General features: G+C 73.4%; 57 protein-coding genes (1 of these 57 running past the window's edge). 32 read left to right on the plus strand and 25 right to left on the minus strand.

Features of this window, described 5'->3' with window-relative positions:
* Positions 1-329: 329 nt before the first annotated feature.
* The 3 genes from HGK34_RS22690 to HGK34_RS11735 all read left to right on the plus strand — a co-directional run bounded on the left by HGK34_RS22690 (position 330) and on the right by HGK34_RS11735 (position 3,417).
* On the plus strand, positions 330-1,844 hold the full coding sequence (locus tag HGK34_RS22690; protein ID WP_244666652.1) for a phosphoribosyltransferase family protein: 1,515 nt from the start codon (positions 330-332) through the stop codon (positions 1,842-1,844).
* A 68-nt stretch (positions 1,845-1,912) separates the two neighbouring features.
* A complete protein-coding gene (locus HGK34_RS11730; RefSeq protein ID WP_201847415.1) occupies positions 1,913-2,482 on the plus strand; it encodes a cysteine hydrolase family protein in 570 nt (189 codons plus the stop codon).
* Complete coding sequence (locus tag HGK34_RS11735; RefSeq protein WP_201847417.1) at positions 2,479-3,417, plus strand: GlxA family transcriptional regulator; 939 nt, start codon at positions 2,479-2,481, stop codon at positions 3,415-3,417. Before HGK34_RS11730 ends, HGK34_RS11735 begins: the two co-directional genes overlap by 4 nt.
* A 66-nt stretch (positions 3,418-3,483) precedes the next feature.
* On the opposite strand, the gene HGK34_RS11740 is transcribed toward HGK34_RS11735, so the two are convergent.
* Positions 3,484-4,494 carry an NADP-dependent oxidoreductase gene (locus HGK34_RS11740; RefSeq protein WP_201847418.1) on the minus strand — a complete coding sequence of 337 codons (1,011 nt, stop codon included), beginning with the start codon at positions 4,492-4,494 and terminating at the stop codon, positions 3,484-3,486.
* Between the two features lie 122 nt (positions 4,495-4,616).
* On the opposite strand from HGK34_RS11740, the gene HGK34_RS11745 reads away from it, so the two are divergent.
* Complete coding sequence (locus HGK34_RS11745; RefSeq protein WP_201847420.1) at positions 4,617-5,207, plus strand: TetR/AcrR family transcriptional regulator; 591 nt, start codon at positions 4,617-4,619, stop codon at positions 5,205-5,207.
* A gap of 86 nt (positions 5,208-5,293) precedes the next feature.
* Here the strand turns inward: HGK34_RS11745 and HGK34_RS11750 are convergent, their stop codons facing one another.
* Positions 5,294-5,884 (minus strand): NADPH-dependent FMN reductase, encoded by a 591-nt coding sequence (locus HGK34_RS11750; protein WP_201847422.1) that lies wholly within the window; start codon positions 5,882-5,884, stop codon positions 5,294-5,296.
* A 143-nt stretch (positions 5,885-6,027) separates the two neighbouring features.
* On the opposite strand from HGK34_RS11750, the gene HGK34_RS11755 reads away from it, so the two are divergent.
* A complete protein-coding gene (locus tag HGK34_RS11755; protein WP_201847424.1) occupies positions 6,028-6,882 on the plus strand; it encodes a helix-turn-helix transcriptional regulator in 855 nt (284 codons plus the stop codon).
* Between the two features lie 25 nt (positions 6,883-6,907).
* Here the strand turns inward: HGK34_RS11755 and HGK34_RS11760 are convergent, their stop codons facing one another.
* A complete protein-coding gene (locus HGK34_RS11760; protein ID WP_201847427.1) occupies positions 6,908-7,813 on the minus strand; it encodes a LysR family transcriptional regulator in 906 nt (301 codons plus the stop codon).
* 92 nt (positions 7,814-7,905) lie between these two features.
* On the opposite strand from HGK34_RS11760, the gene HGK34_RS11765 reads away from it, so the two are divergent.
* Both HGK34_RS11765 and HGK34_RS23765 read left to right on the plus strand, forming a co-directional pair.
* Positions 7,906-8,640, plus strand: a complete 735-nt coding sequence (locus HGK34_RS11765) for a glutamine amidotransferase-related protein (RefSeq protein WP_201847429.1) — start codon at positions 7,906-7,908, stop codon at positions 8,638-8,640.
* Positions 8,637-9,077, plus strand: a complete 441-nt coding sequence (locus tag HGK34_RS23765; protein WP_201847436.1) for an RBBP9/YdeN family alpha/beta hydrolase — start codon at positions 8,637-8,639, stop codon at positions 9,075-9,077. Before HGK34_RS11765 ends, HGK34_RS23765 begins: the two co-directional genes overlap by 4 nt.
* On the opposite strand, the gene HGK34_RS11775 is transcribed toward HGK34_RS23765, so the two are convergent.
* The 4 genes from HGK34_RS11775 to HGK34_RS11790 all read right to left on the minus strand — a co-directional run bounded on the left by HGK34_RS11775 (position 9,007) and on the right by HGK34_RS11790 (position 11,183).
* On the minus strand, positions 9,007-9,516 hold the full coding sequence (locus tag HGK34_RS11775) for an O-acetyl-ADP-ribose deacetylase (protein WP_201847438.1): 510 nt from the start codon (positions 9,514-9,516) through the stop codon (positions 9,007-9,009). The genes HGK34_RS23765 and HGK34_RS11775 overlap by 71 nt on opposite strands.
* Positions 9,488-9,988, minus strand: coding sequence for a pyridoxamine 5'-phosphate oxidase family protein (locus HGK34_RS11780; RefSeq protein ID WP_201847440.1), 501 nt, complete (start codon positions 9,986-9,988; stop codon positions 9,488-9,490). Before HGK34_RS11780 ends, HGK34_RS11775 begins: the two co-directional genes overlap by 29 nt.
* Positions 9,989-10,079: 91 nt before the next feature.
* Positions 10,080-10,559: an Hsp20/alpha crystallin family protein gene (locus HGK34_RS11785; RefSeq protein ID WP_201847442.1), complete on the minus strand. Its 480-nt coding sequence runs from the start codon at positions 10,557-10,559 to the stop codon at positions 10,080-10,082.
* Positions 10,560-10,625: 66 nt separating this feature from the next.
* Positions 10,626-11,183: an HAD family hydrolase gene (locus tag HGK34_RS11790; RefSeq protein ID WP_201847444.1), complete on the minus strand. Its 558-nt coding sequence runs from the start codon at positions 11,181-11,183 to the stop codon at positions 10,626-10,628.
* 136 nt (positions 11,184-11,319) lie between these two features.
* On the opposite strand from HGK34_RS11790, the gene HGK34_RS11795 reads away from it, so the two are divergent.
* Positions 11,320-11,559, plus strand: coding sequence for a DUF7455 domain-containing protein (locus HGK34_RS11795; RefSeq protein WP_201847573.1), 240 nt, complete (start codon positions 11,320-11,322; stop codon positions 11,557-11,559).
* A 64-nt stretch (positions 11,560-11,623) separates the two neighbouring features.
* Here the strand turns inward: HGK34_RS11795 and HGK34_RS11800 are convergent, their stop codons facing one another.
* Both HGK34_RS11800 and HGK34_RS11805 read right to left on the minus strand, forming a co-directional pair.
* Positions 11,624-12,547 (minus strand): universal stress protein, encoded by a 924-nt coding sequence (locus HGK34_RS11800; RefSeq protein WP_201847447.1) that lies wholly within the window; start codon positions 12,545-12,547, stop codon positions 11,624-11,626.
* On the minus strand, positions 12,544-13,254 hold the full coding sequence (locus HGK34_RS11805) for a PIG-L deacetylase family protein (RefSeq protein WP_201847449.1): 711 nt from the start codon (positions 13,252-13,254) through the stop codon (positions 12,544-12,546). Before HGK34_RS11805 ends, HGK34_RS11800 begins: the two co-directional genes overlap by 4 nt.
* 314 nt (positions 13,255-13,568) lie before the next feature.
* Here HGK34_RS11805 and HGK34_RS11810 point away from each other — a divergent pair, with 314 nt between their 5' ends.
* Entirely contained in the window at positions 13,569-13,853 is a 285-nt protein-coding gene (locus HGK34_RS11810) for a DUF1918 domain-containing protein (protein WP_201847451.1), read from the plus strand.
* Positions 13,854-13,855: 2 nt separating this feature from the next.
* On the opposite strand, the gene HGK34_RS11815 is transcribed toward HGK34_RS11810, so the two are convergent.
* On the minus strand, positions 13,856-16,417 hold the full coding sequence (locus tag HGK34_RS11815) for a cation-translocating P-type ATPase (RefSeq protein WP_201847453.1): 2,562 nt from the start codon (positions 16,415-16,417) through the stop codon (positions 13,856-13,858).
* Positions 16,414-16,878, minus strand: coding sequence for a CBS domain-containing protein (locus HGK34_RS11820; RefSeq protein ID WP_201847455.1), 465 nt, complete (start codon positions 16,876-16,878; stop codon positions 16,414-16,416). Before HGK34_RS11820 ends, HGK34_RS11815 begins: the two co-directional genes overlap by 4 nt.
* 260 nt (positions 16,879-17,138) lie before the next feature.
* Between HGK34_RS11820 and HGK34_RS11825 the strand changes: the two genes are divergently transcribed.
* Complete coding sequence (locus tag HGK34_RS11825; protein ID WP_307815922.1) at positions 17,139-18,815, plus strand: sensor histidine kinase; 1,677 nt, start codon at positions 17,139-17,141, stop codon at positions 18,813-18,815.
* A gap of 124 nt (positions 18,816-18,939) precedes the next feature.
* Here HGK34_RS11825 and HGK34_RS11830 read toward each other — a convergent pair whose 3' ends face one another.
* Positions 18,940-19,614, minus strand: a complete 675-nt coding sequence (locus HGK34_RS11830; RefSeq protein WP_307815923.1) for a response regulator — start codon at positions 19,612-19,614, stop codon at positions 18,940-18,942.
* Between the two features lie 127 nt (positions 19,615-19,741).
* On the opposite strand from HGK34_RS11830, the gene HGK34_RS11835 reads away from it, so the two are divergent.
* From HGK34_RS11835 to HGK34_RS11850, 4 genes are read left to right on the plus strand one after another with little or no spacing between them, the layout of a single operon-like run.
* On the plus strand, positions 19,742-20,137 hold the full coding sequence (locus HGK34_RS11835) for a TOBE domain-containing protein (protein WP_201847460.1): 396 nt from the start codon (positions 19,742-19,744) through the stop codon (positions 20,135-20,137).
* On the plus strand, positions 20,134-20,937 hold the full coding sequence (modA, locus tag HGK34_RS11840) for a molybdate ABC transporter substrate-binding protein (protein WP_201847462.1): 804 nt from the start codon (positions 20,134-20,136) through the stop codon (positions 20,935-20,937). Before HGK34_RS11835 ends, modA begins: the two co-directional genes overlap by 4 nt.
* Complete coding sequence (locus tag HGK34_RS11845) at positions 20,934-21,770, plus strand: ABC transporter permease (RefSeq protein WP_201847471.1); 837 nt, start codon at positions 20,934-20,936, stop codon at positions 21,768-21,770. Before modA ends, HGK34_RS11845 begins: the two co-directional genes overlap by 4 nt.
* Complete coding sequence (locus HGK34_RS11850; RefSeq protein ID WP_201847473.1) at positions 21,767-22,744, plus strand: ABC transporter ATP-binding protein; 978 nt, start codon at positions 21,767-21,769, stop codon at positions 22,742-22,744. The genes HGK34_RS11845 and HGK34_RS11850 overlap by 4 nt, the downstream gene beginning before the upstream one ends.
* Positions 22,745-22,839: 95 nt before the next feature.
* On the opposite strand, the gene HGK34_RS11855 is transcribed toward HGK34_RS11850, so the two are convergent.
* Positions 22,840-23,262 (minus strand): organic hydroperoxide resistance protein, encoded by a 423-nt coding sequence (locus HGK34_RS11855; protein ID WP_201847475.1) that lies wholly within the window; start codon positions 23,260-23,262, stop codon positions 22,840-22,842.
* 103 nt (positions 23,263-23,365) lie between these two features.
* Here HGK34_RS11855 and HGK34_RS11860 point away from each other — a divergent pair, with 103 nt between their 5' ends.
* The 3 genes from HGK34_RS11860 (at position 23,366) to HGK34_RS11870 (ending at position 25,754) form a co-directional block, all read left to right on the plus strand.
* A complete protein-coding gene (locus HGK34_RS11860; protein ID WP_201847476.1) occupies positions 23,366-23,959 on the plus strand; it encodes a TetR/AcrR family transcriptional regulator in 594 nt (197 codons plus the stop codon).
* A gap of 100 nt (positions 23,960-24,059) precedes the next feature.
* Positions 24,060-25,076, plus strand: a complete 1,017-nt coding sequence (locus tag HGK34_RS11865; protein WP_201847478.1) for a DUF389 domain-containing protein — start codon at positions 24,060-24,062, stop codon at positions 25,074-25,076.
* A 48-nt stretch (positions 25,077-25,124) separates the two neighbouring features.
* Entirely contained in the window at positions 25,125-25,754 is a 630-nt protein-coding gene (locus tag HGK34_RS11870) for a Pr6Pr family membrane protein (protein ID WP_201847480.1), read from the plus strand.
* 7 nt (positions 25,755-25,761) lie between these two features.
* Here the strand turns inward: HGK34_RS11870 and HGK34_RS11875 are convergent, their stop codons facing one another.
* Positions 25,762-26,658, minus strand: coding sequence for a phosphatase PAP2 family protein (locus tag HGK34_RS11875; RefSeq protein WP_201847482.1), 897 nt, complete (start codon positions 26,656-26,658; stop codon positions 25,762-25,764).
* Positions 26,659-26,840: 182 nt separating this feature from the next.
* Between HGK34_RS11875 and HGK34_RS11880 the strand changes: the two genes are divergently transcribed.
* Both HGK34_RS11880 and HGK34_RS11885 read left to right on the plus strand, forming a co-directional pair.
* Positions 26,841-27,560: a RibD family protein gene (locus HGK34_RS11880; protein WP_201847484.1), complete on the plus strand. Its 720-nt coding sequence runs from the start codon at positions 26,841-26,843 to the stop codon at positions 27,558-27,560.
* Positions 27,557-28,036, plus strand: coding sequence for a cytidine/deoxycytidylate deaminase family protein (locus tag HGK34_RS11885; protein ID WP_201847486.1), 480 nt, complete (start codon positions 27,557-27,559; stop codon positions 28,034-28,036). Before HGK34_RS11880 ends, HGK34_RS11885 begins: the two co-directional genes overlap by 4 nt.
* 4 nt (positions 28,037-28,040) lie before the next feature.
* Here HGK34_RS11885 and HGK34_RS11890 read toward each other — a convergent pair whose 3' ends face one another.
* Entirely contained in the window at positions 28,041-29,630 is a 1,590-nt protein-coding gene (locus HGK34_RS11890) for a glycerol-3-phosphate dehydrogenase/oxidase (RefSeq protein WP_201847488.1), read from the minus strand.
* A complete protein-coding gene (locus HGK34_RS11895; protein ID WP_201847490.1) occupies positions 29,627-30,295 on the minus strand; it encodes a TetR/AcrR family transcriptional regulator in 669 nt (222 codons plus the stop codon). The genes HGK34_RS11890 and HGK34_RS11895 overlap by 4 nt, the downstream gene beginning before the upstream one ends.
* Positions 30,296-30,315: 20 nt before the next feature.
* On the opposite strand from HGK34_RS11895, the gene HGK34_RS11900 reads away from it, so the two are divergent.
* The 7 genes from HGK34_RS11900 to HGK34_RS11930 all read left to right on the plus strand — a co-directional run bounded on the left by HGK34_RS11900 (position 30,316) and on the right by HGK34_RS11930 (position 39,363).
* Positions 30,316-31,947 carry an FAD-binding oxidoreductase gene (locus HGK34_RS11900; protein WP_244666654.1) on the plus strand — a complete coding sequence of 544 codons (1,632 nt, stop codon included), beginning with the start codon at positions 30,316-30,318 and terminating at the stop codon, positions 31,945-31,947.
* Between the two features lie 112 nt (positions 31,948-32,059).
* Positions 32,060-32,767: a phosphatase PAP2 family protein gene (locus HGK34_RS23220; protein ID WP_201847492.1), complete on the plus strand. Its 708-nt coding sequence runs from the start codon at positions 32,060-32,062 to the stop codon at positions 32,765-32,767.
* A 225-nt stretch (positions 32,768-32,992) separates the two neighbouring features.
* Complete coding sequence (locus HGK34_RS11910; RefSeq protein ID WP_201847494.1) at positions 32,993-33,952, plus strand: diacylglycerol/lipid kinase family protein; 960 nt, start codon at positions 32,993-32,995, stop codon at positions 33,950-33,952.
* Entirely contained in the window at positions 33,949-35,337 is a 1,389-nt protein-coding gene (locus HGK34_RS11915) for a cytochrome P450 (protein WP_201847496.1), read from the plus strand. The genes HGK34_RS11910 and HGK34_RS11915 overlap by 4 nt, the downstream gene beginning before the upstream one ends.
* Positions 35,338-35,342: 5 nt before the next feature.
* Positions 35,343-36,959 carry a Re/Si-specific NAD(P)(+) transhydrogenase subunit alpha gene (locus HGK34_RS11920; RefSeq protein ID WP_201847499.1) on the plus strand — a complete coding sequence of 539 codons (1,617 nt, stop codon included), beginning with the start codon at positions 35,343-35,345 and terminating at the stop codon, positions 36,957-36,959.
* On the plus strand, positions 36,956-38,389 hold the full coding sequence (gene pntB, locus HGK34_RS11925) for a Re/Si-specific NAD(P)(+) transhydrogenase subunit beta (RefSeq protein WP_201847502.1): 1,434 nt from the start codon (positions 36,956-36,958) through the stop codon (positions 38,387-38,389). The genes HGK34_RS11920 and pntB overlap by 4 nt, the downstream gene beginning before the upstream one ends.
* A gap of 86 nt (positions 38,390-38,475) precedes the next feature.
* Positions 38,476-39,363, plus strand: coding sequence for an alpha/beta hydrolase family protein (locus HGK34_RS11930; protein WP_201847504.1), 888 nt, complete (start codon positions 38,476-38,478; stop codon positions 39,361-39,363).
* A gap of 103 nt (positions 39,364-39,466) precedes the next feature.
* On the opposite strand, the gene HGK34_RS11935 is transcribed toward HGK34_RS11930, so the two are convergent.
* From HGK34_RS11935 to HGK34_RS11945, 3 genes are read right to left on the minus strand one after another with little or no spacing between them, the layout of a single operon-like run.
* Positions 39,467-40,393, minus strand: a complete 927-nt coding sequence (locus HGK34_RS11935; protein ID WP_201847506.1) for an aminotransferase class IV — start codon at positions 40,391-40,393, stop codon at positions 39,467-39,469.
* A gap of 39 nt (positions 40,394-40,432) precedes the next feature.
* Positions 40,433-41,143, minus strand: coding sequence for a sulfotransferase-like domain-containing protein (locus HGK34_RS11940; RefSeq protein WP_201847508.1), 711 nt, complete (start codon positions 41,141-41,143; stop codon positions 40,433-40,435).
* Positions 41,144-41,163: 20 nt separating this feature from the next.
* Positions 41,164-41,697, minus strand: coding sequence for a CGNR zinc finger domain-containing protein (locus HGK34_RS11945; RefSeq protein ID WP_201847511.1), 534 nt, complete (start codon positions 41,695-41,697; stop codon positions 41,164-41,166).
* Positions 41,698-41,745: 48 nt separating this feature from the next.
* Here HGK34_RS11945 and HGK34_RS11950 point away from each other — a divergent pair, with 48 nt between their 5' ends.
* Complete coding sequence (locus HGK34_RS11950) at positions 41,746-42,837, plus strand: EamA family transporter (protein WP_201847513.1); 1,092 nt, start codon at positions 41,746-41,748, stop codon at positions 42,835-42,837.
* Position 42,838: 1 nt separating this feature from the next.
* Here HGK34_RS11950 and HGK34_RS11955 read toward each other — a convergent pair whose 3' ends face one another.
* The 5 genes from HGK34_RS11955 to HGK34_RS11975 form a co-directional block, all read right to left on the minus strand.
* Entirely contained in the window at positions 42,839-44,224 is a 1,386-nt protein-coding gene (locus HGK34_RS11955) for a pyridine nucleotide-disulfide oxidoreductase (RefSeq protein ID WP_201847515.1), read from the minus strand.
* A gap of 138 nt (positions 44,225-44,362) precedes the next feature.
* Positions 44,363-45,154, minus strand: coding sequence for a CHAD domain-containing protein (locus tag HGK34_RS11960; protein WP_201847517.1), 792 nt, complete (start codon positions 45,152-45,154; stop codon positions 44,363-44,365).
* A 103-nt stretch (positions 45,155-45,257) separates the two neighbouring features.
* Entirely contained in the window at positions 45,258-46,754 is a 1,497-nt protein-coding gene (mqo, locus tag HGK34_RS11965; RefSeq protein ID WP_307815924.1) for a malate dehydrogenase (quinone), read from the minus strand.
* A gap of 78 nt (positions 46,755-46,832) precedes the next feature.
* Positions 46,833-47,339 (minus strand): SRPBCC family protein, encoded by a 507-nt coding sequence (locus HGK34_RS11970; RefSeq protein ID WP_201847519.1) that lies wholly within the window; start codon positions 47,337-47,339, stop codon positions 46,833-46,835.
* The gene (locus HGK34_RS11975) at positions 47,339-48,550 is read right to left on the minus strand and encodes a GNAT family N-acetyltransferase (protein ID WP_201847521.1); all 1,212 of its coding nucleotides are present in this window, start codon (positions 48,548-48,550) and stop codon (positions 47,339-47,341) included. The genes HGK34_RS11970 and HGK34_RS11975 overlap by 1 nt, the downstream gene beginning before the upstream one ends.
* A gap of 131 nt (positions 48,551-48,681) precedes the next feature.
* Between HGK34_RS11975 and HGK34_RS11980 the strand changes: the two genes are divergently transcribed.
* The 5 genes from HGK34_RS11980 to HGK34_RS12000 all read left to right on the plus strand — a co-directional run bounded on the left by HGK34_RS11980 (position 48,682) and on the right by HGK34_RS12000 (position 52,125).
* Entirely contained in the window at positions 48,682-48,900 is a 219-nt protein-coding gene (locus tag HGK34_RS11980) for an SCO4848 family membrane protein (protein ID WP_201847523.1), read from the plus strand.
* Positions 48,901-48,977: 77 nt separating this feature from the next.
* Positions 48,978-49,907: a TetR/AcrR family transcriptional regulator gene (locus HGK34_RS11985; protein ID WP_201847525.1), complete on the plus strand. Its 930-nt coding sequence runs from the start codon at positions 48,978-48,980 to the stop codon at positions 49,905-49,907.
* Positions 49,904-50,569 carry a pyridoxine/pyridoxamine 5'-phosphate oxidase gene (locus tag HGK34_RS11990; RefSeq protein ID WP_201847527.1) on the plus strand — a complete coding sequence of 222 codons (666 nt, stop codon included), beginning with the start codon at positions 49,904-49,906 and terminating at the stop codon, positions 50,567-50,569. The genes HGK34_RS11985 and HGK34_RS11990 overlap by 4 nt, the downstream gene beginning before the upstream one ends.
* Before the next feature lie 160 nt (positions 50,570-50,729).
* Positions 50,730-51,473 carry a maleylpyruvate isomerase family mycothiol-dependent enzyme gene (locus HGK34_RS11995; RefSeq protein ID WP_201847529.1) on the plus strand — a complete coding sequence of 248 codons (744 nt, stop codon included), beginning with the start codon at positions 50,730-50,732 and terminating at the stop codon, positions 51,471-51,473.
* A 259-nt stretch (positions 51,474-51,732) separates the two neighbouring features.
* Entirely contained in the window at positions 51,733-52,125 is a 393-nt protein-coding gene (locus tag HGK34_RS12000; protein WP_201847531.1) for a VOC family protein, read from the plus strand.
* 54 nt (positions 52,126-52,179) lie between these two features.
* On the opposite strand, the gene HGK34_RS12005 is transcribed toward HGK34_RS12000, so the two are convergent.
* A protein-coding gene (locus tag HGK34_RS12005) for an ATP-dependent DNA ligase (protein WP_244666655.1) crosses the window boundary here: on the minus strand, positions 52,180-54,686 show its 3' portion. 64 nt of this gene lie beyond the right edge of the window; the window shows 2,507 of its 2,571 coding nt (coding positions 65-2,571); its start codon lies beyond the right edge, outside the window; the stop codon is at positions 52,180-52,182.

Genomic DNA, 54,686 nt, shown 5'->3' on the forward strand with positions numbered 1-54,686 from the left:
ACCACCCCCGAGGACACCACCACCGCCATCACCACCAACTCTGACCAGCCTGTACTCCCCACTGCCGCCTGACCACCCACAACCTGAAGGATTACGAAACGGTTACACCACTACCTGGGACTTGACCAACCGCGGTGTCGTCTGGCGTGACGGCGGGCCCGTGTGGCCCTGAGGCTCGCACACGCTGCCGACATGCCCGAGCGCGCCCGTCCGGATGACGTCGGGGCGCCGGCCCCGGTCCTGGACCGGGTCCGTCGTCAGGCCGAGACGGCTCCGGCGGGGTAGCGACCCGCCTCCCGGACGATAGTCTGGAGGGGAGGCGGATCAGGATGCTGTTCAGCGATCGCACCGACGCGGGGCGCCGGCTGGCACGGCGCCTGGAACCCCTGCGCGCCGAGGACGTCGTGGTCCTCGGGCTGCCGCGCGGTGGCGTCCCGGTCGCGTTCGAGGTCGCGAACGCGCTGGACGCGCCACTGGACGTGATCGTGGTCCGCAAGGTGGGTGTTCCCTATCAGCCGGAGCTGGCCATGGGCGCCGTCGGTGAAGGCGGCGTCCTGGTGCTCAACGATGCCGTCGTGCGGCGCGTGGACCTGGGGGCCGAGGAACTCGCCGAGGCCGAGCAGGTCGAACGCACGGAGCTGTCCCGCCGCGTGAAGCGGTTCCGTGGCGGGCACGAGCGGATCGGGCTGGCAGGCCGGACCGCACTGGTCGTCGACGACGGCGTGGCCACGGGGGCCACCGCCCGTGCCGCCTGCCAGGTGGCACGGGCGCAGGGTGCCCGCCGAGTGGTCCTGGCGGTGCCGGTGGGCTCCACCGACGCCGTCCGCTCGCTGCGCGGTGACGCCGACGAGGTGGTGTGCCTGGCCGAGCCGGCCAGGTTCATGTCGGTCGGCCAGTGGTACCGCGATTTCCGGCAGACCTCGGACGAGGAGGTCTCCGAGCTCCTCGACCGGGCCAGGCGGCGCGGAACCGCGCAGGTCGCCGTTCGGCCGCAGGAGGCCGACCCACCAGGGGCGGATGCCGATCCGCCACCGGCCGACGCCGATCCGCCACCGGCGGAGGCCGGCCTGCCACCGGCCGATCCACCGCCGTCCGCGGCCGATCCACCGACGGCCCCCGCCGAGCCCGGGCCCGCAGCACCCGACGACCCGCCTCTGGTCGACGACGAGGTGCACGTCCTGGCGGACCAGGCGCGACTGGCAGGGCATCTCACGATCCCGGAGACTCCGGTGGGCATCGTGGTGTTCGCCCACGGCAGCGGCAGCAGCCGGCACAGCCCCCGAAACCGTTACGTCGCGGCGCGACTCCACGAGGCGGGGCTGGGGACGCTGCTGTTCGACCTGCTCACGCCACACGAGGAACTCGACCGTGCCAGGGTGTTCGACGTCGAGCTGCTCGCCCGCAGGCTGGTCGAGGTCACCCTCTCGTTGCGCACCCAGGCGGAGGCCGCCGCCCTGCCGATCGGGTACTTCGGAGCCAGCACCGGGGCGGGCGCGGCACTGTGGGCCGCGGCCGACCCTCGCGTCGACGTCGGGGCGGTGGTCTCCCGTGGTGGCCGACCGGACCTCGCCGAGGAACGGCTCGCGCTCGTCACCACACCGACCCTGCTGATCGTGGGTGGGCATGACCGGATGGTGCTGGACCTCAACCGCCGCGCCCAGGCCGCGATGCCGGGCGGGTGCGAACTCGCCGTCGTCCCCGGAGCGACCCACCTGTTCGAGGAGCCGGGCGCGCTCGACCAGGTCGCCGAGCTCGCGCGGGACTGGTTCCTGCGGCACCTCGGCAGTCACGAGGGCGGCGGGCCCGCGGCCGGTCCAGCAGGGTCGGGTACGCGCCTGTCCTGACCGGATCCGTCCGCCAGGCGCCCGGATCGGGCCTCCCGCCGGCAGGACGTCGGGCACAGACTGGAGCCATGAACCGAGCACTGATCGTCATCGACGTCCAGGAGTCCTTCCGGGTGCGCCCGCTGTGGGCCGACACGCTCAACCCCGGTGTCGCGGAACCCGTCAACCGGCTGGTCTCCTTGGCCCGCGCGGCCGGTGACCTGGTGGTCTGGGTGCTGCACACCGAACCGGGATCTGGCGGCCCCTTCGACCCCGAGTCCGGTCACGTCCGGCTGTTCGAGGAACTGAGCGACCCGCTGCCCGGTGAGCCGGTGCTGCACAAGACGTCCCACAACGCCTTCACCACGACCAACCTGCAGCAGATCCTCACCGCCCACGGCGTGACCGAGCTGCGCGTCTGCGGCATCCGGGCCGAGCAGTGCGTGGAGACCACCACGCGCATCGGCTCCGACCTCGGCTACGACCTGACGTTCGTCAGCGACGCGACGAGCACCGACCCGCTGGGCCCGTTCAGCGCCGCCGACATCCTCGAACGTACCGAGACCGTCCTGCGCGACCGTTTCGCGCGGATCGCCACCGTCGCCGAGCTGGAGGCGGAGGCCGCCTCGCTGTCCGAGGTGGCACCATCGGCGGGGTGACCACTGTCGTCTTCCTGCTCCTGCCCGGGGTCCATCTGCTCGACCTGGCGGGCCCCGCGCAGGCGTTCTTCACGGCGACGGACCTCGGTCACCGCCACGACCTGCACTATGTCTCGGGAGAAGCCGGGCCCGACGCCGGAAGGGTGCCCTCGGCGCAGGGCCTCCCACTGGTCGCGGGCTCCGACTGGCCGGCCCTGTGCCCCCGCGACCTCGTCGTCGTCCCCGGATGGCGGATCGGGAACGACCCGGTGACATGGCCCCGGCTGGGCGAGCCGGTGCGGGAACGCCTTGCCGCGCATCACGCGGCGGGCGGCACCGTCGCCAGCGTGTGCGCGGGATCGGACGCGCTGGGTCAGGCAGGGCTGCTCGACGGACGGCGCTGCACCACGCACCACGCCGTGCAGGACCGCCTGGCCGCCCGGTACCCGAGGGCGCGGGTGGTGCGCGACGTCCTGTTCACCACCGACGACGGCGTCGTCACCTCCGCCGGCATCGCCAGCGGGATCGACCTCTCGCTGTACCTGCTCGCCGCGCGGCACGGTCCGGCGCTCGCTGCACGGGTGGCCCGCGAGATGGTGGTCCACGCCCGCCGAAACGGTGCCGACCCGCAGGCCAGCGCGATGCTGCGACACCGCTCGCACGTCGACGACACCGTGCACCGCGTGCAGGACCATATCGACGCCCACTTCACGCGCGCACTCCCGCTCGCTGAGCTGGCCGCCCACGCCGGAGTCTCCGAGCGGACGCTGACCAGGCAGTTCGCCCGCGCCACCGGGCTGACGCCCCTGCGCTACCAGCAGATCCTGCGGCGAGAGCGGGCCGAACAGCTCATCGGCCACGGCGCGACCGTCGAGTCGGCAGCGCGCACGGTGGGCTTCCAGGATCCGAGGATGCTGCGCCGGCTGCGGAGTGCGGCCGCACTGCCTGAGGGCTGACCTCGTCCTACGGTCAGGCCTGGTCCGTGCGCGCCGCCCGGGGACCCGGGCGGCGAGTCTCGGTGGTCAGACGCGGACCAGCATCTTGCCCGTGTTGGCGCCCCGCATCATGTCGAGGAACGCGTCGACGGTGTTCTCGATGCCGTCGACGATCGTCTCGTCGTACGCGATCTTCCCGCCGGAGAACCAGGGAGTCATCTTCTCCTGGAACTCCGGTGCGACGTGCAGGTAGGACGCCAGCGTGAACCCCTTGAGGGTCAGCCCGCGCGTGATGATGTTGGCCAGGTTGTCCGGGCCCGGCACGCGGTCGGTGGTGTTGTACATCGCGATGGCGCCGCACAGCGCGGCACGTCCGCCGTCGTTGAACGCGGCGAGCGCGGCCTCCAGGTGGTCGCCGCCGACGTTGTCGAAGTACACGTCGATGCCCTCGGGTGCGGCGGCGGCGAGCTGGCCGCGGACGTCCCCGTCCTTGTAGTTGAACGCGGCGTCGTACCCGTACTTCTCGGTGAGCAGCTTCACCTTCTCGGCGGAGCCGGCCGAGCCGATCACGCGCTTCGCCCCGAGCAGCTTGGCGATCTGCCCCACGGCGGTTCCCACGGCGCCGGCGGCGCCCGAGACGAAGACCGTGTCGCCCTCGCGCAGCCCGGCGATGGTGGTCAGCCCCACGTAGGCGGTCAGGCCCGTCATGCCGAGGACGTGCAGGTGCAGCGAGAGCGGCATGCCCGGGATCTCCGGGAGCACACGGAACGTGGCGGCGTCGGCCTGGACGGTGTCCGTCCAGCCGTGCTGGTGCAGCACGACCGCGCCGACGGGCACCTCGGGTGCCGCGGACTCGACGACCCGGCCCACGGCCCCGCCCGTGATGGTGCCGCCGATCGCGTACGGCGCCACGTAGCTGCGGGTGTCGTTCATCCGGCCGCGCATGTACGGGTCGACGGAGACGAACTCGTTGCGCACGCGCACCTGACCCGGTTCCAGGTCGCCGTGGACGACCTCGACGGTGCGGAAGTCGTCCGCGGTGGGCCAGCCGTGAGGGCGGGCGGCGAGCTGGATCTGTGTGCTGGTGAACTCGGTCATGGCTCCTGGATCGCTTTCTGTCGGGGTTCCCGGTCGAGAGGTCTTGTTTCTGGAACGACCCTTCCAATATATACTGGACAGGTCGTTCCGGAAAGCTGTCTTCGTCACAGGAGGTCACGCGTATGGCCAGGACCCCGGCGTTCGAACGTGAGGTGGTCGTGCGTTCGGCGCGGTCGCTGTTCTGGGAGCACGGGTACGAGGACACGAGCGTGCCGGCCCTGGAGAACGCGACCGGCCTGAGCCGGTCGAGCATCTACAACGCCTTCGGCTCGAAGCGCGGGCTGTTCGACGCCGTCGTGCAGAGCTACCTGGACGAGGTGATCCGCCCGCGGCTGCGGCCCCTGTGCGAGGACGTCGTCGCACCCGGCGCGATCACCGAGTACCTCCAGGGGCTCGGCAGGGCGCTCAAGGGGGTGGGGTCGATGTCCGCGGTGAACGGCTGCCTGCTCATCAACGCCGCCGGCGCCCCCATCGCGCACGACGCGCAGATCGCCCGGGTGATCGACGAGTATCGCGAGGAACTGCGCACGGCATTCGCCCGGGGGGTCGACGCGCGCCTGCCCGCCGTGCCGGGGCAGGACCGCGACCGGCTCACCGACGTCGTCACCGGGCTGGTCGTGGCTGCTTTCGCCCTGGTCCGGATCGCACCGGCCGAAGCGGCACGGAGCCTGAGGGCGGCCGAGGAACTGGTCGAGCACGCTCCCGGCGCCTGACGGACCGTGCCCGAGGCCCGGCGGGACGGCCGTTTCGCCGGTGCGGGCGTACTGGAGGGTCCGGGCACCGGCGGAACGGCGGCTCCTCACGACCGGGACAGCGTGGACCGTGCGTCGGTGAGGGCGCGTGCCCACCAGTGGAGCTGGTCCAGCATGGCCTTCGCGGCGCCCGTCGGCTCCTCCGGTTCCCGAAGGTCGCCGTGCTCGTCGAACATCAGGTAGTAGCGCGGGAACGAGACGTAGCCGCGGACCGTGTGCGCGTTGAGCTCGTTGAAGACCTGCCGCAGCGACTCGATGGCGAGCAGGCCGCCGCTCGTGCCGCTGTAACCGACGAAGCCCACGGTCTTGGCGTCCCACTCGGTGACATGCCAGTCGATCACCGCCTTGAGCACTGCCGGGAAGCTGCGGTTGTAGTCGGGGGTGACGACGACGAAGGCGTCGGCCGCGCCGAGGCGCCGCGTGAGGTCCGTCATGCCGTCCGGCCGCGGCGGGTTCGGGTCGAGCGCGGGCGGGGTGGCCGGAAGTTCCAGCGGCAGTTCGGCGTCGGCGAGGTCGATGACATCTACCTCGAAGGCGCCGTGCTGTGCCGCCAGGTCGGCGATCCACCGCGCCACCACCGGGCCGAACCGCCCCTTCCGGACGCTGCCGACGATCACCGCGAGCTTGAGCCGGGACATGTCTCTCCTTGGGTTCCGGTCGGGCGACCGGTCGGCCGCCGCGTCTCCACCCTGGGCTCGGCGCGGACCGCCGGGAAGGCCGGGCCGATGGTGGTACTGACCCGGCCACCCTTCCGGCGGGCCCGCCTTGTACCGTGCCCAGGGTGAGCGACAACGAGCTGGGACTGTTCCTCCGGAGCCGCCGGGAGGCGGTCACCCCGGCGCAGGTGGGCCTGCCGGCGGGGCCGCGCCGCCGGACGCCGGGCCTGCGGCGGGCAGAGCTGGCCACGCTCGCCGGCGTGAGCATCGAGTACATCACCCGTCTCGAGCAGGGGCGTGACCGCCGCCCGTCACCGCCGGTGCTGGCGGCCCTCGCCGACGCGCTGCGGCTCACGCCGAGTGAGCGCGTCCACCTGTACCGGCTCATCAAGACGGGCGACGGCGCGTTCGGCTGCATGGGAGACACCCTGCCGAGCCGCGAGGTACGGCCGTCCGTCCGCGCCGTGCTCGACCACCTCGAACCCGCTCCGGCCGTCGTGCTGAACCGTCTGACCGAGATCCTGGCCTGCACCGACGGGTACCGCCGTCTCATGGGGTCGACCGGCCTTCTCGACGAGGGAGCCCCGGCCAACCTCGCCCGGTTCGTCTTCACCGATCCCCGCGCCCGCATCTGCTACCCGGACTGGGGAGACCGCGCCGACCAGACGGTCGCCGCTCTGAAGCAGGGCCCGTTCCGCGCCGACCCGAACGTCGCCGCGCTGGCGGACGAGCTGACCGTCGCGGCCGGCACGGAGTTCACCCGGCGCGTGGAGACCGTCCCGGGCCTGGCCGCGGCCACCGGCATCACGCGGTTCCACCACCCCGAGGCCGGTGAGCTCCGCCTGGCGTACGAGGTGCTCGAACTCTCCGCCGACGACGCCCAGCGCGTGGTCGTTCACCTCCCGGCCGACGCCCCGAGTGCGGCGGCCCTCGAACGGCTCGAGAGCAGGCGGACGGGCCACCTGCGCGCGGTGCCCTGAGCCGCCGCCACGACGCTCCCCGCGGTCAGAGCGCCGGGCGTCCGGTTCCTCGGCCCGGCGACCCGACGGCCTCCGCCAGCCTCAGGACGGCCGGCCGCGCCGAGGCGTGGGTGCGTACCTCGATCCGGTGGACGAGCCGGGGCGAGGTGAGAGGAACGACCGTGAGCCCGTCGGGCGCGGGTGCGGCGGGGTCGTCGTCGGGCAGGGCTCCGGACATCGGTGCGGCGTGCAGGCCGTGGCCCGCGCGCACGAGCGATGCCACCGTGTCCGTCGAGCTGCCGGAGTAGACCGCGCCGCGACGCAGCCGGAGCCGCGCGGCGGCGGAGAGGTCCGACGTCGCGCACCGGGTCCTCGTCGTGTCGAGCCACCGCGTGTCGGTGAGCGTGGCCAGATCGAGCACCCGACGCCGCGCGAGCGGATGGTCGGCCGGCAGGAGCACCCCGACGGGCGCCTCCGCCACCAGCCTGACGATCAGGTCCGTGTCCGTTCCGGTCAGCGGGTCGCGCGGCGCGGCGATCCCGTCGACGACGGCGACGTCCGCGCCTCCGGACGCCAGGGCGGCGGACGCCGTCGCGGCGTCGTGCACGACGACGGCGGTCAGCGGGCCGGCCGTCGGCACGAGGTGCTCGGTCGCGGGCGTGCTGCTCACGGACACGGGCCGGTCCGCGTCGCGCCCGGTCAGCCGGGTGACCGCGGCCCGCGCGGCCTGTTCGTGGGCCAGGATCTGCCGGGCGTGCCGCAGGAACTCCCGGCCGGCCGGTGTCGGGGCGACCGACGGGCGGCGGGTGAGGAGCGGGGCGCCCGCGGCCTTCTCGAGGCCGGCCACGTGCTGGGAGACGGCTGACTGGGTGAACCCCAGCGCGGCGGCCGCACGGGAGAACGAACCGGTCTCGGCGACGGTGGTCAGGCTGAGCAGGGCGCGTGTGTCCACGCGGTCAGTATCCCTCGGCCATCAGGAAAAGCGATCGTCGCATCAGGAATCATCGTTGGACGTGATACCCCGTGCGCGCACAGCATGGGGACATGAACCCCACACGCATAGCCCTGGTCGGGGACCGTTCGACGGCGGTCCGCGCGCACGAGCAGATCCCGCGGATCGTGTCCGCGTACGACGACGTCGACCTGCACTGGCTCCCGACCGACCAGCTCGTGCCCGGGGAAGCCTCCGCGTTCGACGGCGTCTGGGTCGTCCCCGGCTCCCCGTACGCGGACGAGGCGCGGGTCGTCGAGGCGATCCGGGATGCCCGGACGGACGGGACGCCGCTGCTCGGAACGTGCGGCGGGTATCAGCACATGGTGCTGGAGTTCGCGCGCACCGTCGTCGGCGTCGACGCCCACCATGCCGAGAGCCGCGGCGCCCGGGAGGCCGCTCCGTCGTCGACGGCGCTCATCACGGAGCTCGCCTGCTCGTTGAAGGGTCACAGCGGGCAGATCGACGTCGTCCCCGGCAGCAGGGCGGTGGCCGCCCTCGGCGAGCAGAGCTTCGAGCGGTTCCACTGCTCCTTCGGGCTGACCGCCGCGGATGCGGAACCCCTGGTCGCGGCCGGACTGGTGGTGTCCGCGCGGAGCCCTGAGGGCGAGCCCCGGGTCGTCGAGCTGCCCGGGGAGGCGTTCTGGCTGGGCACCGCGTTCCAGCCGGAGCTCGCGGACACCCAGCCGCATCCGGTGATCGACGCGTTCGTGGTGGCGGCCCGCCACCGGGCGCGCGGGCGTCGTGCCGTTGCCGTCGGCGTGGCCGACCGGGCGGCCGGGAGGTGACGCGCGCGGAGGGAACCCCCACGACACTGGTCGCGCACAGTCTCGGCTGTCTCACCGCTGCCTCGTGGCTCGTCGGGCAGGGGCCGGGCCCGGTGGTCGGAGCCCTGCTGGTAGCCGTCCCCGATCCGTCGGGTCCGGTGTTCCCGGCCGCGGCGACGGCGGGAGGCTTCCGGACGGTCCGTCGCCGGCTCCCGGTTCCGGTCACCGTCGTCGCGTCGAACGACGATCCCTACGCGACCCCGGAATGGACGCGAGAACTTGCCGCGACGTGGGGTGCCGAGCTCATCGAGATCGGGGGCGCCGGCCACCTGAACGACGCGAGCGGGCTCGGGACCTGGCCCGAGGGGCGGCGGATCCTTCGCGGCCTCATGCGGCGGACCGGTGCAGCCGCGACTCGATCGTGCGGTGCAGCCCCGGCGTGTACGCGACCAGTGTGATCTCCTCGACCTGCGACGGCGTCGTGGTAAGGGTCTCGACGGCGATGCGGACGGCGTCGTCGACCGGCCAGCCGTAGCTGCCGGCGCTGACGAGCGGGACGGCGACTGTCAGCGCGCCCAGCTCGTCGGCGGTCTCCAGGATGCGGCGATAGCACGACGTGAGGAGTTGCGGGTCCCGCTCCCCGCGGTTCCAGTTGGGCCCCACGGTGTGAATCACCCATTGCGCCGGAAGGTTCCCGGCGGTGGTCCAGCCGGCGTTGCCGGTCTGCAGCCCCGCCGGGAATCGCCGGCGGCAGTCGGCGAGGACATCGGGGCCGCCCACCCGGTGGATCGCGCCGTCGACCCCGCCTCCGCCACGCATCGCGCGGTTCGCGGCGTTCACGACGGCGTCGGCACGCTGTGCGGTGATGTCACCGTGGAGCGCTCGGATCCTGGCCATCCCTCGATTGTTCCACCTGCGGGGACCGCTCGCCGGCCGCTGGAGGATGCGTCCCGACCCGTCGGAGGCGGCGGCCACGCACCATGTTCGGCTCGACCTTGATGAAGTGCGGCCGGTCGCCGGTGGCCCACGTCGCCAGCGGCAGCCTGCGCAGGTGCTCCAGCTCGCCCTCGTCGCGCACGACGCGGGCACGGCCGATGAGCACGACGGACCATCCTGTCCGAAGGTCCGGGTCGTAGTCGTCGACCTCGAACGCGACGACCGCATGATGCGCGGCTGCCACGAGCTTCGAGCCGCGCCGCGTCCGGACCACGATGTCGGTCCCGTCGAGGACGAAGTTCACGGGCTGGATCGCCGGCAGGGCGTTCTCGGTGAACACGATCCTTCCGATGGGGATCGTCTCCAGCAGCGCGTGACACTCCTCGGCGCTCAGCCGCTCGAGTGTCGTCTCGCCCTCGCTGATCTCGGTCATGCTCCGTCGTCCTCGCATGTTCGACGCCGGACCGGTCGTGGACCGGGCCCGGGGGGTCATCCTTCTTGTCTCGGGGTCGTGAACGGCCACATCATCCCTTGGCAACGGGGATCCGCTTCGCCTCGGCAGGTTCCGGTGTCTCGGGCAGGGGAATCCGGATCTCGAGGATGCCGTCCTTGCAGGAGGCCGCGATGTCGTCTCCGGAGACGCCCTCCGGGAGCGGGAGCGTCCGGCTGAAGCTGCCCGATCGCAGCTCGCGCCTGAGATAGCCCTTCTGCTCGTCCCGTTCCTCGACTTCGTGCTCGGCGAAGATGCGCAGCATGCCGTCGCCGACGGTCACCTCGACGTCCTTCTCGGGGTCTGTCCCGGGGATCTCCGCGCGGACGACCAGTGCGTCCTTGTCGTGGTACTCGTCGACACGGATCATGTCGTCGCGGAACGGCCAGCGCAGCTCCTGCCCGCTGCCCCGGCGGAACGGCAGGGACCGCGCCCACTCGTCGAACATCGTGTCGAAGCGCCCGAACAGGTCGTGCGGCGTGGTGGCCCGAGATTCCCGCTTGATCAAGCTCATGCTCGATCACCTCCTTCGTTCCCCCTCAGGCTGTACCGCGACGGCGGCATTCTTTAGGGCCTTTCGTCACATGTTCGGACTCGGTGGAGTCGTGGGATCGGCCAGGCGTACCTCGGTGAGGTTGTGCACGACGGCGTCCGCTCCGTGTTCGTGGAGGAGGGCGGTCCGGTCGCCCGTGCGGTCGATGCCGATCACCATGCCGAAGTCCCTCAGTCCGTCGAGGGCCTCGCCGAGTCCTTCCTCGACGACGGCGCAGCGGGACGGAGCGACTTCGAGGTGTTGTGCGGCCAGCTCGAACGTCGTCGGTCCCAGTCCTCCCGGTGTGCCCCACCTGTCGGCATCGATGCCGTCGACGCAGGCGTCGAACAACTGCGTCACGCCGGCGGCCGCGAGGATCTTCTCGCAGTGCCTGCCGGCCGCCACGATCGCGGTGCGGACCCGGTGCCGGCGCAGGTCGCGGATCAGCTGGACGGTGGCCGGGTAGGCCGCGGCGTCGAACATCCGCGTCCAGTCCCGGGCGTGCGCCGAGGCCGTCGTGGCCACCACGCTGTCCAGGTCGAAGATCGCCCCGGCGATCCGGTCGAGGCGGACGACGGCCGGGTGCACGGGTGTGAGTTGCGTCATGAACACCAGGGCACCATCGGCGTCGGCAGGCGGATAGGGCACCGTGGCCCGTCCGGGAGGGACCAATGGCCCTGGATGCTCTCGCCGGGCCGGGACAGTGTCGAAGTGGCCGGCCGACGACGGAGGAGGCAACGTGATGGCGCTGTGGTCCCGTGTACGTGGCATCTCCGGCCACGTGCGTGCTCTGCCCGACCAGATCGACACCTGCGACCGGTGCGGCATGCGTGCCCGCCTCCGCGTCCTGCTCGACCGCGGCGGTGAACTGTACTTCTGCGGCCATCACGCCCGGAAGTACCGGGCCGCCCTGCAGCTCGTCGCGCTCAGCATGGATGACATCCCGGCCTCGGGCGTCGCGGCCGCGGCCCGCTTCCGCTGAGGCGTCGGCGGCCGTTTCTGACACGCCGACGTCTGCGCGGATCGGCCTTCTGCGCGGATCGACCTCAGGCGGCGTCGGCCCGGACGACCGCGACGGGGCGGCGGGCGTGGGAGACGACGGCGTGGCTGACGGATCCGAGCACGACGGCCCGCAGCTCGCCGTGCCCGCGGGTGCCCACCACGGTGAGCGCCGCGTCACGGGACTGGTCGATCAGCACGTCCGCGGGCCTGCCCTCCGTGATCCGGACGGTGACGTCGGCCTCGACCCCGGTCTCCGAGGCCGCGGTGGCGACCGCCTGGTCCACGGATGCCTCCGCGCGCACCAGGGACTGGGCGTGCTGCCGCTCGGCCTCGGCCGCGGCATCCGTGCCCGCCGGGTTGAAGAAGGTGAACGGCGGCGCCGGTGCCCGGTAGGCGTGCACCGCGACGACCTTCGCGGATCGCAGGCTCGCCTCACGCAGGGCGAACCGCAGGGCGGCACTGCCGTGCTCCGACCCGTCGACCCCGACGACGATCGAGCCGTCGTCCGGCGGGGCCTGTTCGGGCTCCGGTATCACGATCGTCGGGCATGCCGCGTGCGTGGCCACCTGGTTGCTCACCGAGCCCATGGCGATCGCCGCGGCCGTGCCGAGCCCGCGCGTGCCGACCACGACCAGCGACGCGCCGTCACGCGACGCCTGCAGGAGCGCCTCGGCCGGGGGGTGGGCGGCGAGCCAGGTCTCGACCTCGACACCCGGGGCCTGCCCGGCCACCCTCCGCGTGGCGTCGGCGAGGACGTCCTCGCCGTAGCGCCGCAGGTCTTCCATCGCCGGCATGATCGACGGGGTGCCGTACGGCCCGACGGTCAGGGGCACGTGCAGGCCGTACACGATGAGCAGGCCCGCCGCGCGCGCGTGCGCCTCGGCGGCAGCCCAGTCGAGCGCGACGCCGCTGTCGGAGGAGCCGTCGACGCCGACGACGATCTGGCCGTTGCTGATCCGGTCGGTCATGCCCGGCTCCGTTCACTGCTGTGGTCACGTGCCTGAGTCGTGCCGGAGTTCCCCGCGGCTTCCCGGCTGCGTTCGGGCCGCAGGACCGTCAGGTGCTCGCGGGGTCCCCGGTGTGCACGCCAGCGGTCCCGGATGGGATCGTCCGCGGGGAGGTCACGGTGACAGTCGATGGCGTCGCTCTGCCGGTCGCGATCCACCTCGATCGTGACCACCATATCGCTGCCCGGGTCGTCCTCGCCGGGCGGCGGGGGGACGAGGGTCCAGCCGTAGAGCGGGTCGTCGAGGATCTCGGCCGCCTGGAACGCGGCGTGCATCGTGCGTACGTGGTCCTCATGGGCCTCGGGTCCGCGGGCGTCGACGACCATCAGCGCGTCGGCGGCGTCGGCGACCAGGACGATCTCGTCGGTCAGGTGCTCCAGGGGCACGGCGGCGAGCTCGCCGGCGTCGTGCTCGAGGAACGTGACCTCGTGGGCGCCGAGGACTCGTGCGGCCTCCCCGAGATCGCGTGCCCGGGCCAGCCTGCGCGTGGTTCCCCGGTCGGGCCGGCGGCCGTGGGTCAGGCAGAGCACGTCGACGGACGTCCTGGCGTCCGCGAAGGCGCTGACGGCCGCACCCATCGCGAAGGTGGCGTCGTACGGATGGGCGCACACCACGAGGAGGTGCCGGACGCGAGGGAGTGGTGTGGTGGTTCCTTTCGTTCGTTCCATGCCAACACGGTCACATCACCCGTCTCGCGTTCGTAGTGCCGAAGAGGCCGCGATCTCGGGACTTTCGGCCCGCCGGCCGGTCATGGCGTGCCCGCGGTGCTCCCGCCGGCCGGTCGCACTTCCCGTCGAGGGCCCTTCGTCCTCATGCGTGCGGACCTCCGGCCGTGTCGCCGGGGCCGGAGGTCCGGCGAGCCTGGGAACAGGAGCACGGGAACAGGAGCCTGGGAACAGGAGCCCGGGAACACGAGCACCGCACCGGGCCGTCCGCGGTCCGCGGACCGGCCGGGCACGGAGGTGCGGGGGAGGGCGGATCGATGTGGGCCAGGACGGGGGACCGGCTCGTGGTCCAGGGCCACGAGCTGGGTGAGCCGGTCCGGGACGGCGAGGTGCTCGAGGTCCGCGGCCCGGACGGGAGTCCGCCCTATCTCGTCCAGTGGTCGGACTCGGGCCGCACCACGCTGGTGTTCCCGGGATCCGATGCGGTGGTCCAGCACTTCGGCGGCCCGGACGACGATTTCCGCCATCCCGGACAGGAGCCCCACGAGGTGCGGCACGCGGGAAAGGGGCCGGGCGGCGTCGGGGCGTCCGCCCGCGGATGAGCTCACCGGCTCCTGCTCCGGCGGATCGCCTTGTCCAGGGCGTCGACGCCGAGCACCGCCGGCGCCGCCCCGAGGGCGACGAGCCATCCCGCCGGTGACGGCCCCTGCTGGCCCAGGACGGTCGCGACCGGTGGCACGTACAGGACCGTGAGGGAGATGAGCAGACTGATGCCGACGGCGGGGAGCAGCAGCCGGTTCGTCGTCCAGCCCAGCGTGCCGGGCCGCCGCGTCGAGCTGCGGCAGGCGAAGGCGTTGGCCGCCTGGCCGATCACCACCGCGAGGAACGCGGCACCGGACGCGGTCAGGGCCGTGGACCCCGTGGGGAAGGGCTCGCCCGGCCGCCACCCGGCCGCGGCGAACGAGGAGACGAACGCGGCCAGCGAGACCAGGGTGATGGTGGGTCCCAGGATGCCGAAGGCCCGGCGCGCCACGGAGCGGTTCAGCAGTCGCCCGGTGACGGGCGGCCTCTCGAGGACGCGCCTGCCGGGCGGCTCGGCGCCCAGGGCGACGGCCGACCAGGTGTCGGTGCCGATGTCGAGCGCCAGGATCTGCAGCACGCCGAGCGCCAGCGGGAAGTTCCCGCCGGACAGCATCCAGATGACGAACGGGGTGAGCTCGGCGACGTTGTCCGTGAGGTGGTAGGTCAGGAACCGGCGGATGTTGAGGAAGGTGGCACGGCCGTGCTCGACGCCGCTCGTGATCGTGGCGAACCTGTCGTCCAGCAGCACGAGGTCGGCCGCCTCCCGTGCCACGTCGGTCCCGGACAGGCCCATGGCGATGCCGATGTCGGCCTCGTGCAGGGCCGGGCCGTCGTTGACGCCGTCCCCGGTCATGGCCACCACGTGGCCACGTGACCGCAAGGCCTGGGCGATGCGCAGCTTGTCCTCCGGCGAGACCCGGGCGATCACGGTGCCGTCGCTCACCAGCCGGCCCAGTGCCTCGTCGTCGGCGGGCAGGTCCGCGCCGGAGACGACGGCGCCGTCCGGCGTGCGCAGTCCCACCTCGTTCGCGATGGCCCGCGCGGTGGCCGGGTGGTCACCGGTGACCATGACCACGGCGATGCCGGCCCGGCGACAGGAGTCGAGCGACGGCCCGACGTCGCGTCGTGGCGGGTCCTCCATCCCGACCAGGCCGTAGAGCCGCAGTCCGGTCTCGGCCTCGGCAGCGTCGCGGGGTTCCCGCGCCGCCGTCCGCCCCGCCACGGCGAGCACGCGAAGCCCGCGTGCGGCCAGGGCCGTGACGGTCGCGGCGGCGGTGCCCGGGTCGCTGCAGCGGGGCAGGACGGCGTCGGGCGCTCCCTTGACGATCACCTCGTCGCCCGCGAGCACCGACATGCGGCGCCGCCTCGGGTCGAACGGGAACCGGCGCCTGATGGTGCCGTCCGCCCGGTCGCGGTCGGTGTCGACGCCGGTGCGTCGGGCCAGCACGTCCAGCGCGGCCTCCATCGGGTCGCCGTGCGGCACCCAGCGGCCGTCGATGAACCGCACGTACCCGGTGGAGCAGCGGGCGGCGGCCCGGGCGAGCCGTCGCACCGCGTCCTGACCGTCCGGGCCGCCGTACGTGACCGGCGCGGTGGGGTCGTGGCCGGGCTCCGTGACGGTCGCGGTCCCTGCGGGTGTCCACACCTCGACCACGGTCATCTCGTTCAGCGTGAGCGTCCCGGTCTTGTCCGTGCAGATGACGGTGGTGGATCCCAGGGTCTCCACCGCGTCGAGATGGCGGACCAGCACCTGCCGCCCGGCCATCTGCTCCGCTCCCCAGGCCAGGGCCAGCGTGACGGTGGGCAGCAGGGCCTCCGGGACCAGCGCCACCGTCACGCCGACGGCGAAGACCACGCTGTGCGACACGGGCATGCCGACGCCCGTCGCGATCACGAGGAACAGACCGCCGACGCCGACGGCGATCACGGCGATCGCCCGGACCACCCGGCGCAGCTCGCGGGTCAGCGGGCTGGCCGGTGGCCGGGTGCCGGCCGTCAGCCGGGCGATCGAGGCCAGCCGGGTCGTGGCGCCGGTGGCGGTGACCTCGGCCGCCGCCTCTCCTTCGGTCACGAACGTCCCTGCGTGCAGGGCGCTGCCCACGGCGGTGTCGGCCGGTTCGCTCTCGCCGGTGAGCAGGGACGTGTCGACGCGCAGGCCGACGGCCTCCGTCGCGGTCGCGTCCGCGGGGATCCGGTCCCCGGCCTCCAGGAGCAGCACGTCCCCGACGACCACCTCGGTGGCGTCGATGCGCGTGCGGTGGCCGTCGCGCCGCACGGTGATGCGCAGCGGCAGCAGGGTGCGCAGGCGCTCGGCCGCGCGGTCGGCGCGCCGCTCCTGCACGAACGCGAACACGGCGTTGAGCACCACGACCACGATGATCGCCACGCCCAGCTGCGGCATGCCCGCCAGGAGGCTCAGACCGGCGGCGACCCACAGCATGAGCGCGAAGAAGTGGACGAGCTGGCCGACGAAACGGCCGACCGCCGACGGCTGGGGCGGGGCCGGGAGCGCATTGGGTCCCGAGCGTGCGAGCCGTGCCGCCGCCTGGTCGGACGAGAGGCCCGCCGCCTCGACGACGCTCATCGGGCGGGGTGAGGGCTGCCGTTCGAGACCGGCGCGGGGTCGGTGTCATCCTCGGTCTCTCGCGTCGGGTCGGCCTCGCGGGCCACGACGCCGAGGATGTCGCGATGGGTCACCACGCCGATCAGGGCGCCGTCCGTGTCGAGCACGGGCAGGGCGTCGCGCTGGGAGTCGAGCATGATCCGCGCGGCCCGGCTGACCGAGGTGTCGACGCTCACCCGGGGCCGGAGCCTTCCGGTGAGGATCGACAGGACGGTCATCCGCAGCAGGTCCTTGGAGTGGGCCAGCCACGCCAGGGCGATGTCGGACTGCGACACGACGCCGTGCACCCTGCCGAGATCGTCCACGACGGCCACGAGGCCGGATCCGCTCCGCGTCAGGTACTCCCACACGGCCAGGCAGGTCGTGTCCGGTTCCACGACCTCGACCTGGCGTGACATCAGCTGACGAACCGTCGTACCCATGGCATACTCCCCTCCTTACAGTCACGATAGGGAGACCGCGCGGGCCGGTCGCGGGGCGAAGGTCCCTATCTGTGGGACCGTTCGAACGAACCGATCAGGGTGGGTGAAGCAGAAGGTTCACCCGGCATGTTCCATCGGCATCGTCCTGGATCTGACCCCGTTCGGGTCGGAACGCGGGATGCCGTGGACAGGGGCCGGTGTCGATGGCAAAGTCGGAGGTGTCGTCGGGTCGGGCGGCGTGTCGGGATGGGACGAGAATCGTGCAGCACCTTTTCCCCAGGATGCAGCTCGACGAGCTGCTCGAGGAGCTACAGGCGAGGCTTGAGGCAGTCCTCACCGCGCGTGACGGCGTGCATGCTCTGCTGGAGGCGGTCGTGTCCATCGGGCGCGACCTCGAGATCGAGACCGTGCTGCGGCGTATCGTCGAGGCGGCCATCTCTCTGGTGGACTGCCGGTACGGTGCGCTCGGTGTGATCGGTGCCGACGGCAAGCTGGCGCAGTTCATCCCGGTGGGGCTGTCGGAGGAGGAGATCGCGAGGATCGCCGAGTGGCCGCACGGTCGAGGGCTGCTCGGTCTGCTCATCGACAAGCCCCACGCCTTGCGCCTCGACGAGATCCAGGACGCCGAGGAGTCGTACGGCTTCCCCGAGGGGCACCCGCCGATGCACGGCTTCCTGGGCGTGCCGATCAAGATCCGCGACGAGGTGTTCGGCAACCTCTACCTGACGGAGAAGAACGGCGGGCGACAGTTCGACGAGCAGGACGAGCTGATCATCACCGCGCTGGCCACCGCCGCGGGTGTGGCCATCGAGAACGCCCGGCTCTACGAGGAGAGCCGGCGCCGCGAGGAGTGGCTCGACGCCTCGGGCGAGATCGCGCGCGAGCTGCTGTCCGGCATGCCCACCGCCGATGCGATGCGCTTTCTCGTCTCCCGCACCCGCCACATGGCAGGCGCATCCGTCGCGGCCGTCGCGGTACCGGACGCCGCGGGCGTGACCATGATGGTGTCGGCGTCCGACGGCAACGACGAGCTCACGGGCCTCCGGGTCCCGGTGGACCGCAGCCTGGTGGGCAAGGTGTACACCACCGGCGAACCCATCATCGTCAACATGCTGCAGGGCATCGACGAGTCGGCTCCCCTGGTGGAGCGGCTCCCCGGGGGGCCGGCGGTGCTGATACCCCTCGGCGCCGAGCAGGTGCGGGGCGTCGTCGTGGTGGCCAAGGACCCGGGCAGCACGCCGTTCGCGTCAGAGGTGGTCCGGATGCTCCAGCAGTTCGCCTATCAGGCGGCCCTGGTCCTGGAGCTGGCGGACGCCCGCCACCGGGCCGAGCAGTTCGGACTGGTCGACGACCGTGCGCGGATCGCGCGTGACCTCCACGACGTGGTCATCCAGCGGCTGTTCGCCAACGCGATGACGCTGATCAGCGTGGTACGTCTGGTGGACCAGCCGGATGTCGCGCGCCGGGTCGAGCAGACGGTGGACGATCTCGACGTCACCATCAGGCAGATCCGGTCGACCGTCTTCGCGCTGCAGACCGCCGGGACAGGCGCGGAGGGTGACGGGCTGCGTTCCCGCATCACCGAGATCTCCCAGAACGCCGTGGCCCAGCTGGGCTTCACTCCCGCGGTGCGGTTCGAGGGACTGGTCGACACCGACGTCCCCGCCGGAATGGCCGAGGACGTGGCGGCCGTCGTGCAGGAGTCGCTGGCGAACGTCGTGCGGCACGCGCACGCGAACAAGGTCGACGTCGCCCTGTCGGTGACGCAGAGCGAGCTGAGGCTCGTCGTGGCCGACGACGGGGTGGGGATCGGCGACGGGACCAGGCGCAGCGGCCTGGCCAACCTGTCCGAGCGCGCCCGTCGGCTGGGCGGGAAGTGCGACGTGCGTTCCGCCGACGGTGGCGGGACGGTCATCGAGTGGACCGCCTCGCTCTGAACGATGCCCGGCTGAACGATGCCCGGCTGGACGATGCCCGGCGGAGCGATGTTGCCCGGCGGAGGGTGCCCGGCGTCGCCAGGACGTCCGCGGTGCCGCGCCCCTGATCTCCCCGCGGCGCCCCTCAGCCTTCCTGTTCCGCCTTCGACTCGGCCTTGAGCTGTGCCGACAGCGCGGCCACCTGGGTGCGACGCCGCATGTCGAGCTTCGTGAGGATGGTCGAGACGTAGTTCTTGACCGTCTTCTCCGCCAGGAAGATCCGCTCGCCGATCTGACGGTTGGTGAGTCCCTCTCCGATCAGGTCCAGGATGCGGCGTTCCTGTTCCGAGAGTGCCGCCAGCGGGTCACGGCGGGCGGCCCGGTCGCGGATCTGCTGCAGCATGCGGGCGGTGGTCGCCGGGTCGAGCAGCGACTGCCCGGAGGCGACGGTGCGGACCGCCGAGACCAGGTCGGTACCGTGGATCTGCTTCAGGACGTACCCCGACGCGCCGGCCATGACCGCGTCGAACAGCGCGTCGTCGTCGGCGAAGGACGTGAGCATGAGGCAGGCGACGTCGGGCACCTGGGAGCGCAGGGCACGGCAGACCTGGACGCCGTCGCCGTCGGGCAGCCGCACGTCGAGAACGGCGACGTCCGGCTGCAGCGCGGGCACCCTCGCCAAGGCCTGGGCCGCCGTGCCTGCTTCGCCGATGACTTCGATGTCCGGTTCGGCCGTCAGCATGGCGGCGACCCCGCGACGAACCACCTCGTGATCGTCGAGAAGGAACACCGTCAGGGTCGATTTCGTCTCCGCGTCCACCATTCGACAGTATCGACCTGCGGCGCAAGTGCCAACCCCCGCCGTGGGTGAATCGCGAAATGTTCGTAATCCGCAGATGCGGCAAGAATCATGGACTTCGGTCCGCAACTGCGGCATCATCGGCGGCATGGAGTACCGAATCGCGGAGGCGGCCGAGCTGCTCGGCGTCAGCGACGACACGATGCGACGCTGGGTGGATGCCGGGCGCGTCACGAGCGAGAGCCGGAACGGTCGCACGGTCGTCCCGGGCGCCGGCCTGGCGGAGCTTGCCGCCTCGCTGGTCGACTCAGGCGAGCACGCCCGCACCGGCGGAGGGTCGGTCAGCGCCCGCAACCGGATGACGGGACTGGTCACCCGCGTGGTCCGGGACGCGGTGATGGCCCAGATCGAGATGGTCTGCGGCCCCTACCGGATGGTCTCCCTGATGAGCGCCGAGGCCGCCGACGAGCTCGGGCTCACACCCGGCGTGCGCGCGATCGCCTCGGTGAAGGCGACGAACGTGGTCGTGGAGCGCCCCCGATGAACCGCCCGGGGAAGGAAGGCCCGGCCTCGCGCGCCCGGCGGTCCGCGGCGCCGCGTGTCCGGCGGGTCGCGGCCGGACTGGCCGCCGTGCCGCTCGTCGCCGCCGTGCTCACCGGATGCGGCCCCGCTCGCGGCGAGGACACGCTCCAGGTCCTCGCCGCCGCCTCGCTCACCGACGCGTTCACGGAGCTCGGCGACCGGTTCGAGGCCGCGCACGACGGCACCGACGTCCAGTTCTCCTTCGGGTCGAGCACCGATCTCGCCGAGCAGGCCGCGGACGGCGCGCCCGGGAGCGTCCTGGCCACGGCCGACGAGGACGCGATGACGATCGCCACCGACGCCGGGGCCGCCGCGGCCCCCACGGTCTTCGCGACGAACACGCTGGTCATCGTGACCCCGCGGGACAATCCCGCCGGCATCGGATCACTGCGCGACCTGGCCGGGACCACCTGGGTGCGGTGCGCGGACCAGGCCCCCTGCGGCAGGGTGGCACGCACCGTGCTGCAGGACGCCGGGATCTCCGCCACGCCCGCGAGCCTCGAGGAGGACGTGCGCGCCACCCTCGACAAGGTGGTCTCCGGGGAGGCCGACGCCGCCCTCGTGTACGCCACCGACGCCGCCTCCGCGGGCGACGCCGTCACCACCGTCGACATCCCCGGGGCGGAACGCGAGCAGAACTCCTACCTGATCGCGGCCCTCGCGGGGGCGAACGACCCGGAACTCGCGCGCGCGTGGACGGACTTCGTCACCGGCCCCGAGGGCGAGGCCGTCCTCACCGCCGCGGGATTCTCCCGGCCATGACGGGAGCGACGGCCCACGACGTCCCACGTCCCCGGCGCCGGGCGCGGGACTCCCTCGGCCGGCCGCCGCTCGTGCTGCTCCTCCCCGCCGTGGTCGCGGTGCTGCTGCTCGTGTCCCCGCTGGTCACCATGGTGGTCGCGACCGATCCGTCGAGCCTGGCCGCGGCCGCGGGCTCCCCGGCCGTGGCCGACGCGTTGTGGCTGTCGTTCATCACCTCCACCGCGGCCACCGTGATCTGCCTCGTGCTCGGACTGCCGCTCGCCTGGATGCTGGCCCGCGTCGACTTCCCCGGCCGCCGCCTGGTCCGGTCGCTGGTGATCGTGCCGATGGTGCTGCCACCGGTGGTCGCCGGCATCGCCCTGCGCACGGCCTTCGGCCGCTCCGGGCTGCTCGGCGAGCCCCTGCTCGCCACGACCGGCTTCGCGTTCCCCTACACGACCTGGGGTGTCGTCCTCGCCCATGTCTTCGTGGCGTTGCCGTTCGTGGTCATCAGCATGGAGGGCGGCCTGCGCGCCGCCGGCTCCGGGTACGACGCCGCCGCCGCGACCCTCGGCGCCTCCCGCTGGCTCACCTTCCGCCGCGTCACGGTGCCGCTCGCGCTGCCCGGCATCGCCGCTGCCCTCGTCCTGGGCTGGGCCCGCTCGCTCGGCGAGTTCGGCGCCACCATCACGTTCAACGGCAACTACCCCGGTATCACCCAGACCATGCCGACCCTGATCTACGTCGAGCGGCAGTCCGACACCGACGCCGTGCTCGCACTCAGCCTGATCATGCTCGCGGTGTCGGTGGGCGTCCTCGTCGCGCTCCGGGACCGGTGGCTGGTGACGGCATGAGGGACGTGTCGCCCGGGAGAGCCGGCGGGCTGGCGGCCACCCTCACGGTCCCCGGGCGCCTGGACGTCGAGCTGACCGCGGGTCCGGGGGACGTCGTCGCCGTCGTCGGCCCGAACGGGGCGGGGAAGACCACGCTCGTGCAGGCGCTCGCGGGCCTGCAGCCCGCGGCGGGAGAGCAGTGGCTGGCCGGGGCCGACCTGACCGGGGTGCCGCCGCAGGAGCGCCACGTGGGCGTGGTGTTCCAGGACCAGCGACTGTTCCCCAACCTCAGCGCGCTGGAGAACGTGGCGTTCGGCCCGCGTGCCCGGGGCGTCGCGGCGGGGGCGTCGCGCGCCGTCGCGCGCGACTGGCTGGATCGCCTCGGGGTCGGTGGCCTCGCCGGCCGCCGGCCGGGTGAGCTGTCCGGTGGCCAGGCGCAGCGGGTCGCGATCGCCCGGGCGCTGGCCGCGGACCCCGCGCTCCTGCTCCTCGACGAACCCTTCACCGGCCTCGACGTCGGTGTCGCCGCGGCGCTGCGGGTCGAGCTCGCCGGGCATCTCGCGGGGTACCGGGGTGTCACCGTCCTGGTCACGCACGACGCGATCGACGCCCTGACCCTGGCCACGACGGTCGCGGTGCTCGACGGCGGCCGGCTGATGCAGGTGGGGCCGCCGTCCGAGGTCGCCGCGCGTCCGCGCACCGAGCACGTCGCCCGGCTGGTGGGTCTCAACGTGATCCGTGACGGCGACCGGTTCCGGGCGTTCACGCCGTCGGCCGTGGCGGTCTCCCTGCACGAACCCGACGGCTCGGCGCGCAACCGGTGGTCCGGCACGATCCGTAGCGCCGCTCCGCACGGGGGAGCGGTCCGGCTGCAGGTGCATGCCGGCCACGACCTGATCGCCGACGTCACCCCGGCCGCGACCAGGGAGCTGGGCCTGGCGCCGGGCCGGCGGGTCTGGCTGTCGGTCAAGGAGACGGCGATCACGGCCTACTGAGTTCCCGCAGGGCGGTTGCCTGCACCCGCCGAGGGGTGCGGGCAACCGGACCGTCCAGGAAAAGTGTGCCAAGCGTGCGGCACTCCCCGCTGTCGTCAGGCCGTGACGACCTTGATCTCCGTGGGCACGTTGCCGCGGGTCGCGTTCGAGTAGGGGCACACCTCGTGCGCCGCCGCGACCAGGCGCTCGGCCGTGGGCTGGTCCACGCCGCCGATCTCGACCGTGAGCACGGCCTCCAGAGCGAAGCCGCCCACGGCGTTCGGGCCGATGCCGACCTCCGCGGTGACGGCCGTGTCGCTGATGCCGGCCTTCTCCTGGCGGGCCACGGCCTTGAGGGCGCTGTGGAAACAGGCCGCCCACCCGGCGGCGAAGAGCTGCTCCGGGTTCGTCTTGCCGCCTGCTCCGCCGAGCTCCTTCTGGATGGCGAGGTCGACGTCGAGCAGGCCGTCCGAGGTGACGGCGTGGCCGTCGCGGCCGTCTCCGGTGGCGATGGCCGAGGCGGTGTAGATGGCGGGCATGAGTCCTCCGAATATAGTAGAAAGAACGGTCGTTCTACCTTGCGTGCCTTACTACACCCTGCGCGGTGCCGCCTTGTCAAGGAGACGCGGCTACCGTGGAGGCATGACCACGCACTCGCCCGGTGCGCCGACCACGACGGCGCCGCGCCCCTCCGCCGCACGTGAGCGCCTGTTGCGCACGGCGTCCGACCTCTTCTACGCGGAGGGCGTGCGCGGCGTGGGCGTGGAGCGCGTCGTCGACGAGGCGTCGGTCACACGAGCGACGTTCTACCGGCACTTCGCCGGCAAGGAAGCCCTGGTGGTCGCCTATATCGAGGCGACGGACGCGGCACTGCGCACGCGCGCGGGCGCGCTGTCGCCCGAGCACCCGCAGGCGTGGCTCGCCACGGTGACCGACCTGCTGGGGGAGACGCTGTGCGAACCGGCCTTCCGCGGCTGTGCGTTCATCAACGCCGCCGCCGAGTACCCGGACCCGTCCAGCCCCGTGCGCCGTGCGGTGCGCGCGCACCGGGACTGGCTGCTCGGCGCGGTCACCGAGGCGCTGCGGGCCGCCGGGCATCCCGATCCGGTGGAAGCCGGCCGCCGCTGGATGGCGATGCGCGACGGTGCCATGGTCGGCGGGTACCTCGGGGACCCGCAGGAGGCGCGCGCCACCCTGCGCGCCGGGGTGAGCGACCTGCTCGCCGAGGCGGACTGACCGGCCCGCGGCGCGCCCTTGCGCCGCCTGCCCGGGCCTGGCGGTGCGGCACGTCGCGAGCGCCCTGCGCTCCGGGCGATCCGGGCCGATACTCGGGATCATGTGGTCCGAACTCCGGTCGGCGGTCATCCCGGCATCCCAGCGACGCACGCTCGAAGAGCTCACCGAGGAGCTCGACCTGTCCGCCGGCGACGCGCGGGCGAACCGGTCGGGGTTCTGGACGATGCTCGTGCTGTCAGGGGTGATCGCCACAGAAGGGGTGCTCTCGGACTCGACCGCCACCGTGATCGGCGCGATGATCATCGCGCCGCTGTCCCGGCCGATCATGGGGATCGCGCTGGGGCTCGTGAAGCGCCGGATCGGCCGGTCCCTGGTCGTGACGGTTCTCGGGTCGCTCCTCGTCGTGGGGATCGGCGCGCTGTTCGCCCAGTTCGCCTTCGAGTCGTTCGAGGTGACGACGAACGCGCAGATCACGGGCAGGACGTCGCCGACGATGTACGACCTCGTCGCGGCGGTCGCGACCGGGTTCGCCGGGGCGATCGCCCAGGCGCGGCGTGACCTGTCGGCGGTGCTCCCTGGTGTGGCGATCGCGATCTCGCTGGCGCCGCCCCTCGCCGTCGTCGGTGTCTGTGCGGGGGTGGGGGAGTGGACGCTGGCTCTCGGCGCCCTGTTCCTGTTCCTGTCGAACCTCATCGCCCTGGTGCTCACCGGCACCCTGGTGTTCACCGCCCTGGGCTACGCCGGAGAGTCCCTGGAGCCGACGGGCGTGGTGACCCGGCGCGCCCGTCTCACCCTCGCGGTCCTGGCCGTCCTCATCGCCTTCCCGCTGGCCGCCAACACCGTCGCCACCTACCACATCCACGCGTGGGAGGACCGCGTGCGGACCACGGCCGACGAGTGGCTCGCCGACACCCCGTCGGCCAGGGTGACAGGCGTCGTCGTCACGCTCGGCAAGGTGAACGTCACGGTGCGGGCGCCGGGCGGGGTCCCCTCCGGCGGCTCGCTCCTGCAGGCGCTGAGCGGTGAGGTCCCCGCGGGCTTCGACGTCTCCCTCACGACCGAGGTCGGCAAGGAGACCCCGGTCGGCACGGTGGGGGGCGGATCCTCCGGCTCGTGACCGGGCGGCCGGCGAGCCGGATCGCGGTCACTCGTCTAGTGTGACGCCGTGAACCGTTCCCTCGTGCTGGGCCTCTCCAGGCTGGTCGTCGGTTTCCTCGGGCTCTGCGCGGTGGTGGCGGACGCCGCCGTGCTCGCCGACAGGGGCACTCTGACCTGGTACAACTTCTTCAGCTACTTCACGATCGAGAGCAACGTCCTCATCGCCCTCGTGCTGATCGGACTGGGCGCGTTCGGCCGGGGGCCCCAGGTTCCGCGCAACCGCGTCGTCCAGGCGTTGCGCGGCGCCGCCACCCTCTACATCTCGATGACCGGGGTGATCTTCGCGACGCTGCTCGCGGGGATCGAGGGGCTTCCCCTGACCGCGACCCCGTGGGGCAACGTCGTGCTGCACTACCTGATACCGGTCGCTGCCCTGATCGACTGGCTGTTCGATCCGCCGCAGGTCGCGGTGACGCGTCGCACGCTGATCGTGTGGCTGCTCTACCCGCTCGCCTACACGGCGTGGGCACTGGTCCGGGGCAGCCTCGACGGCTGGTACCCGTACCCCTTCCTCGATGCCGCCGCCCGGGGGTACGCGCCGGTGCTCGCCACGATCGTGTTCCTCGGGGCGGGGGTCTTCGCGGCGGGGTGGCTGCTGAGCGTGATCGCGCGCCGCCGGGCGCGGCTGATCAGGTGAGTTCTGATCAGGTGAGTTCGGGGGGTGCCGACGCCGGGTGCTCGGACGCGGGGTCCGTGCGCGTGGCGGCGAGGTCCGGCCAGTGCAGGGCGGTGAGCGAGACGCACACGGCGAGAAAGCCCATCAGCCACCCCGCCGGGATGTCGCTGAGCCAGTGGTAGCCCATCCAGGCCACCAGGGGGCCGCTGACGGCGAGCAGCGCGGCCACGGCGGCCATGCCCCGGCGCAGCCGGTGCGGGTCCGGGCGGAGCCCTGCCGACCCGTACAGCAGGAACACCACCATCGTGGCGGTGAACGCCGTGTTGGCGGCGTGCCCGGACGGGAACGCCTGCCCTCCGGCATGCAGCATGTCGATCCCGGTCACAGGGCTGGAGCGGCCCAGGCCGAACTTCACGGGGTAGCCGATCGCCCCGATCGTCACGAGCCCGGCCATCACGGCGTACAGGGGCCGCATCCGGCCCCGGCGGTGGGCGACGAGCGCGGCCACGCCCATGACGACGGGGACCGTCGCCCAGCGCTCGCCCGTGACGAACGCCTGGACCTCGAGGAAGGTGGCCATCCCGCCCCGTGCCTGGTGGGCGTAGACCCACTCACGGGCGGCGGCGTCCGCGGCGACGAGAGGCCCGGCGCTGACCACCTGCAGCACCATCCAGACGAACGTGAGTGCCAGGACGACGCCGATGGTCGCCGGAGCGATCCACGGCTGCGCCACGGCGCCGCTCCTGGCGGAACGCAGATCGGTGCGGACGCGGCCGACGACGTCGGCCACGCGGCGTGCGCCGGCGGGTTCCGCGGCCGCCGCGCGCTGCGCCGGGTCCGTCGCCGGGAGCGCGCCCGCGTCCGGCAGCCCCCGTCCCGCTACGGCACCGTACGGTGCGCCCTGAGCCCCCTGAAATCGCAACATTGCCCACGATCCTATGGTCGTGCCCCTGCGATCAGACCGTCTCGTGCCCGGGTCGCACGAGAGCTTCACACGGGGCCCGGCAATGGTTATGTCGCCGTGATATTCGCAGGTCACAAAAGTGCGGTGAATCACTGGTGCCACCCGACAGGGCCTGGCGCGGCGCCGCCTGAGAAACTGAGGCCATGCCCCCGCGCCCGTACGTCCTGATGTCGGTGGCGGCGTCTCTCGACGGGTACATCGACGACGCCGGACCGGAGCGGCTCCTGCTCTCGGACGCCGCGGACTTCGACCGTGTCGACGCCGTGCGCGCACAGATGGACGCGATCCTCGTCGGCGCCGGCACGATCCGGGCGGACGACCCCCGCCTCGAGGTGCGTTCCGCGGTACGCCGTGCCGAGCGAGCGGCCGGCTCGCGGCCGGCCACGCCGCTGAAGGCCACGGTCACGGCCGGCGGAGGGCTCGACCCGGGGGCCCGGTTCTTCGGCGGGGACGCCGCCAAGGTCGTCTACACGACCGACGTGGCCGCGCGGCAGGTGGGCGCCGGCCTCGGCGGTGCGGCCGACGTCGTGGCCCTCGGGCCGCGGATCGACCCGGGGGCGATCCTCGCCGACCTTGCCGGCCGCGGCGTCGAACGCCTGATGGTGGAGGGCGGCGGCAGGGTCCACACGCTGTTCCTGACCGCCGGGCTGGTCGACGAACTGCACGTCGTGCTCGCGCCCTTCTTCATCGGGGACGCCGCCGCGCCCCGGTTCGCCGGGCCCGGCATGTTCCCGCAGGATTCCGCCCACCCGATGAAGCTGCTCGAGGCCCGGCCCATGGGGGACCTCGTCCTGCTGCGTTACGCACCGGAATCCGCCCGGGTCACCGGTGACGCGGCCGCGAGGCCGGGGGCCGCGCCGTGACCGGCAGCGGTGCGGGCGCCGCGCGGGGGACGTCCGCCGATCGTGAGCTGCTGCTCGAGGCGATCGCGCTGGCCCGGCGGTGTCCGCCGTCGGACACGGCCTTCAGCGTCGGTGCGATCATCGTGGCCGACGACGGCGAGGAGCTCGGGCGCGGCTGGTCGCGCCGGCACGGCCCGACCGAGCACGCCGAGGAGGCGGCGCTGGCCCAGGTGACGGGCGATGACCGCCTCCGGCTCCGGACCGCCACGATCTACACGTCGCTCGAACCGTGCAGCAAGCGGGCGTCCCGCGCGGTGACGTGCACGGAGCACATCCTGGCCGCCGGGATCGGGCGGATCGTGTACGCCTGGTCGGAGCCCGCGCTGTTCGTCGAGGGCCATGGCGCGGAGCTCCTGCGGCGAGCGGGCCGTACGGTGATCCAGTTCGCCGACCTGGCCGACGCGGCCCGCGAGCCCAACCTTCACCTCCTGAGCTGAACGGTCACCGGCCGGCCGCTTCGGCGACGATCTCCGAGACCTCCGCGGCCAGGGCCGCCCGGTCGGACGGGACCAGGCCGATGCGGGTGCGGCGGTCCAGGACGTCGTCGGCGTCCAGCGCACCCTCGTGGGTGACCGCCCACTCGATCTCCGCCCGCGCGATCCGCAGGTGCCCGACGGGCGTCGCGGCCGAGCGCGTGCGTGCGGCACCGACCACCCGGCCCGCCTCCGCGCCGTGCCGTGCGACGACCCCGGCCCACAGCCTCTCGTCCGTCCCGGACGGGGGCGCGGTCCTGTCGGCCGTCGTCGTCCCCGGGGCCGCGTCCGCTCCGACGAGCGGGAGCGTGTGCGTGCGGCACCCGGCGGCCGGAAGGCTCGCGTGCCGCACGGCGGCGTCGACCGCGTCCTGCGCCATCTGGCGGTACGTGGTGAGCTTGCCGCCCAGCACGTTCACCGCGCCGGTTCCCTCCGACACGGCCACCAGATGCCGTCGGGACACGTCGGAGGTGCCGCGTCCGGCGTCGCCCGGCCCGCCGGTGTCGACCAGCGGGCGCAGCCCGGCGTACGCGCCGATGACGTCGTCACCGGTGAGCGGCACCTCCATCACGCGGGAGACCGTCGACAGCAGGAAGTCGACCTCCGCGGGGGTCGGCTCGGCGACGTCGGGCACCGGACCGGGCGCCTCCTCGTCCGTCAGCCCCACGAACACCCGGCCGTGCTGCTGCGGCAGGGCGAACACGAAACGGCTGACCGAGCCCGGCAGCGGAACCATCAGTCCGGCGCGCGGGTTGCCCAGGCGCTCGGCAGGGATGACGACGTGCGTGCCCCGGCTCGGCCGGAGCCGCACCGACGGGTCGACCGCGCCCGCCCAGACACCGGTCGCGTTGACCACCACGCGGGCCCGGACGCTCAGGCCCTCGCCGGTGATCGCGCAGGTCAGATCGGCGCCGTCGGACCGGATCCGATCCGCCCGCAGCCTGGTCAGCACCCGCGCGCCCAGTCCGGCCGCCGTGCGGGCGAGGGCCACGACCAGCCGGGCGTCGTCCACGAGCTGTCCGTCGTGGCCGAGGATCCCGCCGCGCAGGCCCCCGGGCGCCAGAGCGGGTGCGAGGCGGAGCGCCTCCCCGGCGCTCGCGCGCCGCCACGAGGGCAGGACCGACGACGGCGTTCCCGCGCCCCGGCGCAGCACGTCGCCCAGCGACATGCCGACGGCGGAGGTGACGACCTGCCGGGCGGACACCGGGGGGACGGCCGGAACGAGCTGGCCGAGCGGGCGAACCAGGTGCGGGGCGATCCGCGTCATGAGCAGGTGCCGCTCGCGGGCGCTCTCGCGGGCGACGCCGATGTCGCCCGTCGCGAGGTAGCGCAGTCCTCCGTGCACGAGCTTCGAGCTGAACCGGGACGTTCCCCAGGCCAGGTCGCGCGCCTCCACGAGCGCCACGGACAGGCCACGCGCCGCGGCGTCGAGCGCCACCCCCGCGCCCGTGACGCCTCCGCCGACGACGAGCACGTCGACCTCGGTGGAGGCCAGCTCGTCGATCTCGCGGGCGCGCCGCGCGGCGTGGAGCGCGGTCGACGGCCGGGGGCGGGTCATGGCCGCAGGTAGGCGTCGAGGGCGCGGGACAGTTCGGCGCGCCAGGTCTCCGGGTCGACGAGGTCGGCCACCGTCGGGCCCGAGAGCAGCGCGCCCTGGGAGATGATCAGCACCATCAGTGCCATGTCGTGCGTGTCCCCGGCGCGAACCGTCCCGCCGGGCTGCGCGGCGCCGAGCGCCGCGGCGATCCACTCGTGGATGACGCGTTGCGACCGGCCGATGCGCTGGAGGGTGTAGCGGGTGAACACCTCGGGCTCGTGCCGCAGCAGGCGCTGGAAGACGGGGTCGGCGCGGAACAGGTCGCCGAACGCCAGGACGCCGTCGACGATCTCGGTGCGGCCGGGTGTACCGGTGCCGCCGCCGGGATCACTTCCCGGACCATTTGCGCGAGGCCGGCTCGCCCGGGCGACGAGCCGCTGGGCGCGGTGACCGAGCAGTGCGCGGACGACGTCGTCGGACGACTGGAACCGGCGGTAGACGGTGGGGCGGCTGACCTCGGCCTCCCTGGCGAGCTCGGCGATCGTCAGCCCCTTCAGGCCTCGCGTGGCGACCAGGTGGGCGGCCGCCTCGAGGAGGCGCAGGCCGATGGTGTCGGAGGAGGGGTCGCGGCCCGGCGGTCCGGCGTCGACGGCGGGGCCCTCGGGCAGTGCGTTACGAACTGACATGATGTGTAACACTGTAATGCATGACCGAGAAGAGTGAACTCCTCGACATGCGCTGGGACGGCTGGGGCGACCCCGCCCGGGCCGCGGAGAAGCTGCCCGGTGGCGTCAAGCTCCTGCTCACCGCCGTGCTGGGGCACAAGCCCCGGCGATCCGGGACGATCGGGCTCGCCGAGGTCGAGCTCACCGGCCCGGCGCTCGACCCGGCCGACGAGCAGGCGCTCGCGGCCGTCGTCGGGGCCGAGCACGTCCGCACGGACCATGACACCCGCGTGCTGCACGCCGGGGGCAAGTCCACCCCGGATCTCGTGCGCCGCCGCGAGCGCCGGCAGGCCGTGCCGGGTGCGGTCGTGCTGCCGGGAGGTGAGGAGGAGGTGGCCGCGGTGCTGCGGGTGGCCGCCGAGCGTGGGCTCGCCGTGGTCCCGTTCGGGGGCGGGACGGCTGTGACCGGGGGGCTGGCTCCGGAGGCGGGGGGTCATCGCGGCGTGGTCAGCGTTGATCTGCGCCGGCTGGCCGGCCTGGAGGTGCTCGACGACGTGTCGGGTGAGGCGACGTTCTGGGCGGGTACGCGCGGGCCGGCCGCGGAGGCGGCTCTGGCGGAGCGTGGTTTCGAGCTGGGGCATCTTCCGCAGAGCTTCGAGTTCGCCTCGCTGGGCGGGTTCGCGGCGATGCGTTCGTCGGGGCAGAACTCGGCCGGTCACGGGCGGTTCGATGCGATGGTGACGGGGCTGCGGGTGGTGACGCCGACCGGGACGCTGGATCTCGGCCGGGCTCCGGGTTCCGCGGCGGGGCCGGATCTGGCGAGGGTGTTCCTGGGGTCGGAGGGGGTGTTCGGTGTCATCACGCAGGTGCGGCTGCGGGTGCACGAGACCCCGGTGGAGCGGTGCTTCGACGCGTTCACGTTCTCGGACTTCCGCTCCGGTGCGGACGCGCTGCGCCGGGTGGTGCAGGCGGGGACGGGGCCGACGGTGATCCGGCTGTCCGACGAGGCGGAGACGGCCGTGTCGCTCGCGCAGGTGGGGAGTATCGGCAAGGCGTTGAGCAAGGGCTGTACGGCGGTCGTGCTGCACGAGGGGCCCGCGGGGTCGGCTGGGGCGCGGCGTGAGGCGACGGTCGCCGTGCTGCGGGCGGCGGGCGGGCGGCCGGCGTCGCGCAAGCTGGCGGAGGCCTGGGACCACGGCCGGTTCGGGGCGCCGTACCTGCGGGACACGCTGCTGGAGCACGGGGTGTTCGTGGAGACCCTGGAGACGGCCACGACCTGGTCGCGGCTGCACGTGCTGCGGGCGGCGGTGACCGGCGCGCTGGCGGAGGGGTTCGGTGCGGCGGGCGCCCGGTACCGCATCCTGTGCCATGTGTCGCACGTCTACCCGACGGGGGCGTCGTTGTACTTCACGGTGGTGGCGGGGCTGGGCGGTGACATGGCTGCCGCGTGGGCTCCGGTCAAGGCGCGGGTGAACGACGCGATCATGGCGGCGGGCGGGACGATCTCGCACCACCACGGTGTCGGGGCGGATCATGCCCCGTGGCTGGAGCGGGAGATCGGGGAGCACGGCTTGCGCGTCCTGCGTGCGATCAAGCGGGAGCTGGACCCTGACGCCATCATGAATCCCGGTGCGCTCCTTCCTCCGGAGCGGCGGCCGGACGGGCCGGCGTAGTGCGCGGCCGGCGGCGTGGCGGGGCGCAGGCGTCCTGGTGGGGCCGGCCGTCGGGTCCGCCGCCGTGTCGGACCGGTCGGGCCGGTCGGGCCGGGGCCGTAGGATCGGGCGCGTGAACGGTGTTCCGCGGGCCATGGTGTGGGTCGGGGGCGTGTCCGCGGTGCTGCTCGCGCTCGGCACCTGGCAGGTGGCGGTGTCCGGCGTGTTCGTCTCGGCGGACTGGGACTTTCATCTGTGGGCGCAGGCCCACCTCCCGGCGGGTGGGTGGAAGTGGCTGCTGGATGCCTTCGCCAGTGTCACCGGTGAGCGGCTGTTCACGTTGCCGGTGCTGTTCCTGTCGGGCGGCTGGCTGGCGTTGCGGGGGCGGGACTGGCGGCCGCTGGTCTCCGTGGTGGCGGGGCTCGCGGTCATCGCGGTCGTGGGCTACTCGATCAAGTTCGGCCTGGGGCGCACGATGCCGTACACCGGGATGGACGTGCTGCACGGTGGCGGGCGGGCCTGGCCGTCGGGCCATGTCGCGAACGCCACCTACACCTGGGCGATGGCCGGGATCCTGCTCATCGGCGAGCGGGGTCTGTGGCCACGGCGTGCCTGGTTCGCGCCCTGGATGGTGGCGTCCGCTCTCGTGGCGCTCGCCTGCGGGTGGGTGATGGCTCGGGTCGACTACCACTGGATCAGCGACATCCCCGGTGGGTGGGTGCTCGGCCTGCTGGCGCTGGCGGTGTCGGTCACCGTCCTGCACCGTGGCCTGCCGATCCCGATGCGGGCGCCGTGGGCGCTCCGTCTGCGGGGGCGGCTGTTCACCGAGCCGGTTCGCTGACCGTCCCCCCGGCCGCGGGTTCCTCGCCGTCGGGGCGCGGCGCCCCAGGGCGGCATCCGTTCCCGGTGGTCCGCTTCGGTGGACGTCCTGACGTCGCCGAACCCCGAACCGGCATCCTGTCCGGATCGTGACTTGCGGGCGACCGGATTTTGGTCCTCGGTCCGCTAACATCCACGAGAGCCCTCACAAGGGGCATCAACTGACCAGGTCCACCCGGGAGGGGACATGGAGGACAGCGGGCACATCGCGGTGCTCGTCAATCCTGCGGCGCGTCGCGGCGCGGGGGCCGAGCATGCCGGCATCGTCGCCGGCAGGCTCACCGAGCGCGGCGCGACGGTCCGGACCTATCAGGGCGCCGGGCCCGAGGACACGTCCCGGCTGGCGAAGGAGGCGGTCGCGGCCGGTCCGGACGCGGTCGCGGTCGTGGGCGGGGACGGCACCGTGGCCGCCGTGCTGCCGCAGCTGATCGGTACCGGTGTGCCGCTCGCCGTGCTCGGCGGGGGGACGGGCAACGATCTCGCCCGGATGCACGGCATCCCGTCCGACCCGCGGGACGCCGCCGACGTCGTGCTCGACGGCGACCGCCGCCTCGTGGACACCGGCACAATCACCGGCGCCGACGGTACGGTCACGCCCTTCGCGACGATCGCCTGCGCCGGGTTCGACTCGCGGGCCAACGAGCGCATCAACCGCCTGCGCCGGCCGAAGGGGGCCGCCCGGTACACCGTCGGCACCTACCTGGAACTGCTCGGGCTGCGCACGCACCGGTACCGGCTCGTGGTCGACCCACCGGACCACGGCGGTCCGCGGGCCGGCGCCTCCCCGGGCGGGGGCACGGTGACGGAGGTGCCCGGTCATCTGCTCGCGATCGGCAACACGCGCTACTACGGCGGCGGCCGTCCCATCCTGCCCGACGCCGACCCACGCGACGGGCTCCTCGACATCACGCTCGTCGAGGCCGTGGGCCGGCTCGGGCTGATCGGCCTGAACCGGCCGATCAAGCGTGGGGAACACCTCGGCCGCCCCGGCGTCCGCGCGCTGCGCGCCGCCGCGGTGCGCGTCGAGGCCGACGAGGACCTGGTGATGTTCGCCGACGGCGAGCGGGTGGGCCCGCTTCCCGTCACCGTGAGAGCCCACCGCCGCACCCTGATGCTCTGCCTGCCGAGAGACGGAGAACGACCATGACCGAACTCGGGCGGATGACCGGACCCGGACGCACCGCCGCGACCGGTGACCTGAACCACGACCTGAACGACGACCTGAACCGTGCCGGAGCCGGCCGAGCGACCGGACCGACGCGGGCCGCGGAGCCGCTGCGGCTCCAGGACGTGCACGACCGGCCACTGCTGGCCGAGACCACCGCCGCCGCGGACCCGACGCAGGTGTACTCGCGCCTCAGGAAGCGCTGGGGCTCGGTGGCGCCCATCGACCTGGAGCCGGGTGTGCCGGGCTGGCTCGTGCTCGGCCACGCGGAGGTGGTCGCCGTCATGCGCGACGACCGCACCTTCGTCAAGGACCCCGCCACCTGGCGTGGACACGACGAGGAGCTGCTGGGACCGCACTCCGGGCTGCGCACGCTGATCTCCCGCACCCCGCAGCACACCGCGATCCACCAGGACGGGCGGGAACACATGCGCCTGCGCGCCCCGATCGACGACGCCCTGGAACAGGTCGACGAGATCCGCACGGCCGTCGCCGTGCGACGCCTGTGCACGATGCTCATCCAGCGGTTCGAGCGCCGCGGACGCGCCGACCTCGTCGCCGAGTACGCCTCCGCCGTCCCCTTCCTCGTCATGTCCGAGCTGGCCGGGTACGACCCGGAGGACGCCCAGCGCATGCAGGAGATCATCCAGTCGATGTTCGAGACCGGCCCCGAGGCGCGGGAACTGCGCAAGGAGCTCGGCCGGATCGTCCGTGCGCACGTCTCCCGCAGCAGGGAGCGCAGCACCCAGGACATCGCGGTGGTGCTGGCCCGCCACCCCGCGTTCCAGGACGACCTCGAACGGGCGCAGACCCTCGTCGCCCTCACCTCCATCGCGAGCACGTCCCTGCTGTCCTGGGTGGCGCAGACCCTCACCCTGGTCCTGACCGACGAACGCTTCTCCAACCGGCTGCGCGGCGGCCGGCTCAACATCGACGACGCCCTGGACGAGGTGCTGTGGCGGTCCACGCCCAACCCGAACATGGTGCCGCGGTACGCCACCCGTGAGGTCGTGCTGGGCGACAAGCTCATCGGCAAGGGCGAGGCCGTGGTGATGTCCGTGCACGGGGCCAACCACGACCCGGCGATCCTCCCGGACGACCCGTGGGAGGAGGTCGGCAACCGCGCCCACCTCTCCTTCGGCGGAGGACCGCACGCCTGCCCCGCGCCCCGGCTCGCCCGCGTGATCGCGCGCATCGCCGCCGAGACACTCGTGCGGCAGCTCCACGTGTCCTTCGACGGGGACCCGGCCGACCTCGAATGGGCGCCGTCCCCGTGGCTGCGGTACCCCGCCCGGCTGCCGGTCACGTTCCCCATACCCCGCCGCGCCCGCGAAGAGGGCCGGACAGACCCCACCGACGAGAGGTAGGCACGATGCAGATCGGCATCCCCGACGACGCCGGCCCGCTGGTCGCCGCGACACCATCGGCCGTCCAGAAACTGGGCGCCCTCGGGTACGACGTCGTCGTCACCGAAGGCGCCGGAACGGCCGCCGGACTCCCCGACGACACCTACCGCGACGTCGGCGCCCAGGTCGTGTCCGACCGTGCCGCCGCCTGGGAGTGCGACGTGGTGGTCTGCACGACCGTGCCCGACGACGTCGCCGAGCGGATGCGCCCCGGGACGATGCTCGTGTCCCGGCTCGCCCCCGCCGCCCACCCCGACCGGGTCCGCGCACTGGCCGACCGCGGCATCACCGCGCTCGCGCTCGACGCCGTACCGCGCATCTCCCGCGCCCAGTCCCTCGACGTCCTGTCCGTCCTGTCCAACGTCGCCGGCTACCGGGCGATCGTGGAAGCCGCCGCCGAGTACTCCGGCATGTTCGGCGGCCAGGTCACCGCCGCCGGAAGCACCCGGCCGGCCACCGTGTTCGTGATCGGCGCCGGCGTCGCCGGACTCGCCGCCCTCGGCGCGGCCACCGCCCTCGGCGCACGCGTGCGCGCCTTCGACGTGCGGCCCGAGGTCGCCGAGCAGATCGAGTCGATGGGCGCCGAGTTCGTCTCCGAACCCGCCGCCCAGCAGCAGGTCAGCGCCGACGGCTACGCCGCCCCTCTCACGCAGGAGCAGCTCGCAGCCGCCTTGCGCCTGTACACCCGCGAGGCCGCCGCGGCCGACATCGTCGTCACCACCGCCCTCGTGCGCGGCACCGCGCCCACCACGCTCACCGCCGAGGCCGTGGCGGCCATGCGGCCCGGCTCCGTGATCGTCGACCTCGCCGCCCCCGGCGGCGGGAACTGCGAGCTCACCGTCCCGGGCGAACGCGTCGTGACCGGCAACGGCGTCGTCGTGCTCGGCTACACCGATCTGCCCGCACGCATGCCGCGCCACACCTCCGAGCTGTACGGCACGGCCGTGGCCAACCTCCTCACCCTGCTCACCCCCGCCAAGGACGGCGAGGTCCGGCTCGACCTGGACGACGTCGTCCAGCGCGGCATGACCGTCGCCCGCGGCGGCGAGGTGCTCTGGCCACCGCCCGCGGTCCAGGTCAGCGCCGGGCCGCCGGCCCCCGCCACACCGCAGGCCGAGGAGGCCGCACCCGGGGCGGCGCCCGGCGCCGGAGCGCCCGCCCGCCGCCGGCCAGCCTGGCTGAACGGAGCGCTCGCCGTGGCCGGCGCCGTGCTCGGCGGGCTGGCCGTGGCCGCCTCGCCCGCCGAGACCGTCGGGCACTTCACCGTGCTGGCGCTCGCGATCGTCGTCGGTTTCTACGTGATCCGGTCCGTCACCCACGCGCTGCACACGCCGCTGATGAGCCAGACCAACGCCATCTCCGGCATCATCCTGGTCGGCGCGCTGCTGCAGATCGGATCGTCGTCCGTGCTGGTGACCGTGCTGGCCACCATCGCGGCGGCCGTGGCGAGCGTCAACGTGTTCGGCGGGTTCCTCGTGACCCGGCGGATGCTGCGCATGTTCCGCAGGACGGACGACGACGGCGACACGACGGCCAGGAACGATGCCGGCGCCGCCGGTGCGACCGAGGGGAGCGCGCGATGACGACGACCGGACTGGTACAGGGTGCCTCCGTCGTGGCGGCGGTGCTGTTCATCCTGTCCCTGGCGGGACTGTCCCGGCAGGAGAGCGCGAGGCGGGGCGTCAACCTCGGCATGGCCGGGATGGCGCTGGCGCTCGGTGCGACCATCGCCCTCGCGCTGGTGCGCTCCGAGCGGCCCGCCGGGGTGACGGCGGCCCTGATCCTGCTGGTGCTCGTGGTCGGCGCGACCGTGGGAACCTGGCGGGCGCGCAGCGTCGAGATGACGCAGATGCCCGAGCTGATCGCGCTGCTGCACTCGTTCGTGGGGCTCGCGGCGGTGCTGGTGGGATACGGGTCCTACCTCACGTCCTACCCCCTGGGGCACGCGGGCTCCGGTGCCGGTGCCGACACCGTGCACGCCGTGGAGATCTACCTCGGGGTACTGATCGGCGCCGTGACGCTCACGGGGTCGCTCGTCGCGTTCGGGAAGCTGTCCGGGAGGCTGAAGTCGGCGCCGGTGACCCTTCCCGCGCGCAACTGGCTGAACCTCGGCGTCATCGTGGCCTGCGCCGGGCTGCTGGCCTGGTACCTGACCGTCGTCGGGCCCGCGAGCGGCGCGGCGGCCGTCGTGCCGCTGCTGCTCATGACGGTCCTCGCCCTCGCGCTGGGCTGGCACCTGGTCGCGGCGATCGGCGGGGGAGACATGCCCGTCGTCGTCTCCATGCTGAACTCCTACTCCGGCTGGGCCGCGGCCGCGGCCGGGTTCATGCTCGGCAACGACCTGCTGATCATCACCGGCGCGCTGGTCGGGTCCTCCGGTGCGATCCTCAGCTACATCATGTGCCGGGCGATGAACCGCTCGTTCGTCTCGGTGATCCTCGGCGGGTTCGGTCAGAAGGCCGGGCCGTCGTCGTCGGACGGGCCCGGCGGCGAACACCGCGAGACCACGGCGCCCACCGTGGCGGACCAGCTCGTGGCCGCCCGCAGCGTGATCATCGCGCCCGGGTACGGCATGGCCGTCGCCAAGGCGCAGTACCCGGTCGCGGACCTGGCGGCGAAGCTCATCGGGCGAGGGGTGCGGGTGCGCTTCGCGATCCACCCCGTGGCCGGGCGGCTGCCCGGGCACATGAACGTGCTCCTCGCGGAGGCCAAGGTGCCCTACGACATCGTCGAGGGCATGGACGAGATCAACGTGGACTTCGCCGAGACCGACGTCGTCCTCGTGATCGGCGCCAACGACACCGTCAACCCGGCCGCGCAGGAGGACCCGGGATCGCCCATCGCGGGGATGCCGGTGCTGCAGGCGTGGCACGCGCGCGACGTCGTGGTCTTCAAACGGTCCATGGCCACCGGCTACGCGGGCGTGCAGAACCCGCTGTTCTTCCGGGAGAACACGACCATGTTGTTCGGCGACGCGAAGGACCGCCTGGAGGAGATCCTCAAGTCGCTGTGAGACCGGCGCGGGCGGGGACGGGCGGCGGTGGGCGGCGAGGCGAGTTACCGGTACTCCGCGTCTCAGGTTCGCGGTAGCCTGGCCGGGTGACGACCGAAGCCGCGGGCGGCGAGCCCGTCCGTCAGACCGTCTCCGCGCGCGATGGCTACGACCTCGCCGTCAGTACGTTCGAGCCGGCGGGTGAGCCGCGCGTGGTCGTGGTGATCGCACCGGCCTTCGCCACGCCGGCGTCGTTCTACGCCGCCTTCGGAAGCTGGCTCGCGGGGCGCGGCATCCGCGCGGTCACGTTTGACTACCGGGGCCTCGGCCGGTCCTCCGGCGGCCGGCACCTGCGCGACGTCGACGCCGACCTGATCGCCTGGGCCGGGGACGCGGCCGACGTCGTCGCCTGGGCGGCGGGGCGTGCGGCCGGGACCCCCGTCGCCTACGTGGGCCACAGCCTCGGCAGCCAGATCCTGGGCCTGGGCAACCACCAGCTCGTGGACCGCGCTCTCTTCGTGGCCGGAGGGAACCCCCACGTCGAGATCAGCGGTTCCCGCATGGCGTGGGCGGCGCCGTTCGCGTTCCGCGTGCTGATGCCGGCGGTGATCCGGATGGCCGGCTACTACCCGGGCAAGCGCATGCGGTTCATGGGCGACGCACCCGCCGGGGTCATGCGGCAGTGGCTGCGCTGGGCGCGGCACCCCGAGTATCTCCTCGGCGAGTTCCCGCACGCGGCGGACGCCTTCGCGAAGGTCGACCTGCCGATCGTGTCCCTGCACATGACCGACGACGAGCTCGTGGGGCAGGAGACCACCGAGGCCATGGAGCGGTGGTACACCGGCGCGCCCCTGACCCACCGCGAGGTCACCCCCGCCGAGATGGGCTCCGACCGGGTGGGCCACCTGGGCTTCTTCCGCCCACGTTCCGCGGCCGGCTGGGAGCGGGTGGCCCTCCCGGCGATCGTGGGCGCCGGGAGGGCCGACGACGAGTAGGGGGCAGGAGGCCGCGCGCCGGGCGCGGTGCCCGGCGGCCGCGACCCGCCGGTGACGGGCCGCGGGCCACGGCGGACCGGGACACCGGCCCGCTCGTGCCGGCTCAGCAGACCTGGGTCCCCGACGTCGCGGTCAGGTCGGCGTAGGCCGACGTCAGGCGCGCGGTGACCGGGCCCGGGCCGGACGCGGCGCCGCCGTCGGCCGCGCTCGCCGCCCCGATCGGACGGCCGTCCACGGACAGGACCGGCGCGAGGCCGCCCATGGTGCCGGTCACGAAGGCCTCGTCGGCCGTGTACAGGTCCGTCTGGGAGAAGTCGCCGACGACGACGGGAATGTCCAGCTCGGTCGCCAGGTCCAGGACCGTGGCACGGGTGATGCCCTCCGGGCAGGCGCGGGTGGTGGAGGTGCGCAGTACCCCGCCCGACACGTGGAAGACGTGCGTCGCGTTCGTCTCGGCGACGAAGCCGGCGTCGTCCAGCATGAGCGCGTCGTCCGCGCCGGCCACGTTCGCCTCGATCTTCGCCAGGATCGAGGTGAGGAGGTTGTTGTGGTGGATCTTCGGGTCCAGCGAGTCGGCACGGTGCCGCCGCACGGACGAGGTGACCAGGGTGATGCCGCCGGCGTCGTACACGGGCGGCTTGAACTCCGCGAGCACGATCAGGGTCGGGCCCGCCTGGTTGAGCCGCGGGTCCATGCCGGAGGTGATCTTCTCGCCCCGGCCGAGCGTGAGGCGGATGTGCACGTCGTCGCGCATGTCGTTGGCCGCGAGCGTCTCCCGGACGGCGGCGATGATCTCCTCGTCGGTGGGGATCTGCGTGAACGCCAGGGCTGTGGCCGAGCGGCGCAGCCGCGCGAGGTGCTCGTCCAGCGCGAAGATGCGGCCCTCGTGCAGCCGCAGCCCCTCCCAGACGCCGTCGCCGCCCTGGACCAGGGAGTCGAACGGGCTGACACGGGCCTCGTCACGGTGGGTGAGCCGGCCGTTGATCCAGACCCTCAGGTCACGGTTGCGCTCGTCGAAGGTCTGCAGCATGGGTTCCTCTCGTGGTGGGGTGGAGTCGGGCACGGCCCGTCACGGGCGCAGCGCGTACGGAGCGAGCCGCTCGTAGTACGGCAGGCAGCGTTCCAGCAGCGGGTGCAGGCGTTCCGGCAACGGGTCGCCGGTGCCGGGGGACTCCGAGGCGAAGCCGGTGGACGCCTCCACGCCCGCGTACCAGTGCTTCGCCCAGACGCCGTCCTCCGGGCGGGGGCCGGGCGGCCAGGACAGCATCGCGTCGTCGAACTCCAGGCCGAGCGCGGCGCACAGTGCGCCCAGCGTGCCGCGGGGGTCGCGCAGCACGTCGGCGGCGTCGACCACCGGGCCGCCGAACCGCTCGTACAACTCGAGCTGCTGGGGGAGCCCGAGATCCTCCAGCGTGGGCTCCGAGCGCACCTTCGCGTAGGACACCAGCACGCGCTCGGGGTCGCGGACGAGGAACGCGTGGGTCAGCCGGGCGAGCGGCTCGCGCGGCGTGCTCGGCAGCACGTGGTGCGTCATGTGCTTCTGGTACTGCACGGCCGTCGGGACCGCGCCGACGGTCAGCTCACGCAGGACGGCGGCCGGGTCGGGGGACTGGGACGCGATGACCTCGGCGGCGCCGGGGTGGTCGATCCCGGTGGCGTCCAGGTAGGCCGCGTACAGCGGCTCGTCGACGGCGGACGTGTCCGCCCGGTTCCCGAAACTGCGCATCATCGCGGTGGACAGATTGCGCGGACCGGACCACATCGCGATACGCAGCGTCATGGAGCGCAGACTACCCACCGTCAGGCGCGCAAGCGGTCGCGGTAGGCGGCCACCGCGGCGCGGTTGCTGCACCGCGTGCTGCAGAACTTGCGCGAGCGGTTCCGGGAGAGGTCGAGGACCAGCCCCTCGCACGCCGGATCCACGCAGACCGACAGGCGGGACATCTCGTCGGAGCGGATCAGGTCCGCGACGGCCAGAGCCGTCTCCGAGGCGATGTGCACGGCGAAGGGGGCGTCGTCGGCCACGGAGTGGAGGTGCCAGTCGGTCTCGCCGTGGCGCACGAGTCGGGGGACGGCCGAGGCGTCGGCGAGCATGCGGTTGACCAGTGCCGCGGCCGTGTCGCGGTCCGCGGTCAGGAGTTCGCGCAGGCGCGGGATCAACGCCTGGACGGCGGCCAGTTCCGCCTCGTCCCCGTCGTGCCGCACCGTGTAGCCGTGTGCCGTGTAGAAGGCGTCCAGGTCACCGGCCGTCTCGAGCGTGCGCGGCGGCTCGGCCGAGTTCACGAGGGCGACGGCGGCTTTCAGGTTCGGTTCGGTGTCATGCTCGAAAAGCATGTTGACACATTACCGCGCAGCCACTTACGGTCATGAGTCATGGCGGATATGACTGATGACACGGGTGTCCCCGGCGCCGGCCCGGCCCCTGCGGCCGCAGAGCGCGCCACCGCGGCGCAGACGCTCCCGGGGACGACGCTCCCGGGGACGACGACCGTCCGCCCGCCGGCGCGCGCCGCGGCCGGCCCATCCCCGGCGGCGGCCGGAGAGGAGTCGCCGCACCCCGCCGGGACGGTGCCGGGAGCACAGGCGACGACCGGTATCGTCTTCGCCCTTGTCGCAGCGGCCACGTTCTCCCTGTCGGGTCCGTTCGCCCGCGGCCTGCTCGACGCCGGCTGGACGGCCGGTGCCGCGGTCACCGCGCGCGTGCTCATCGGCGGAGCCGTCCTCGCCCTTCCGGCCGCCCTCGCGCTGCGCGGCCGGTGGTCCAGCCTGCGTGACCAGGTCTGGTCGCTCGTGGCCTACGGCATGGTGGCGGTGGCCGGCACCCAGCTCACGTTCTTCTACGCGGTGTCCTCCCTGGACGTCGGCGTGGCGCTGCTCATCGAGTTCATGGCGCCGGTGGCCGTCGTCGGCTGGATGTGGGCCCGGCACGGGCGGCGCCCCGGCGCGCTCACGTGCATCGGTGGCGTCGTGGCGCTGGGTGGGCTCGTCCTGGTGCTGGACCTCGCGGGAGGCGAGGGCATCAGCGTGCCCGGAGTGCTCTGGGCGCTCGGGGCGATGGTGGGCGCGGCCGGATACTTCCTGATGTCGGCACGGCCGACGGGGCTGCCGCCTGTCGCGCTGGCCTCCGGCGGCCTGCTGGCCGGCGGCATGTCGCTCCTGGTCGCGGGGCTCGTCGGGATCGTGCCGCTACGGGTCGCGGACCAGGTCGTGCGGTTCCAGGGGTTCACCCTGCCCTGGTGGGTCCCGGTGCTCGGCCTGGGTGTCGTCACCGCGGCCGTCGCGTACACGACGGGTATCGCGGCGAGCCGCCGCCTCGGTGCGCGGCTCGCGTCGTTCGTGGGGCTGACCGAGGTGATGTTCGCGGTGCTGGCCGCCTGGCTCCTGCTGGGCCAGGAGCCGGCGCCGGTACAGCTCGCCGGCGGCGTGCTGATCCTGGTGGGGATCGTCACCGTGCGGGCGGGGGAGAGCCGTTAGCTCAGGCCATCCCGGCGAACTCCGCCATCCGCGCGATCCCCGCCGGAGCGTTACGTCTCAGCCGCGCGGCGGCCTCGGCGACGTCGGCCCGCCCGGCGTCGCCGGGGCCCACCCGTGACGGGTTCAGCACGGTGGTGTTCGACCACGCCCTGACCTCCGGGTCGGCGCCGAGCCGCAGCGATGCGCGGTTTCCCAGGACCTGCATCGTCATCCAGTCGGCCGGTGTGTTGCTGTACGGGGTCGGCGTGCACAGGGCGTTCTTCTCGGCGTCGTCCCGGCGTCTCGCCTCGACGAACCCGACGAGCGCGGCCCCGAAGCACGGGAACCCCACCCGGACCGGCTGCAGGGTGATGGTCTCGCCCCAGATCGGGACCAGCGGCGAGTACTTCAGCCCGGACGCGGCGCAGTGCACGACGACGGAACCGGGCCCCGTGACCACGTCGCCGTCGTCGAGCAGCAGCCGGTCGTGCTCGACGCGCCGGATGTGTCCTTTCCGCACGACATTCTCGATCGTGCGGAGCTGGTCGAGCTCCCACTGCGCGAGGGTCGGCGTCTTGGCCATCGTCGGAGTCACGGTGCGGTCGATACGCAGCAGGATGCCGAGGTCCTCCAGGCGCAGCAGGAGATCGTCGGGCGAGGACGACAGGGCCGCGGCGCCCAGGAGGTCGGCGGCCATCCCGACGAAGGTCGCCGGGTCCGGCTGGATGACGGCGCGGTTGAGCATCCACGGGTCACGCGGCCGCACCCAGCAGATGGCATCGGGGTCGACCCCCTGGCCGAGCAGCCAGATGCACGCGTCCGTCGCCGTCTTCCCGGAGCCGACCACGACCCAGCGTGCGGGCGCCTCACGGAGCCGCAGAGCCGGCAGCTCACCGACCGGCACGACCCTCCCGCCCTCGCCGACGGCGAACGGCGGCGGGGTCGTGGCCGGGATGTCGGGCGAGAGGTAGCGGGCGTCGACGACGCGGCGCCGCACCCGCACGTCGACGCTCTCGCCCGAGTCGAGCGAGCGCAGGGTCCCGCCGCCGAGGTGCTCGTGGCCGGGGTAGAACTCGACCCTGCCGGAGGCGAGCAGCGTGTCCTGGAGCACGCGGGCGTAGTAGGCGACGATCTCGGAGCCGGTGGCGCGCTCGTGCAGGCCGGCCTCCGGGCCCTCGGTCTGCAGCCGCCCGGTGCCCAGCGGCGTCGACGCCACCCCGTAGAAGGGCGACGCCTGGTGCAGGCGCACGAACGGATAGGCGTCGAGCCAGTGCCCGCCCGCGCCCGGCCGCCGGTCGGCGAGCACGACCCGGACGGTGGGGTCGTGACCGACGAGCGCGTCGACGAACGCCATGCCCGCGGCCCCGGCGCCCACGACCAGGTAGTCGGACTCCACCACGCGAGCCATGCCTTCACTACAGCACCGGTCTCCCGGGAGCGGCAACCCCTGATCGGCCCGGATCCCGCGCTCGCGGGAGCCGGGCCGGTTCCCGCAGATGCGGTGCCGGACCGCGCCCGGTCGTCGGCGGGTGGGGGTGAGCGGCCGTCAGGCGGTGTCGGGGTGGAGCAGGACGTCGTACGGGGTCAGGTCCTCCCCGTCGTCGCGTGCGCGGGAGCGTTGCCGCGCGAGCCAGCCCCGCAGCGCCACCTCGTCCTGGCGTGCGCCCAGGCGCGACTGCGCCTTCCTGAGACGTCTCGCATGGTCGCGGTAGGTGCGGGCAGGTTTGCCGGGTACCGCGTCCCGGACCAGTTCGGCCGCGTAGCGTGCGCGCTTGGCCGCACGCCGTGCGCGATGCCAGGCGCGATCGGCGTCGGGCCCGGAGAGCCGGCCGGCCTTGCGCTCCCGCTTGCGGAACGTCTTGCGTGCACCCCGCGCGGCGGCCACGAGGTGACTGGCCTCCTCCTCGGTGGGCACGGCGAACCGGTCCAGCTCGGCGAGCAGCGCGGTGTGCTCGGGGGTGCCGAGCACGTCGAGTACGGCGGTCCGGGCGCCCTCGTACTCCCGTGCGAGCTGCCGGTCGAGCCGGTCTGCGAGTTCGCGAGCCGCACGGGTCCTGCCGTCGTCGGCCCGCAGCATGCGGGCGCGGGTTCGCAGGAGCTCCCGGACGACCTCGGCGTCACGGGCGCGGCCCAGCGTGCGGCCCCACTCCCGCAGCCGGTCGTCGAGGGGCCCGGCGCCGGGTTCGTCGGCGGCGAAGACGCGCAGGGCGCTGCGGATCTTGCGCACGGCGACGCGGGCCTGATGGATGCTGTCGGGCACGTCGGTGCGAACGGCCTCCTCCTGGCCGCGGAGCGTGTCGGCCTGCTCGCGCAGGTAGCCGACGACGACGGGGTCCACATCCCCGTTCTACACCGGAGGGGAGGCGTCGATCCTCCCGGCGGGGAGAACGACGGCCGCGGCGCGGGCCGCCGCGGCCCGGTTCAGCGAGCGGCGGCCCGGTTCAGCGAGCGGCGACCCGGTCGGCCCCCGCGAACGCGACGTCGTCGGTGATCGGGGCGACCTCGCCGCCGAGGGACGGCATCATCGTCGCGAGCTGCGGCTTCCAGTCCTCGTAACGGTCCGCGAAGCACCGCTCCAGGACGCCGAGCATCGCGGACACCGCGGTGGACGCGCCCGGCGAGGCGCCGAGCAGGCCGGCGATCGAGCCGTCCTTCGCGGCGATGACCTCGGTGCCGAACTCCAGCACGCCGCCCTTGCCCTTGACCCACTTGATGACCTGGACGCGCTGGCCGGCAGTGATCTTCTCCCAGTCACCGGGCTTCGCGGTGGGCAGGAACTTCTGCAGCTCGTGGAACTTGGTCTCCGGTGCGGCGGCGACCTGGCCCACGAGGTACTGCGTCAGGTCGAGGTTCTTCAGGCCCGCGCCGAGCATCGAGAAGAGGTTGTGCGCCCGCAGGCTGGTGATCAGGCCGAGGTACTTGCCCTTCTTGAGGTACTTCGGGGAGAACCCGGCGTACGGCCCGAACATCAGGTAGCTCTTGCCCTCCACCACACGGGTGTCCAGGTGCGGCACGGACATCGGCGGGGCGCCGACCTCGGCCTTGCCGTACACCTTGGCGTGGTGGTCGGCGACGACCTCAGGCTTGGAGGTGCGCAGGAACTCGCCGGAGATCGGGAAGCCGCCGTAGCCGCGGATCTCCTTGATGCCCGCGGCCTGCAGCAGCGGCAGGGCGCCGCCGCCCGCGCCGACGAACACGAAGCGGGCCCGCACGGTCCGGCCCCGGGTCTCGGCGTTCCAGCCGCGGTCGCGCAGCGAGAGGCGCCAGCGGCCGTCGCGCTCCTTCTTCAGGCCGGTGACCTCGTGGTTCGTGTGCAGGTCTGCGCCCTGGCGCACCTGCAGGTCGATGAGCTTGCGGGTGAGGGCCCCGAAGTCGACGTCGGTCCCGGCCGCGGCGCGGGTGGCGGCCACGGGCTCGCCGGCGTCACGGTCGCGCACGAGCAGGGGAGCCCACTGCGCGACCACGGACGGGTCGTCGGTGAACTCCAGGTCCTCGAAGAGGGGGTGCTCGCGGAGGGTCTCCCAGCGGCGGCGGAGGTAGTCCACGTTCTTCTCCCCGCGCACGAAGGTCATGTGCGGGGTGACGTTGATGAAGTCGGTGCCCTCCATGAGGCCGGCCGTGAGCAGGTGGTTCCAGAACTCGCGCGAGGTCTCGAACTGCTCGTTGATCTTGACGGCCTTGGAGATGTCGATCGAGCCGTCCTTGCGCTCGGGCGTGTAGTTCAGCTCGCAGAGGGCGGCGTGGCCGGTGCCCGCGTTGTTCCACGGGTTGGACGACTCCTGGGCGACGTCGTCCAGCCGCTCGTAGATGCCGACCCGCCAGGTCGGTTCGAGGACGGACAGCAGGGCGCCGAGCGTGGCACTCATGATGCCGCCGCCGATCAGCGCGACGTCGACGTCGGACGCAAGGGGCTTCTCATTGGTGCGCGGAAAGTTCACGCGCTCCACTGTAGGTCGCTTGTGAAGACTGGAACAAAGTTGGTGGTGCAGGTCACAGGGATATGGCGGTGACGTCGCTCACGATGACGTGCTAAGCACGTGCCGCACCAGGCCCCGTTCGCCCGCACGCATCACCCGGGCGTGGGACCACTCGCACAGGGCGGGCGCCCGCCGGGCGGCGCGTGCGGTCCATCCGCGTGTGGGGGTGACGACCCAGGTGAGACGAACCTCCGACTGATCGCCCGGCTGCTCGGAGACCAGCACCGACGCCCCGCCGCGCAGGTCCCCCGACACCCGAAGCCTCGCGCGTCCGGACCTGTCGGCGCCGGGCGCGCGCGACTCCACGAGATCCAGGCGGATGACCAGGGCGGCGCCCACCGGGCTCCGCACCCGCAGGCGCGCCCACGACCCGGCGCCGCCGTACCCGTCGGGCCCCGTGATGGCGCCGGACGACTCCCGGGTGAGGCTCGGCCACCAGTCCGGCCAGGTGAATCCGGGCTCGGCGAGGATGTCCCACACCTGGCCCGCCGGTGCGGGGACGCGCCAGGTGGTGATCAGGCGGAAGGTGCGGGTGGCGGTACGCATCAGAAGTAGTCCCGCACGTGGACCTGACGACCGGAGAACATCGCGGACAGCGCCCCGTCCCACGTCTCGGGGCCCTCCAGGTGTCCCGCGAGGCGCAGGTTCCGTGCCGACTGGGCTCCCGCGTACAGGAGCGCCAGCCCGTTCGCCGTGAGCACGGGGCGGTCGTGGTGGGCGTCGGCCAGGTCGACAGGCGTTCGTTCGAGATGCGCCACACCGCCGGAGACCTCGATCGTCCACGCTCCCGACAGGCCCACCTCCGGTCCCCGTACCGCGAACGGGACGTCCCCGGCCACCGGGGCGAGCCACGCGCCCTCCAGCGCACGCTCCACGTCCAGGACCCGGAGCATGTACGGGCGCTCCGCGACCCGCCGCAGGCGCAGGTCCGGGAGCACGAGCCAGGCCGGGTCCATGCCGGCACCGCTGCCCGACGTCGCCACGCGGGCCGTCCCGACCACCGTCGAGAAGGTGCCGAGCGTGAGCCAGAGCGCGCGAGCCGCTTCCGGCGTCAGCGCGATCAGGTCGTCGACCTCCATCATCGTGTCCGCCGGGTTGTCGCCCGTGCCGCGGATCCAGCTGGCGAATCCGGACACGACGCCGTCCTGCACGGCCAGCGTGATCCCGGTGTAGTCCCCGACGTACTTCTCCGGAGGCGTCCAGAACGGCTGCTCCGTTCGGCTGAGCGGGCCGTTCTGCCCGGACGCCCAGGCGGCGTGCACCGCGGTGATCGCCTCGACGTCGGCGACGGTGGCCCGTCGCGTGGTGACCCCCGCAGGCGGTCCTGTGCGGGCGACCCGGTCGAGCTGCACGTCGACGTCGTCGAAGGAGCCGATCACCTCGTAGCCGAGCCGGCGGTAGATGCCTGGGGCGCTCGGGAACAGCGTGGAGATCGCCTCGCCGCGCTCGCGGGCCTCGGCCAGGGCGGCGTCGAACATCGCTCCGACCAGTCCGTTGCCGCGGCGTTCCGGTTCGACCGCGACACCTGCGATCCCGGCGGTCGGGATGCGCCCGCCGTGGAACCACGACGTGATCCCGTACACCCGCAGCCGGGACGCGAGCGCCCCGTCGTCGAACACGCCCCACTCCCGGTCCGGCGCGGACTCCCACAGCTCTCGTGCCGGGACCGGGCGTGGTCCGCCGCCGAACGCCTCGGAGCCGAGGCGCTGGTACTCGGGCTGGTCCTCATACGTGACGCGGCGCACGGTCATGGCCATGGCCGCGACACTACCTGGATGTCCTCCTCGGCGACGGGTGCGGGAGCGATGCCCGCGCCGGGGTGGACCCCGGGGCCGGCCCCGGGCCGACCCCGGGCGGACCTGGAGCGCGTGGCGCGATACTTGCCCGTGTGAACCTTCCTGTCGCCTGGTCCGTCGTACTCATCGTCACCGCCGGATGGAACCTGCTCATCTGGCCGCGCTTCTGGCAGCGGATCGCGGCCGACCCGCGTTCACGCGACGACTCCGGCCGTGCCACCAGATTCCTCACCGTGCACGCCGTGCTGATCCTGGTCTCGCTCGCGCTGGGTCTCGCGGTGGGCGTGCTGGGTGTGCTCACGTTGTTCTGATCGTCACGGCCCCGGGGGAACGCGAGTCCGGGGCACGTGTCGTTGCCACCATACCTGGAGGTAGGTATGGTGGCGTCGTGTCCCGGACCAGCTCAGCCGACGCCGAACTCCGGTCGGCCCGCGCTCGCCTCGTCGCCGCCGCCCAGGAGCTCTTCGCCCGCCAGGGTGTCGGAGCCACCAGCCCTCGGCAGGTGATGAGCGCCAGCGGCGTCGGGCAGGGCAGCCTGTACCACCACTTCCCGACCAAGCGGGATCTCGCCGTGGCCGGCGTGGCCGCCACCACGGCCGACGCCGTCGAGAAGGCCCGTGCCGACCTGCGCGGCGACTCCGCCGCACTGGAGCGGATCGGCGCCTACGTCGGCAGGCGGCGGGACGCGCTCGCGGGATGCAAGGTCGGCCGGCTCACAAGCGACCAGGCCGTCATGGACGACGGCGACCTGCACGCCGTCGTCACCCAGTACTTCACCGACCTCCTGGACGAGGTGACCGCCACCTTCCGCGAGACCGGCCTGGGCGCCGCCGCCGCCCGCGACCGCGCGCACGCCGCCGTCGCGATCGTGCAGGGCGGGTACGTCCTCGCCCGGGCGACCGGGGACCCCGGCGCCATGCACGCGGCCGTGCGCGGGTTCCTCTCGCTGCTCCGCGCATCCGACGGTGCCGGACCTGCGAGCGGCGGACTTGCGAGCGGCGGACTTGCGAGCGGCGGACTTGCGAGCGGCGGACTTGCGAGCGTCGACCTTGCGAGTGCCGGGCCTGCGAGTGCCGGGCCTGCGAGCGGCGGACCTGCGAGCGGCGGGCCTGCGAGCGGCGGACTCGGCGGTGAGGTGTCCGAGGCGTCTCCACCCTGCGCCGCCGCGTCCGGGCCTGCCGAGCCCGATGTCGCCGCGCTCCGGCCCGCCGAGCCCGACGCCGCGTCGCCGGAGGGCGTATCCCCCGCCGGTGCGCCGTCCGGCATCGACCCGGGGTCCGTCACCCGCCGCCCCCGACGCCGAGGAGAATCCGCATGAGCGAGCCCACCACCCTGCGCGAACGGCTGCGCGCGCTGGAGACCTTCCCCCGTCCCGGGCTGCCGTCGTTCGACCCCGCGGCTGTCCCGGCCACGCCGCACGAGCTGTTCACGGCCTGGCTCGACGAGGCGATCTCCGGTGGCGTCCAGGCTCCGCACGCCACGGTCCTGTCGACAGCCGACGTCGCCGGCGAGGTGCACGCGCGTGCGGTGATCCTGAAGGACGTCACCGGTGCGGGCTGGTGGTTCGCGTCCCAGTGCAGCGGGCCGAAGGGCCGAGACCTGGAGGCCAACCCGCACGCCGCGATGACGTTCCTCTGGCCGCGGCTGGGCCGGCAGGTCAAGGTGACGGGTACCGCGGGCCCGGCCGATCCCGCGGCGAGCCGGGCCGACTTCCTGGCCCGGCCGGATGCCTCCCGCGCCGCGGGCCTGGTGAACCGCCAGAGCGAACCCCTGGGCTCTCTCGCGGAGTACGACGCCGCGTTCGCCGCCGCCCTCGCCGCCGTGACGGCGGACCCCGGGCTGGTGGCTCCCGAATGGACCGCCTTCGTCCTCGCCCCCACGGAGGTCGAGTTCTGGCAGGCACCCGACGACGGCCCCCACATCCGGCTGCTGTACCGAGAGACCGAGACGGGCTGGACCACAACCCTCCTCTGGCCGTGACCCGACCGATCCGGCGTCAGCAGGCTCATGGCGACCGTCACCTCCTTCAGCACGGACGCCACGGGCCTCCTGACGCGGCCTCCAACCCGCGGCCTCCAACCCGCGGCCGGCGTGCGAACCTCCGATCCGATCCACCAAGAAACATGACACGGGAGCAGCGATGACGACAGAAACTCCGACCGGGACCGCCCTGACCGAGCATGCCCGCGCCGACTCGTTCGCGGCCCTGGACGCGCTGATCGAGGCGGTCCGGGTCCTTCCCGAGGACGCCGTCGGCGAACCGTCCGGGTTGCCGGACTGGACCCGGGGGCATGTCCTCGCCCACGTGGACGGCGTCGCCCAGGCGCTCGCCCGGCAGGCCGAGTACGCGGCCCGCTCCGAGCGCATCGCGCCCTACGACGGCGGGGTCGAGGGGCGCAACGCCGCGATCGAGGCGGGATCCACCCGCACACCGGCCGAGCACGTCGCCGCGCTGGCGGCGGCGCGCGAACGCCTCGCGGCGGCGTGGCCCGAGCCGGGCTCGCCGTTGTGGGACGCCCCGACCTCGTACCGCGAGGGGCCGGTGACCGGCTGCCTGCTGGCCTGGTGGCGCGAGGTGCGGATCCACGGCGTGGACGCGGACCTGGGCATCGGCTTCGACACCTGGGACGACGAGCTCCAGGAGCACCTGCGGGACTTCCTGGGCGTGCGTCTCCCGGAGGGCGTCGTGCTCGACGACGTCGCGGGTGGCGGGGCCGGGACGGACCGGTCCGCGCCGGGCGGGGAGACCGTCGTGTCGGGCGCCCCGATCGACGTCGCCGCCTGGCTGGCGGGACGCGAGCCGGCCCGGCAGGTCCGGGCGACGCGGGACGGGGCCGAGGTCCCGCTCCCGGAGCTCGCCCCGTGGCCGTCGGCGCGGCGCTGAGACCGTCGCCGGCGTGCCGAGACCCGCGCCGGTGCGCCGAGGCCGTCCCGCCGGGACCGGTGCGCCGGTGCGCCGAGGCCGTCGCGCCGGCGCCCGGACCGCTGCCGGTGCCCGGACCGCTGCCGGTGCCCGGACCGCTGCCGGTGCCCGGACCGCTGCCGGTGCCCGGCCCGCTGCCAGTGGTCGGCCCGTCAGGGCCGTGCCGCGGGCGGCGGGTCCATTTTCACGGCGGGCGTCGATCGATGGGAGAGTTCAGCACATGGTTGCCTTCATCTCGCACATCGCCGTGGACTGCCACGACCCCTACACCCTGTCCGAGTGGTGGAAGGACGTGCTCGGCTACGCCGACGACCCGGACGACCCCAACGCACCGGACCACGAGGAGTGCTACATCCAGGACCCGAAGGGGCGCCGGGTCCCGATCGTGTTCATCAAGGTGCCGGAGGGGAAGACGGTCAAGAACCGCCTTCACTTCGACCTGCGGCCCCGGTCCGGCGAGCGCAACGCCGAGTACCAGCGGCTGCTCCGGCTCGGCGCGACGAAGGTCGAGGACCACCGCGGGGTCGACGGTCCGGGGACGGGCTGGGTCGTGATGGCCGATCCGGAGGGGAACGAGTTCTGCATCCTGCGCAGCGAGGCCGAACTGGGCTGAGTCTTTCCGGCCGCCGGGGGGAAGACCCTGGCGGCCACGCCGGTCAGCGGCGGCTCAGCGGGAGATGTCGTCCGGGGAACGATCCCGCCGCCAGCCGCGCCAGACCGGGTGGCGCAGCCGGTGGTCCGCGGTCCAGCCCGCGTGATCGACCTCGCCCACCAGGATCGGCTCGCACCAGCGAGCGGCACGGGCGTCCGGGCCCGGCACCTCGGCGGCGGCCGGCTCCCGGACGCCGATCTGGTCCAGCCGCCGGGCGATCTCACGCCGTTCCTTCTCCGTGAAGCCCGTGCCCACCCGCCCCGCGAAACGCAGCGGCCGCGGCACCGCGTCCGGACCGTCCCCGGACCTCGCCTCCGGTACGGCCAGGAGCAGAGCCCCGGCGGCGGACGGATCCGGCCGGCCGGTGCCGGCGTGCATCGGCCTCCAGCCGATGACCACCACTTCCTGCGACTCGACGTGCTTCACCTTGAGCCATTCGCGGGACCGCCGCCCCGGCGCGTACCGCGACCGGCGGCGCTTGGCGACCACGCCCTCCAGCCGCAGGTCGCGGGAGGAGACCAGCGCGGCGGCGGCGTCGAGCTCGAGCACCGGCGGGACGTGCACGAGCGTGCCCGGTGAGACCACCCGCTCCAGCACCTCCCGCCGCGCCGACCAGGGCTCGCCGGTCAGGTCCGCTCCGCCCGCACGGAGCACGTCGAACAGGAAGACCTCGACCCCGACCCGCCGCCGCGCCCGCTCCACGTCCCGGCCCTTGTACAGGTTGGCGCGCTGCTGGAGCCGTCGGAAACTCGGCCGTCCGTCGGAGTCCAGGGCGACGACCTCGCCGTCCAGCACCGCGGGCCGGTCCTCCGGGCCCACCGCATCCCCGAGCGCCCGCAACTCCGGGAACGTCGCGGTCATGTCGAGGCCGGCCCGGCTGACCAACCTCACGTCACCCCCGGCCGCGACGTGCGCGAGCACGCGGAAGCCGTCCCACTTCATCTCGAACGCCCACTCGTCCGGATCCAGGCGGAGCAGCTCGCGCGGGCCCGCCGGCGTGGCGAGCATCGGGCGCAGACCGCCGGCGCCGGCGTGCGTGCCGGAGGCGGGCGCCGGGTCCGGCGCTGCCGCCGCCGCTGCCTCCCTGGCGGGCCCCGGTCCGGTCGCGGGCGGCTCTCCGCTCGGCTGGGCCTTCGTGCGGTGGATCAGCCACTGGTTGGCATCGCCCGCCCCGCGTCCGCCCGTGCGGATCAGGGCGAGCCGCCTCGCGCCCCGACGCGCACTGCGCACGACGACGATCACCTCGTCGTCGCGCCACTTCTCCAGGTCGTAGGTGCCGGAGTCCCAGATGGTGACCTCACCGGCGCCGTACTCGCCGCGCGGGATCGTGCCCTCGAACGCGCCGTACTCCAGCGGGTGGTCCTCCGTCTGGATCGCGAGGTGGTTGCGCCCCGGGTCGGTCGGCTCCCCGCGCGGCAGCGCCCAGGACACCAGCACGCCGTCGTGCTCCAGACGGAAGTCCCAGTGCAGGCGGGTGGCGTGGTGCTCCTGGATCACGTACGACGGCGAGGCGGCCGGGGCCGCCGGGCTCCCGCCGAACGGCTCCGGCGTGCGCCCCGGGTCACGCTTCGCCCGGTACTCCGCGAGACGGGACCACGCGGCCATGCGCTCGGCCGTCGGCTCCAGCGCGTCGTGGTGCCCCCGCAGCAGCGGTGCGAGCAGGTCGCCGTCGCCCGCCACGCGGTCGAGCACCTCCTGGACCTCGAGCTGCCGCAGGTCCGGGTCGTCCAGCTCGGCCCACGTCCGCGGTGCGGCCACCCAGGGGCGCTCGCGGCCGCGCGGGGAGTAGGGCGCGATGGTCGTCTTCGCGCCGTTGTTCTGCGACCAGTCGATCAGGACCTTTCCCGCGCGCAGGGACTTCTTCATGTCGCTGACCACGAGGTCGGGGTGCTCGGCCTCCAGGTGCCGGGCGAGCTCGTGTGCCACGGCGGTGACGTCGGCAGACGTCGGCGGGGCGCCGGGCGCGGACGGCGACGGGGTTTCCGCGGGCGTGCCGGCGTACCGGCGGTCGAGAGCGGCGTACAGATGGATGCCCTGGGAGCCGCTGGTCACGGGCAGCGGGTCGAGGCCCATCCCGGCCAGCACCTCCCGTGCCCAACGGGCGACCTGGGCGCACTCCGCCAGCCCGGCGCCCGGCCCGGGGTCGAGGTCGAGCACGAGGCGGTCGGGCGGCAGCTCGATGCCCGTACGTCCGACGCGCCACTGGGGGGTGTGGAGCTCCAGCGTCGCGGTCTGGCCGAGCCACACGAGGGTGGCGACGTCGTCGACCAGGACGTACTCGTTGACCGACGTCTTGTGCCGGATGCGGTGCAGCGCCACCCACGACGGCGTGTCGGGGCCGGCGTTCTTCTGGAAGAAGGCCTGTTCGCCGGTGCCGTCCGGCCAGCGCTTGCGAGTGGCCGGACGCCGCGTGACGTGTGGCAGCATCACCGGTGCGACCTGCGCGAGATAGTGGAGGATCTCGCCCTTCGTGGTGCCCGTGGCCGGGTACAGCACCTTGCCGAGGTTGGACAGGCGCAGGC

Origin of the sequence: Myceligenerans indicum (assembly GCF_016742955.1) — a bacterium.
Classification (GTDB): Bacteria; Actinomycetota; Actinomycetes; order Actinomycetales; family Cellulomonadaceae; genus Myceligenerans; species Myceligenerans indicum.

Excerpts from the sequence above, each read along its gene's own strand:
- HGK34_RS11805 (WP_201847449.1), bottom strand. The coding sequence starts at position 13,254 with ATGGAACGAACGAAAGGAACCACCACACCACTCCCTCGCGTCCGGCAC.
- HGK34_RS11990 (WP_201847527.1), top strand. The coding sequence starts at position 49,904 with ATGAGCGAGCCCACCACCCTGCGCGAACGGCTGCGCGCGCTGGAGACC.
- HGK34_RS11900 (WP_244666654.1), top strand. The coding sequence starts at position 30,316 with ATGACCGAGAAGAGTGAACTCCTCGACATGCGCTGGGACGGCTGGGGC.
- HGK34_RS11815 (WP_201847453.1), bottom strand. The coding sequence starts at position 16,417 with ATGAGCGTCGTCGAGGCGGCGGGCCTCTCGTCCGACCAGGCGGCGGCA.
- HGK34_RS11875 (WP_201847482.1), bottom strand. The coding sequence starts at position 26,658 with ATGTTGCGATTTCAGGGGGCTCAGGGCGCACCGTACGGTGCCGTAGCG.
- HGK34_RS11945 (WP_201847511.1), bottom strand. The coding sequence starts at position 41,697 with ATGCTTTTCGAGCATGACACCGAACCGAACCTGAAAGCCGCCGTCGCC.
- HGK34_RS11855 (WP_201847475.1), bottom strand. The coding sequence starts at position 23,262 with ATGCCCGCCATCTACACCGCCTCGGCCATCGCCACCGGAGACGGCCGC.
- HGK34_RS11775 (WP_201847438.1), bottom strand. The coding sequence starts at position 9,516 with ATGGCCAGGATCCGAGCGCTCCACGGTGACATCACCGCACAGCGTGCC.
- HGK34_RS11860 (WP_201847476.1), top strand. The coding sequence starts at position 23,366 with ATGACCACGCACTCGCCCGGTGCGCCGACCACGACGGCGCCGCGCCCC.
- HGK34_RS11890 (WP_201847488.1), bottom strand. The coding sequence starts at position 29,630 with ATGACCCGCCCCCGGCCGTCGACCGCGCTCCACGCCGCGCGGCGCGCC.
- HGK34_RS11795 (WP_201847573.1), top strand. The coding sequence starts at position 11,320 with ATGGCGCTGTGGTCCCGTGTACGTGGCATCTCCGGCCACGTGCGTGCT.
- HGK34_RS11730 (WP_201847415.1), top strand. The coding sequence starts at position 1,913 with ATGAACCGAGCACTGATCGTCATCGACGTCCAGGAGTCCTTCCGGGTG.
- HGK34_RS12000 (WP_201847531.1), top strand. The coding sequence starts at position 51,733 with ATGGTTGCCTTCATCTCGCACATCGCCGTGGACTGCCACGACCCCTAC.
- HGK34_RS11740 (WP_201847418.1), bottom strand. The coding sequence starts at position 4,494 with ATGACCGAGTTCACCAGCACACAGATCCAGCTCGCCGCCCGCCCTCAC.
- HGK34_RS11845 (WP_201847471.1), top strand. The coding sequence starts at position 20,934 with ATGACGGGAGCGACGGCCCACGACGTCCCACGTCCCCGGCGCCGGGCG.
- HGK34_RS11940 (WP_201847508.1), bottom strand. The coding sequence starts at position 41,143 with ATGACGCTGCGTATCGCGATGTGGTCCGGTCCGCGCAATCTGTCCACC.
- HGK34_RS11765 (WP_201847429.1), top strand. The coding sequence starts at position 7,906 with ATGAACCCCACACGCATAGCCCTGGTCGGGGACCGTTCGACGGCGGTC.
- HGK34_RS11835 (WP_201847460.1), top strand. The coding sequence starts at position 19,742 with ATGGAGTACCGAATCGCGGAGGCGGCCGAGCTGCTCGGCGTCAGCGAC.
- HGK34_RS11790 (WP_201847444.1), bottom strand. The coding sequence starts at position 11,183 with ATGACGCAACTCACACCCGTGCACCCGGCCGTCGTCCGCCTCGACCGG.
- HGK34_RS11800 (WP_201847447.1), bottom strand. The coding sequence starts at position 12,547 with ATGACCGACCGGATCAGCAACGGCCAGATCGTCGTCGGCGTCGACGGC.
- HGK34_RS11995 (WP_201847529.1), top strand. The coding sequence starts at position 50,730 with ATGACGACAGAAACTCCGACCGGGACCGCCCTGACCGAGCATGCCCGC.
- HGK34_RS11745 (WP_201847420.1), top strand. The coding sequence starts at position 4,617 with ATGGCCAGGACCCCGGCGTTCGAACGTGAGGTGGTCGTGCGTTCGGCG.
- HGK34_RS11810 (WP_201847451.1), top strand. The coding sequence starts at position 13,569 with ATGTGGGCCAGGACGGGGGACCGGCTCGTGGTCCAGGGCCACGAGCTG.
- HGK34_RS22690 (WP_244666652.1), top strand. The coding sequence starts at position 330 with ATGCTGTTCAGCGATCGCACCGACGCGGGGCGCCGGCTGGCACGGCGC.
- HGK34_RS11820 (WP_201847455.1), bottom strand. The coding sequence starts at position 16,878 with ATGGGTACGACGGTTCGTCAGCTGATGTCACGCCAGGTCGAGGTCGTG.
- HGK34_RS11970 (WP_201847519.1), bottom strand. The coding sequence starts at position 47,339 with ATGCGTACCGCCACCCGCACCTTCCGCCTGATCACCACCTGGCGCGTC.
- HGK34_RS11750 (WP_201847422.1), bottom strand. The coding sequence starts at position 5,884 with ATGTCCCGGCTCAAGCTCGCGGTGATCGTCGGCAGCGTCCGGAAGGGG.
- HGK34_RS11910 (WP_201847494.1), top strand. The coding sequence starts at position 32,993 with ATGGAGGACAGCGGGCACATCGCGGTGCTCGTCAATCCTGCGGCGCGT.
- pntB (WP_201847502.1), top strand. The coding sequence starts at position 36,956 with ATGACGACGACCGGACTGGTACAGGGTGCCTCCGTCGTGGCGGCGGTG.
- HGK34_RS11915 (WP_201847496.1), top strand. The coding sequence starts at position 33,949 with ATGACCGAACTCGGGCGGATGACCGGACCCGGACGCACCGCCGCGACC.
- HGK34_RS11880 (WP_201847484.1), top strand. The coding sequence starts at position 26,841 with ATGCCCCCGCGCCCGTACGTCCTGATGTCGGTGGCGGCGTCTCTCGAC.
- HGK34_RS11785 (WP_201847442.1), bottom strand. The coding sequence starts at position 10,559 with ATGAGCTTGATCAAGCGGGAATCTCGGGCCACCACGCCGCACGACCTG.
- HGK34_RS11955 (WP_201847515.1), bottom strand. The coding sequence starts at position 44,224 with ATGGCTCGCGTGGTGGAGTCCGACTACCTGGTCGTGGGCGCCGGGGCC.
- HGK34_RS11780 (WP_201847440.1), bottom strand. The coding sequence starts at position 9,988 with ATGACCGAGATCAGCGAGGGCGAGACGACACTCGAGCGGCTGAGCGCC.
- HGK34_RS11975 (WP_201847521.1), bottom strand. The coding sequence starts at position 48,550 with ATGGCCATGACCGTGCGCCGCGTCACGTATGAGGACCAGCCCGAGTAC.
- HGK34_RS11865 (WP_201847478.1), top strand. The coding sequence starts at position 24,060 with ATGTGGTCCGAACTCCGGTCGGCGGTCATCCCGGCATCCCAGCGACGC.
- HGK34_RS11920 (WP_201847499.1), top strand. The coding sequence starts at position 35,343 with ATGCAGATCGGCATCCCCGACGACGCCGGCCCGCTGGTCGCCGCGACA.
- HGK34_RS11935 (WP_201847506.1), bottom strand. The coding sequence starts at position 40,393 with ATGCTGCAGACCTTCGACGAGCGCAACCGTGACCTGAGGGTCTGGATC.
- HGK34_RS11950 (WP_201847513.1), top strand. The coding sequence starts at position 41,746 with ATGACTGATGACACGGGTGTCCCCGGCGCCGGCCCGGCCCCTGCGGCC.
- modA (WP_201847462.1), top strand. The coding sequence starts at position 20,134 with ATGAACCGCCCGGGGAAGGAAGGCCCGGCCTCGCGCGCCCGGCGGTCC.
- HGK34_RS11850 (WP_201847473.1), top strand. The coding sequence starts at position 21,767 with ATGAGGGACGTGTCGCCCGGGAGAGCCGGCGGGCTGGCGGCCACCCTC.
- HGK34_RS11895 (WP_201847490.1), bottom strand. The coding sequence starts at position 30,295 with ATGTCAGTTCGTAACGCACTGCCCGAGGGCCCCGCCGTCGACGCCGGA.